Genomic DNA, 57,671 nt, shown 5'->3' with positions numbered 1-57,671 from the left:
ACAAACTTTACCTTATACTTACTTATTCTTAAGGTTGAAGCAAGCAAGAATTTACTTGTCAGACTATACCTGATTAATTTGTTGTTTGGGGGGTCTTAATGGACACTTTGTTTGCAGCAATAGTTTATCTTACGAGAACCCTCACTAGTGTGGTCAAAAAATCAACATTTTCCTAGAGGTTTCTTAACCCAATTAGGAATTACGGTACCAAATAGTCCAAACTGATTGCTCACAAGCAGCATTTACGCAACTTTTGGCAGTACTGAAATTTACAGATTTCAACTTCAGTAAACTGTCTTTGGAAGTATCCTCAACAGACCAAAGTTAGATTATCCGACATCTTGCACCCTACTACTTAGATGTTAGGGTAACAATTGAGAGTGTTTTACTCGCAATGGAAATTTATATGATCGATCTTCTCATTTTAATTAGAAGTTAATGCCGATTTTCGTGCGGTTTGCTGAAAAACTGAAAATAATAAATACATTTATCAGCAGAAAGCTTCTTAATTTACTAGGAGCTATCAATACATTAAATATTGCTAGATGTTTTTAGGGGTTTTGGGAGTTAATTTTTGGTCTTTTTGGTTCATTTGTACTAAGGGGAATTCGGGATTTTTCAGATCAATATACTCTATTTGACCGGAATTGAGTTTTGCTGATAAATGGCGCATTTGGGCGAGTACCTTAATTTGTTCAGACAACTGGGGGCCTGGAACGCCAAGATGTACATTTCCTAGTTCTGTTTTCAAAATTAAATTCGCTGGATTTTGGCAATCAATTTCCATAATTTTTACGGAACTTTGGCTGACAGCTTGATGAATTTGAGTCCAGTAGAGACAGTATTGTTTTGGCGACCCAATTACTCTGAGATTGGGTAGTTTCCTAGTGGGATTCAGTGATGTGTATTTTTCTAAAGGCATCCAGGCCCCACTGGCATCTAGTAAGCCGATTGTGATTTTTTTGTTGCCAGTGCCTTGATTTTGTCCACTTGGTGTTTGAGTTACCGCGACAGGGACTCTTTCTTGGATTTCGATGTTTAATCCAGGGGGAAAGAGGCGGCGTCTGACGATCGCTTGGGCAATAGTTGGTTGTTTTTTCAAAGAGTTAGCGATCGCTGCTGGTTCAATCCGCCACAAAGATTGGGGATAAGATAGCACCAACAGGGATTTAGTTGTCTCATCTGACAGTAATTGATTGCCTGATTTCATCACTACTTGTTTGGGAGTTTTTAACACCCACATCGGTTGAATTGCCACCCACAGCAATCCACCCGCCAAACCAGTAATGGCAAAAGTTCGCCAAACAGCTTGAATAATTTTCATCTGCCGCCGCCGCCGTAATTTCTTACGACGCTGGGCTAGATCCGTGCGGGAAACTGATAATATGCCAGCCATTCAAACCCCTTTCTGGTTACAATTCCAATTCCTTAACGCGCTTGTATCATCATTAATCTCAGTAAACACTGTCGGCATCTATTAGCCACTCTCCTCAAGACTTTTTTTATTTTTAGTAACACTTTACAGTAAGTACACAACCAACCTGGCGCTAGTCATACCTCCTATTAAAGTTTCCGGTGTCCATTCTTAACTCACTGTTGTCTTTTTGACAAGAGATAGTCAAATATTTTTTTCTCTAAAGATTACAAAATATTAATTTAAATATTTCTGATTTTGTTTTCTTGACAAATAGAATGTGAAATGACAACTAAGTATTCCTGAATCTCTGTATAAATTGCTATAATTCATACCAGTCTTACCTCATCAGCCAAACAAACTGGAAATCATACAATGTAGTAGCTTTTTTTACTAATTAACTCAGCCAGAAAGGTTTGTGCCAGGTCAAAAAAAAAGCTACTACATTGGCAAAACCTCAATAGCAGGTGTAAAAAGGACAGATATGCTTAAGGTTATTAGGGTCAATTAAATCTCTACCGTACTACTGACAGTGATTCTGTAATAAATACTGTCTTTTGCAAGATACTACCAACTTGCGAATTAATCGTGTGCCTACATCCAGGCTAGAGATTGTTTGTATAAAAAATACGAATAGAACTGCATCTCCACACATCTACATCCGCCTCCACATAACATGAAAACGACATTAAATTTGTCACGTTTTTACAAAGCATGTAATCCAAGTTACACGCTTAATATAAGTAACGTGCTAGATCGCCAGTATTACATAGATTTTGCTGATGTCCGTGGTTGCAAGATTGTTGAAGAATTGCAACGGACTATAGTTAGGATTTCTCCTGATGAGCCAACTTGCCAGTTATTTACGGGTCATATTGGCTGCGGTAAGTCAACAGAATTGCAGCGTCTAAAGACAGAACTAGAATTGGCGGGATTTCATGTAGTTTATTTTGAGTCTAGTCAAGACTTAGATATGGCCGATATAGATATCAGCGATATTTTGCTGAGTGTAGCCCGTCAAGTCAGTGCCAGTTTAGAAGGGATTAACATCAAACTCAAAGGTGGTTACTTTACCAATTTGTTCAAAGAAGTAGGCGATTTTTTGCAAAGCCCCATAGAGCTTTCTGGACAAGCAGAGTTGTCCTTGGGTATTGCCAAAATTACCGCCAAAACTAAAGATAGCACCCAAGTGCGGAATCAACTGAGGCAATATTTGGAGCCACGGACTAATAGTATTTTGCAAGCGATTAACGAAGAAATTTTAGACAAGGCTGTTGAACAGCTAAAGCTACGGGGTCAAAAAGGACTGGTAGTGATTGTAGATAATTTGGATCGAGTGGATATGCGTCCCTTAGCATCGGGGCGATCGCAACCAGAATATCTCTTCATCGACCGAGGCGAACAGTTACGGCGACTTAAATGCCACCTAGTTTACACCATTCCCCTGACCTTAATTTTCTCCAATGAGTACGAGACACTAAAAAATCGCCTGGGGGGAGGGATTGCGCCAAAAGTACTGCCAATGGTATTAGTGCGGCAAAGAGATGGTAATGACTACGAACCAGGGATGTCACTAGTACGCCAGTTAGTTCTAGCAAGAGCTTTTCCAGAAGTTCCTTTGAATGGAAGGCTTTCATTAATTACAGAATTATTCGATTGCTCCCAAACCTTGGATCGTCTCTGTCGCGTTAGCGGTGGTCACATTCGCAACTTATTGGGTTTACTTTATAGCTGTCTGCAACGGCAAGATCCACCTTTTTCTAGGGACTGCTTGGAAGCCGTGATTAAAGACTACCGCGACGATCTGCTATTAGCTATTGATGAATCCCAGTGGGAATTATTGTTTGAAGTAGTGCAGCAGCAGAGAGTTAAAGGTGAGTCTGACTACCAGAGTTTACTACGAAGCATGTATCTGTTTGAATATCGCGATCCTCTAGGGCGCTGGTTTGGCATCAGTCCAGCCCTTGCAGAAACAGAAAAAGTTTTAGCTTGGCAACAAAACAAGTAACAGTTCTGAGTAAGTTAATTGTCATTTGTCATTAGTCCTTTGTCGTTTGCCATTGGACTAATGCCTCATGTCCCATGTCCCATGCCCAATGCCGAATAATCAATGACTAATGACAAGCCGCTACGCATCTACACCAAAGAAAATCAGCATACTTTGCAAAGACTGATTAGAGCGATCGCACTTTCCGAAGGTCAATTTGCCCTGATTTTAGTTCGGTGCAACTATGGGCAATTACGCGAGCAAATGTTAGAAAATATTCGCTCCATCACCAAAGATATCAATATTAGAGAACTCGTTCTCAATTCATCAACTACTTCTTTACACAACACAATAGTCTCAGAACTATCTTTAGATAATCCTGCTGTCCTCACAGACTCTTTACCAGCAGCTGTTATGGTTTTTGGTCTTGAGTCAGCGAGCGACCTAGAAAACTTACTTACAGGCATTAACCAAGCACGAGATATCTATGCTGCGACCTTTCCATTTTCAGTAGTATTGTGGCTACAAGATGAAGTGGCATCATTGTTGTCCAGATTAGCACCTGATTTTAAAAGTTGGGCTGCAACCACAATTAAATTTGAAATGGCAAAAGTAGATTTAATTGCTTTGATCCATCAAGAAGCAGAATCTTTATTTGCCAAAGTTTTAGAAGCAGGTGCTGAAACATTTTTATCTAATGCCTCCCTAGATTTAGATCCTAAGTCTCAACACCGCCACGAAATAGAATCAGCCCGTAATGATTTGCTGCGCCTATATGGAGTTCAATTAACACCAGGATTAGAAGCTAGTTTAGAATTTGTGTTAGGGCGAGATAAATACGCCAACGATCAAATTAATGGTGCTTTAGCCAATTATCAAAGAAGCCTAGCGTTATGGCAGCAGGAAACGAAGAGAGTAGCCGAGTGGGAGAGTAATTCTTCTTTTCCTCTCTCATATCCTCACCCTACCCCTCCCTCGTCTTTACTCAAGCAAGCAATAGTACTATTCCACCTGGGGCTGTGTTATCACCGGATGGCAGACTTACATCACAATAGTAATAGTAGGTATTGCGAACATGCTCTCTTGTGGTTTAAACAATGCCTGGAGGTATTGGAGGGTGTAGAAAGAGAAGACTTAGTTGCTAGATTTATTTTGCCCGCTTGTGAAATGCTGCAACGTTTACAAGCTTGGGATGATTTAAAAAAATTAGCTCAAAAGTCATTACATCTACATAAAACCTATGGAACTCCTGCACAAATGGCTCAAAATTATGGTTTTTTGGCAAATGTGGCAGCTTCTGAGTCGAATTGGATACTAGCTCATGAATTAGCGAATACAGCACTTTCTATCTCCGAAGAAGCAACAGAAATTCCTCTACGAGATGCTTTGCGAACACGACGACAAGAAAGTTGGTATCTACTCTTGGTTGCACGTACACAGCGACATCTAGGTGAATCAGAAGAAGCGATCGATAATCTGGAATGGGCGAGAGTCGTTTGTGAGCTACAACATCAGCCATCACTTTATTTAGAGATTTTAGAGGAACTGCGATCGCTTTACTTTTTTGAACGTCATAACTATACAGAAGCCTTTAAGCTCAAGCAAGAAAAAATTCAAATAGAGCATCAGTATGGCTTTCGTGCCTTCATTGGAGCAAGTCAATTACAGCCGCAACGTTCTAAAATTAACCCAGCGTTAGAATCTCAAAAAATACCGTTTATTCCTGAAGGAGTTGCCCAAGAAATATCAGCTTCTGGACGACAGCAAGATGTGAATCGGTTGATTGAAAGAATTAGTCGTGCTGACTATAAACTGACGGTAATTTATGGACCATCAGGCGTAGGTAAAAGTTCAATTCTCAAAGCTGGTTTAGTCCCAGCGCTGATCGGAAAAGTTATCGGCGAACGCATTCCTATAGCTATTGTTTTGTCTGTTTATACTGATTGGCTCACAGTCTTAATCAGCAGTCTCAACCAAGTAATAGCATACACAGGAATATCCGTTAATCCTGACTCTACACCCACTATACTGTTAGAAAAAATTCGGTTAGCAACCGAGCGAAATTATACAATAATTATCATACTAGACCAATTTGAAGAATTTTTCTTTATTAATAATCCTCCCACACAAAGAATAGAATTCTACCATTTTTTTAGTGAGTGTTTAAATATTTCTTATGTCAAAATTATTCTTTCATTAAGAGAAGACTATTTACATCATTTGTTAGAATTTGAACGGTTGAGCCAAAAAAATAGTATTGGACTATATGATTTAGGTGTAATTAATAAAAATATTCTCGACAAGGACATTCGTTACTATCTAGGAAAATTCTCTAGTCAAGATGCTAAAGCCATAATTCACAGTCTTACTCAACGTTCGCATTATGAACTGAGCGAGGAATTAATTAACCGATTAGTCCAGGATTTGACAGGGGAACTAGATGAAGTACATCCAATTGAATTACAAATAGTTGGCGCTCAACTACAAATAGAAAACATTACTACCCTTGGACAATACAAGCTTTGCGGCGGCTCGGCAAAATTGGTTGAACGCTGGCTAGGGGAAGTAATCAAAGACTGCGGCCCGGAGAATGAAGAGTTAAGTTGGAAATTATTATTTGAGTTAACTGATGAAAAGGGCACGCGACCGTTAAAAACTAAAACTGATTTAGCGGTTGCATTAGTTAATAACCACGAGCTAGATACAATATCAAGCTTTGACACAGTTGGGGAACTGATTTTAGAAATATTGGTGGGTTCAGGTTTGGTATTGCGAGTCAGAGAAGAATTAGGCGATCGCTACCAGCTAGTTCACGATTATTTAGTTGAACCTATTCGCCAAAAAAACAACTATGGTATGCTCGCCGAATTTGAAAAAATCAAACTCGAAAAAACTAGAGCTGAAGTAGCCCAACAACTTAGTCAAAAGCAACTCAATTTAGTGTTGCAACGCCGACTGCGAGAAGCACGGATTGTAGGCGCAATCCTAGCAATCATGGGAGGAACAATAGCAGCATTATGGTGGCAAGCCGACTTGCAAAAAACAGCAGCAATTCGCCAAACTCTCCGAGCTGAACGCAGTGAAACCAACTTGAGAATTAGTGGAATTACTGCTGCTAGCGAAGCTCTATTTGCTTCTAATAAAGAGTTTGATGCTTTATTAGAAAGTTTGCGGGCTTGGAGAGGACTGAAACAAGCAGATGGAGTGCAACCAGATACCCGAATGCGGGTGATAACAGCCCTGCAACAGGCAGTCTATGGGGTAACAGAAATTAACCGCTTGGAAGGGCACACCGATATTGTCTGGGGAGTAACTTTCAGTCCAGATGGTCAAACCCTAGCATCAGGTAGCCGAGATCGGACGGTGAAAATTTGGTATCCTAATGGCACCTTACTCCAAACCCTCAAAGGTCACACTGATGCTGTTACCTGTGTAAGTTTCAGCCCAGATGGTCAAACCCTCGCTTCCGCCAGCCTTGACAAAACAGTGCAAATCTGGCACAAAAACCCGGTTACAGGTGAATTTGACCCCAAGCCATATAAAACCCTAAAAGGACATAAAGATTGGGTTTATAGCGTTAATTTCAGTCCTGATGGCGAGTTGTTAGCTACTGGCAGTAAGGATACAACCGTAAAACTCTGGCGTAAAGATGGTAGCTTGGTAAAAATACTGAGAGGACATAGAGGGTGGGTTAACTGGGTAAACTTCAGTCCCGATGGTCAATTCATCGCCTCGGCTAGCGACGATAAGACAGTGAAAATCTGGCAACGGGATGGTAGCCTGGTTACAACTTTGCAGGGACATCGGCAGGGTGTGATTGTAGCTATTTTCAGTCCTGATGGGAAATTTTTAGCATCAGCAGGTCGAGATAAGATAGTAAAACTTTGGCAGAGGGAGAGCAACAGCACTAAAGATGGTTTTGACTTTCGTCCTTACAAAACTTTACGGCACCATAGCGGTACAGTGTGGAGTTTAAGCTTTAGTTCTGATAGTAAAAAGTTAGCTTCCGCAGGCGAAGACAATACCATAAACCTTTGGAGTATCACTGGAACTTTTCTCAAAACCTTCAAAGGACACAGCGATGCTGTTGTTAGCATCGCTTTCAGTCCAGATAATAAATTGCTGGCTTCAGGAAGTTTCGACAAAAGCGTGAAACTATGGAGTTTAAATGCCCCAACACCGTCTATTCTTCAAGGACATCAGGATCGAGTCTTGAGCGTTGCTTGGAGTCCCAACGGTCAGATGCTAGCTTCTGGTAGTAGCGATCGCACCGTAAAACTCTGGATAAAATACACTAGTAGTGGCGATTTCAAAACTCGACTTTATAAAACTTTAGTAGGACATAAAAATAAAGTTCCTAGTGTCAGTTTTGACCCCAAAGGTGAAATGTTAGCTTCAGGAAGTTATGACAAAACCGTGAAACTTTGGCGGCTTGACGGTACTTTAATCAAGACTCTGCACGGACATAGCGATAGTGTGATGAGCGTGAATTTCAGCCCCGATGGTCAGTTTTTGGCATCAGCTAGCAAAGATAAAACGGTGAAACTGTGGAGCCGTCAAGGCAAGTTGCTCAAAACCTTAGTAGGGCATCAGGGTTGGGTAAATAGCGTAATTTTCAGCCCTGACAGTCAGATTTTAGCCTCCGCTAGTGATGACCAAACTGTGAAACTGTGGAACCGTGAAGGTAAGTTGCTCAAAACTTTTTCGCCCCATGACAGTTGGGTTTTAGGTGTCAGCTTTAGTCCCACTGATGAGTTACTGGCTTCTGCCAGTTGGGATAACACCGTAAAACTGTGGCGACGGGATGGTACCTTGTTAAAAACCTTGTTAAAGGGGTATAGCGATAGCGTTAATGCTGTCACTTTCAGTCCCAATGGTGAATTGCTTGCTGCCGCCAGTTGGGACAGTACAGTGAAACTCTGGAGTCATGAAGGTAAATTAATTAAAAGTCTTAATGGGCATCGTGCTGCGGTGTTAAGTGTCAGTTTTAGCCCAGATGGTCAAACATTAGCATCAGCTAGTGATGACAACACAATAATTTTGTGGAATTTAAATCTTGACGATCTGCTTGTTCGTGGTTGCGACTGGGTAGGTGATTACCTCAAGCACAACCGTAATCTTGAAAAGCGCGATCGCCTTATTTGTAATGGCATAACCCACAAACCCTAAGCAGAGGTGGGAAATTATGATTGACTAATGACTCTTAAAGCCTCAATGAGCAACCGCTCTTGGTTTAGCGGTTGATGAGGCGATCCGAGTTGTTAATTTCGAGCTAATCAGCAAAGGAGCGATCGCTCTCCAAAACTTCACGGCTATTTTCTTGGGGAGCCTCTTGTGGCAAATTCGCTAAAAAGGCTTGAAGCCTCATACGCTCAATATAAGGCCAGCCTCCCTCAGACTCAATGTCTTTCAGCAGCGAGTAAAGTTGCCGACGGTTAACAGGCAAACTCTCTTGAAAAACCCCATCCCGGATCTCTCGGTGTAACTGCTCTAGTTGCCTAAGCATTGCCAAAAGAGCTACAGTATCGCTTCCACAACTCCGAACTGCATCATACACCACAGTTGCGAGCGTTTGCAGTTTACAGGACAACTCCCCTGATTCCAGATTTTTGCGATCGTTCATCCCAGCCTTTCCGTATAAATGAGGTCAACTCAAATTTACCGGAGATTTTTAATTTTCCCTAGTTCCTCTAGACTAAAAGTCAAGAAAATGAACCCTCTGTAGGCTTCTAGATGGTTTATTTTATCGACTCACTGCCTTCCCTCATTCCTTCTCTTACCTAAGTAAGGGTTGAATATAACTAGATTTGTATCTTTATTAAAAGCAATTGCGATCGCTCCTAAAAGAGCGTAGTAACCTTTAGCATAGCCTCCACAGCAGCTAGATGCGATCGAGACGAGATTTTCTTTGATTTTGAGTACTTTGATTTTGAGTTAAAAAAAATCGTATGATCTGGCTAATTTACCCATCAAACAATGGGCTGTATGTAGTAGCGTCACATACATGATACAAAAAGACTTGGGCGACGCTGCTTTTGCAATTGGCAAAAGTAAAGTGCGAAGCAGACAACTCTCTTCGCACTCTTTGAGGCAAGCACTTATGCCGCTCTGTGTGGCGCTTACTCATCCACACGCCCAACTCTAACAAATGCTACCAACAGTAAAACTGCTGGTTTTTTGCTTCCCTAGTAACACACATCCAACATGGATGCAGTGTGTTACTCAGTCTGGGGTTTACATCCCAAGCTCAAGATAACGACACGTTTAACTACGTTTAGCAGAGAAAAGTTTGAGTGGCGACTTCCAACCTATACGCCCGGACACTTGTTTAAACTCTGGCAATCAGAGCAATGCAGTATCCGATCGAGGATGGCTTATCGTCAGAGATCAAAGCTTCGATGCAGTTTTACAACTTAGATATTAATTTTTGAGATTGAGGTTGACCATGAGGTATCGCGCTTTAATTGTTGCATTCTTGGCTTTGTGCCTGGGACTAATAACTGCTTGTAGTGATGCTCCTGCCACTAGTAGTAGAGATGTACTCACTTACGACCAAATTCGTGGCACTGGCTTGGCAAACAAATGCCCCCAACTAGCAGAAACAAACCGTGGCTCCATTCCCATTGATTCTAGCCAGTCTTATGCCATCAAAGAACTTTGCTTAGAACCAACTAGCTTCTTCATTAAAGAAGAACCTGCTAATAAACGCCAAGAAGCAGAATTTGTTGCTGGCAAATTGTTGACCAGATACACTTCCACTATTGACCAGGTGCAAGGCAACCTAAAAATCAACTCAGATAATAGCTTGACCTTTGTGGAAACCGATGGTCTTGACTTCCAAGCCATCACTGTGCAACTCCCTGGTGGTGAGCGAGTACCTTTCCTCTTCACCATCAAAAACTTGGTTGCTCAAACCCAACCCAGTTTGAGTAGTATTAACACCTCCACGGACTTTGAAGGTACTTTCAAAGTTCCTTCCTATCGTGGTGCTGCCTTCCTAGATCCTAAAGGTCGTGGTGTCGTCAGTGGCTACGATAATGCTGTAGCTCTCCCCGCCCAAGCGGATGATGAAGAACTTACCCGCACTAATGTAAAGCGTGCTGAAAATCTTAATGGCAAGATTTCTCTGCAAATCGCTAAAGTAGATAGCTCTAGTGGTGAAATTGCTGGTACTTTTGAGAGCGAACAGCCATCTGATACAGATTTAGGTGCTGGCGAACCCAAAGAAGTCAAGATTCGCGGTCTATTTTTTGGACGGGTTGAACCGAGTCGTGGCTAAATTCTCTGGACTTAGATAACTGACCTGGTATTAAGACACGAAAGTTAACTTCTTTGCCACCATTTTCAGGGCTGTTTCATTCCTATAAAAGCCTTACAGAGACGAAAAAAGACAAGAGAAAAATTCCTTCTTCCCTTGTCCCTAGTTTTTCAAGAGGCTTTGAAAGAATGAAACAGCCCTGCCTTTTTTTAGGGAGTAGATAGATTTTTACAAAGAGGAGAAAGGTTAAAACCCAATACCCTTGGGTTAGTGATATTTTTCCTCAAAAAATCCCCCCAGCACCAATACAGTTTAGTTAAGCATTTCTCACAAGCTTGAGGGGAAGGATGGGCAGAGGGGAAAGAACTTGGTATTTGAACTCTCCTCTGCTCCTCTGCTCAAGCGCAGGCTTAATCGAGATGTGGTGAGAAATCCGGGTTAAGCATTTCTTCCTTCTCTGCGAAATGTTGCGCGTTTGCATAGAGTCTCGTAGAGATGGCGTTACCTTCGGCAAGCCTATCTGCATCTACGTTAAAAAAATTTCCTTTGACAAAGAGTTGACCATTGATTGAACCGTATTGCCCCCAGTACAACAAAGGCTATCTCACTATTTGGTTTGTTGGCTTGCGTAAATATACATACTTTATTCTAAATATTATTAGTAGTTTTTAATTGTTGGATAAATCTTGTTTGAATGGACACGTAATTTTACTGTAAATCAAACTTTTACCTATCCCAAAACAATCCGACTACTGTTGTTTAGTTTATAAAAATTAGCTTCACCATTAATTAATTAAAGTTAAGTAAAATCCCGGTTTTATATTTAGTAATTAATTTTATATTTTATTCCTATGTAGTTTGAAAAACACCTACAGATAATCCCCAAGATAAATAACAAACTAAATACCAATTTCGCTCATTTAAACTTTGCTCGATTGTCAAGCAACTCTATGGAATTTTTTTAGAAAAACGTTCTTGTTGTCTAGAGAATTTGCTATATAAATACAGCGCGATCGCAGTTGAGTTTAAAAGTGAGTAATTGATTGTTAATTTACTCAATAAATACGGTGCTATGCCTACCACAGTCACCAATGAACTAAAACATGAAATTTGGCAGTTGTTGCGAGAATATCAGCAATCTCGGTCAGAAAATGTTCGCAATCAACTGGTAAAACTCAATTTTGGACTTGTGAGAAAAGAAGCTCACTACTGGACAAATCAATGTCATGAAACCTACGATGATTTGATCCAGGTTGGATGTTTGGGCTTAATCAGAGCGATTGAAAAATTTGAACTTTCCAAGGGACATGCCTTTAGTTCCTATGCTCTTCCCTATATTCGGGGTGAAATTCAACACTATCTCCGAGATAAAGGTGTTACCGTGCGAATTCCTCGCAAGTGGTTAGCATTGCAACAGCAAGCAATAGGAGTGTCACGCTCTTGGCGTGAAAAGCATAATCGCCAACCAACAGACACCGAATTAGCAACAGCACTGGAAATTTCTCCAAACGAATGGCAAGAAATTAAATTAGCGTGGATAAATCGCGCTCCCTTGAGTCTTGATGTGCCAATCCAAGATGGAGAAGAAGGCTCTACCTGCTTGGGAGAATTGGTTCCAGATCCTCACTATCGCAGCTTTCAATTGGCACAAGAAGACCAACTCCGCTTGCAACAAGCATTGGTTCAGCTCGAGCAACGCACCCGTGATGTGTTGGAATGCGTTTTTTTACAAGATTTAACACAAAAACAAGTTGCAGAACATCTGGGAATCAGTGTCGTAACGGTTTCCCGTAGAGTCAAGAAAGGTCTAGATTTGATGAAACAGCTTATGGGTGTAGCAGACGATTAACTGCAAATAAACTAAATCCGCAGTTATGCTGGGATGTTAGTGCTAAAAATAACTCTTGAAATCTAAAAAATTAGGTTATAAAGGGAACATACTTTGCCTTTGATCCAAATTTCAGGCATGTAGATATCCATTTTTTAATTTTCCAATGGCTTTTGAGAACAGCTCATGGGCAGAAATTCAAAAATTACAATTGCAGCTATTTTAACCTTAGCGATCGCTGGATGTGCTTCTGAAGATACACCACAAGCCATCAATCCCGCGCCAATTCCCAAAATAGCAGCGAAGTCGCCACCTGCGGCTCAATCCTTTAAGAATCCAGTGATCCCTGCCAAACAGGTTTCACAAGTTACCCCCGGATCTGTTAGCTTGATTCAATCTACTAATGCTACAGAGCGGGCACCGTTAATTCTGGTATCAAAAGAGCGGACCGATCCGTTTGCACAAGTTTTCGGACAAATGGTTACTAGAGTGTCTACAACACCTGGAAGACCTGTTCCCGTATTGCCTAAGCTACCGACTGCATCGATAGTAGTACGAAAACTTCCAACACGCAGCGTAGCTTTAAATCAGAATCAGAAAAATCAGAATCAGAAAAATCAGAATCAGAAGAAAAATAACATTGCTTCTATACCAAAAAAAGTCAATCCTACTTTGACTTCAGTTTTACCTAAAGTTTTGCCTCAAGTTGTCTCTAACCCCACTTTAGTATCTGTACTGCCACCACCAGCACAACCTGAGTTAGCAAGGGGAGTTATTGTGACTGGTGTAGTTCTAATTAGTAAGGAACCGCAAGCAATTATCAAAGTACCGGATGAGCCAACTAGTCGCTATGTACAAGCTGGACAGCGATTGGCCAACGGCGTACTTATTAAACGGATTGAAATGAATGGAGGCTCCAATCCAATTGTAATTCTTGAACAATTTGGTATAGAAGTTGCCAAAATGGTAGGGGAAGGGCCTGTCAACTCAACGCCATCAGCTACATCTGCTACTGGTAATCCTGTTTCAGTGACAATACCCTCCTCAAATCCTTTTAATGTTGGAGCTTCATAAAGATGGAGACTAAGGAAAAAATTGAATTTGCTGGTTTGCCTTTAGCTGTCTATAGAGAGATAGCAGCTCATTTGCGTCAAGTCGAAGGGGTAGAAGTGGATTTAATTCCCCAATCATCCCAACAGTTTGATTACAATCAAAGTCAAATTGGTGGCTTGTCTATTTCCTGGACAGCAAACTCTGGTTCAGAAAGTCGGCAACAAGTTAACCAAATTTTGGCTTACTATCAAAATCGCTATATGAATCCTATTTGATTTGTCAAAATTGAAGCCTCAGATTCCTGATTTCTTCGAGAAGTCGGGAATTTTGTTGTTCGTGAATGATTAAGTAGAGGTATGGTGTCAGGTATTGACTGTTACAAGAAAAAAAAGTGGTTCTGCAATTAACAGAACCACCAAAGCTTTTGCAAACCTGTTATAAATTAACGAACTGCCCCTTGAGCAGAAACAGTATCAATGGGTTTCATCAGGTACAGCCGCAATAACTGCCAACCATTGGAGATGTAAAGCGGCAGTTTCTGGAAGAATTGCAGGAATTTGGGAGTGTTAGAATTAGCGATCGCACCTAGCTTCTCATTATTACTGATACAAGTATCCAAGCGCTGATAAAACTCTGGATTCTCTACATCCAGCATTAGAGGGAAGACCCGACCGGCGTTTTCGTTAGTCTTCTGAATTACGTGGATATCGTATTCTCGTGCATCCAATCCCAGGGTGGCGTAAAAGTCCTTGCGTTGGATGTCATTGAGATACATTGTTGCAAACACCGACAATAAGAAGAACCGACTCCATAGCCGTGCTTTCCAATCATTCAACATTTGCGGCTGAGATTTCATGACCGCATCAAAGAAATCACCGTGACGGTTTTCATCCTGACACCAGTTCTCAAAGAACCGGAAGATTGGATAAACCCGGTCTTCGGGATGTGCTTCTAAATGGCGATAAATAGTGATGTAGCGCCAATAACCGATTTTCTCAGAAAGATAAGTGGCGTAGAAGATGAATTTCGGTTTAAAGAAGGTATAACTACGACTCTTAGTCAAAAACCCTAAATCTAGGGACAGATTAAAGTCCGACAAGGCTTTATTCAAAAAGCCAGCGTGACGTGCTTCATCCCGTGACATCAGGTTAAAACACTCTGCCAAGACAGGGTTTTTTCCTTTCAAGCGACGGCCGAGTTCTTTATATAGCAAAAAGCCAGAAAACTCTGCCGTACAAGAACGTTCTAGAAACTCAACGAACAACTTGCGAGTTTCCCCGTCAATATGATCCCAGGATTGGTCAAACTCGGCATCCCGAACAAAGTGATGGCGGTTGTAGTCAGTGCGGAATTCTTCGAGAATGGCTTGTAACTCGTCTTCATTGACGGAGATATCCATCCGCGCCATTTCATCAAAATCGGTAGTATAAAACCGAGGTGTTAACAGGGTTTCTTTTGCCGGGACTTTAATCCCTGGCCGGATTTCTTCAAAGCCTGGTTTTTTGAGGGAATCTACCATGTCTTGATTGCTCTTTCGTCTTTATTATCTTAAGTAGACCCTTCGGGTTCCGCAGTTTTTCATGGAGGGGAGACCCCTCTGAGCGACTGCCTCACCAGAAAGCCAAGGGTAATGTTCTGTTAAAGCGTAACAGCCCACAATAATCCAATTGTATAAAGTTCAGTCTACCAAGGTGTGGGTGAGAAATTTGTAAGCAAAAGATTAAGAGTTGCAACAATAATTCAATATTTACGGAACCAAGAATCGTAGATTAGTAGTCAAATAAACGTAGTTCAGCGATTAGCACTGTTTCGATCGAGGGGAGTAGCACGCACATCTGATATTTTCAAAGCACTACTATTTCAGTATTTTTATGTAGTCATTACTACAGCATGGACAACCCATCTTAGACAACAAGAGCAAATCCAAAAGGTTGAAAACAAGATGAATCTTGAAAACAATCAGCATAAAGACCGACTTCTTGTCTCTTACATTTTGTGTGCAGCATTCTTTTTCGGATTAGGAGGACTGCACCGTTTCTACAATGGCAAAATCGGGACTGGTTTGTTGTGGCTGTTCACTGGTGGTATGTTTGGTATAGGGCAGTTTGTAGATTTGTTTCTCATGCCCAATATGGTTGACGAATACGAACACAACCTAAGATTAAAAGCGGGTGTATCTCCCTTCGGTGTGCCGTTGAACCAAGCAGTGGTTGCCTCTCAAGTCCACCGCCCAACAGGCAACCAACTGATGATTAAATTGATTGAAGCGGCGGAAAGCAGGGGTGGTATTTTAACCGTCACTCAAGGCGTTAAGTTCACGGGAGCTAGCTTTGCTGAAGTAGAAGCTACTCTCAATGAGATGTACAAATCAGGTTATGTAAAAATAGATAACGACCCCAATACTGGAGCCGTTACCTATCATTTTCACGAACTTTAAATTGTCATTAGTCCTTTGTCAAAAACCCAATGACTAATGACTAATGACTAATGACTAATGACTAATGACTAATGACTAATTTATACCTAGCCACTTTTGACCGTCCAAGCGCTGAACTAAGCCAAATACCAACAAATCGAGCGTAATTTTGCGCTCATCGATTAAGAATGACTCAAGAGTGCTAGGTTTTTTGCCTTCATTACAGGAAAATCCCTTTTTCCCTTGAATATCTTCTTCGGGGAAATACAGGTTAAACTGACGCGCACCCGTTTCTTTCCAAGTGCCGATAATTTGCCAGCATTCTTCAGCAGATTCAAAGCCAGTAATTGGCAATTTCTGCTTGGCAAAAGACACCTGTAAATCTTGCACACCTTGTTGAGCGATCGCTTTTTGTAAAGCTGGCAAGTAATCTTGCTCAATAAACTCTACAAATGGCTTATCTTCAACAGCTGGGGCTTTTTCCTTTTTGGCAGCTTTAGCTGCGGCGGGTTTTTCTTCTGTTGCGGCTACTGCTGGTTTTTCCCCTACTGCGGCTTTGGCTGCGGGTTTTTCTCGCTTGGGGGGTGTCGCGGTTGGTTTAGCAGCGTTTGAATCTGGCGCGTTGGCAGTCGGGAGGTCTGTGGCTTCGGGTGAATCTGTACTAGGGGCGTGTTCTTCAGCCACATTGGGAGCTTGCTTGTCAACAGTGCTGGGAGCTACTTCTCCCGCTTGATTGTGATTGGTTTGGTCTGCCATTGCTCAGGTCAATCCTTTAATCTAGCTTTGGGAGCGATCGCTCACCTTGATGTATTGGGTATTCTCATTTTTACATATTAACGGAGTTTGTAGTCAGCACTTAAGTGCTTCGATCCCATATAGCAGCAACGACCTCTGGGAAGCCTCTGTATATTTACATAAATTGCTCTTACCTAAAAAAAGGACAACCTCACATAACATTGAGTATTGGAAATTATAAAAATAAAAACTAATGGATAAAATCCAACTCATAAAACTGCTAATTGGGGATTTTACTTGGCAACGACTGGTTAAATCTTTAAGCTTTATCTATATATTTTTTGCTGGGTTTGTATATTTTCGGGCAGATAGCATGATTTTTCTGTCTCAACCTTCTAGCTATCAGGATGACCCAACAATTATTAAATTAAAAAGTGGGGAAAATAATATATCAGCTACATACTTGTTAAACAATCAAGCTAAATATACTATTCTTTATTCTCATGGCAATTCTGAAGATTTAGGAGATATAAAACAGATTTTAGAAAAATTACACACATGGGGGTTTAGTGTCTTTGCTTATGATTATCGTGGTTATGGTACTAGTCAAGGAAAGCCTACAGAAACTCATGCATACGAAGATATCGATAGCGCTTACAATTATTTGACCCAAAATTTAAAAATTCCACCTGATAGAATTATAGTTTTAGGTCGTTCGGTTGGCGGTGGTTCTGCGGTCAATTTAGCAATGCGGAAACCAGTAGCTGGTTTAATTATTGAAAGTTCATTTATTTCCGCTTTTCAAGTAGTAGTACCGTTTCGGATTTTACCTTTTGATAAATTCCCCAATCTTCAGAATATAAAAAAAGTCAAATGCCCGATATTAGTAATTCATGGAAAAGCAGATGAAATCATTCCTTTTGCTCATGGAGAAAAATTATTTAATGCTGCAATATCTCCAAAACTTTATTTGTGGGTTGAAGAGGCAAATCATAATGATTTATTTTTAGTAGCTGAAGAAAAGTATCGTAAAACCCTACAGGAGTTCACTAACCTTGTAAAGACAAATCAGCAATTACCCCGTCCCACTAATTTGTAATTGCTAATGGGTTAGACTCCGCCTAAACCCTTCAAATCCCCTTGAATCCCATACCAGTTTCTACCTGTTGCTGTGCCACAGTAGAATTTACCTTGCCAGACGCAATGCTAGAAGTCTTACGCCAAATTCCAAACTGGCTCAAAAATATGCCTACTAAAATCACGCTACCGCCAATATATTGAGGTAAGGTAGGGGTTTCACCCAAAATTAAATAGGCTGCTATGATGCCCACAATTGGGCCAAATGAGCCAATTAATGAAGCCGTAGATATAGTACAAGTTTTCAAGCCTTTAATCAAAAAAGACTGGCCTAGCACCACAATCAACCCACCATATAAAAACATCCATTGCCATAAGAACGGTGAGAGGGCATTAGCGAAATGATCGCTGCCATACAGGACTAAAGCAATGAAGAAAAAGATTATGGTTCCTAGTGCAGTCCGAAAGATGCTATAGATTCCCAAAGGAATTTGCGAAAGGTATTTCTTACCAATAATGGTAGAAGCAGTTCCAGCAATAGATCCTAGTGCTGCTAAAAGTTCCCCTATGCCTAACCTGAAACCTCCCATATTCATCATGGCATCTCCTGGAGGCTGAAGGATGATAGTTAGGATAACACCAACAAACGCTGCGATCGCTCCGATAAATTCCCAAATATTTACCCGTTCTCTCAATAACCAGACTGATAAAGCCAGGGTTAGCGGCGGTTCCAAGCGTCCCACCAAGATGATATTGTTCACCCCTGTGACTGCAAGTGCCTGGAAAATTAAGCCAGGAGCCAACGCTCCCGATAAAATAGCTACTGCTGTTAGACTGACCCAATCTTTCCTTGAGAGTTGCTTCAAAGTAGCTTTGTTCCACTGTCGCCCATAGATGAGGATCAGAAGTATCAAGGCGCAAAGGTTTCCCACAAATAAAACATTACACAAAGAAATCGGATTGCGTAGCTTGCCGCCGTAGGCATCGCCGATAAAATGTTCAGCACCAATTTCTGTTAGCTTCCGGGTAACTGCACCAGATGCGGCAAAAATTAGCATTGCCAGCCAGAGATATGTTTGTCCTGAAACTCTATGAACTAGATGATGTCGTCTTTTGGGTCTAGTCACAATAACACCACTGCAATAAAAGCATTGCCCATTATAAGTTGCCATCATTCTTAACTGAATGAGGTTTTGTTGAGAAAATACTTAAATTATGCTGTGATTTTGAGTTCGCATCATTGCCTGAGAAAGTGCTGAGAATCAACTAAGTTTTCTCAAAGGATAAATTCATGAAAATAGTGGTTTAGTTTCAATAAGTTCTCACTCCCACCTGAGATGCTTGGGATGTTCAGGATAAAAGAAAAAAGAGGAGTCACAAATGAAACTCGCACCCTTACTTACAAGTTTTGCTTTAGTTGGTTTTTTCACAGTTTGGGACGTACCACTAAAAGCGATCAATCCGTCATTAGTACAGGCATCAGCAGCCGAAGAGATGTCTGTAGCCCAAAAACTAGATTTGCTGACTAAAAGTAAGGGTCAGATTGGTAGTGGCGATCAACTTCGTCGTTTCTTTTTTGGTGATTTGGAGCCAATCGGTATCCAGATAGGTGGTGCAGGTCATGTAGTTAATCTTTATAACAAAGCCAATGATGTCACATTCGCTTACTGTTCTCATTATGATGTGATTGTAGCGATTAAGAAAGGTAAGGTGACAAAGTTTGAACCCAGCGAAGTGAAGTAATTATTGAGGGCGACGGTAAGGAACGGAGTTTTCCCTTAATGTCCTCATAAACGACTACCTTTCAATACAGTCTTCTTCAAATCGTGTGGACAAGGGGTATGAGTTCTTTTTCCCCTTGTCCACTTGTCGATGTTGAGAGTTTTAGTGAAGAGAAGGGTGCGTCCTGAGCCTGTGGGTGCGCCCAGAAGGATGTCTTGGTGGTTGAGGAGTTTAGCGATCGCTTCTCGTTGAAAGTTGCGCGGGGGGAAGGGGGTCAGGATTTGGAAATATTCATCAATCATGATTGATAGAACAATTTAGAAGTAATTTTACTTTTGCTCTCTTACTACTTAAATTATCAAAATTATTATTAATCCAAAACTAATCAACATACTTTGACATTTTTAATCTCACCATTATCTCTTAAAGCAGTGATTTTTACTTTAACGATTTGTCCTTCCTGTAAATTCTTAGCTTTTTTGTGTTCATCTGTACTCCGCCTAATGTCAACCAACATTTTATAAGTAACTTTAATCCCAATGACTTTGATAACCTCGGCATCTAAAATTTGACCAATTTGAAATTCTTGAGATGGTTTAGATTTAGTAATTTCATTTTTGCGGGATGACTTTAAATTATCTAAATTTAGGGTTTGATGTCTTCGATTGTCTGACATATCCATTACTTGAAATGGAGTTGGCAGTATCAGACGGCATTTATACTCATTAACTGTTGTATCATCTTTTTTAACAGGCTGACAGATGTAGTCATTTGTTGTTATGTCTCGTTCTATTTCCATGTATCGTGTTCTACTTACAGGTGGAAAAATATCCCATCTCAGCATAGTTAGTAACATTTTGATACGCGGTACATCCTTTAGCTTCAATTTTTCATAATCTTGTTTGTCTGGATAATCTTGGGGAAAGTCAGCTTCACTAATGCGCGTAGTTACATATTCCTCAAACTTCTGAATACATTCTTTATGCTCATCATAAGTAGCAGGGCGATCGCCACTTAACCAGTTATTATCATCAAATAGCTGTGTGTATCGCTGCTTCGGCTCATTACGATATCGTTCATTAAGGGAAAGTTCATATTTTTCAATCATTACTGCACCCATACCTAATGGCTTTCCCATACCAAGGGAAAGCCGATATTTTTCTTTGCCATCAAGTCCAAGTAATTTGACTTTCTCTACATCTTCGACTGAAAGGGTTAACACCCATAAAAGCGTACCCAGTTCTACATCACTGAGATTCTCAAAATAAATGGTGAACTCAAAAGAAACTCCTGATTGAATTGGCTTAATTTCCGTGTACTGGGATTGTTTATCTTTAATTTCAGCTTCAGTTGCTTTGGTTTTAATTCTGTCTATGCCTACATTTCCATTATGCCAATATAGTTTATATCCCCGAATTACTGTGTCTTGATTGGGTTGACTAGCATAGTGCTTTAGGCTTTTCTTTTCGTGGCTCTTTTGGACTAAGTAGTGCTGAAATGTTGTTGGTTTAGGAGTAGCCAGAATTTGTGGTGTAATGGTGTCATCAGTCAGCCAGATACCATTTTCTTCACTTTTATATTGAGCATCACTGAAAAATATACGTCCAGCACGAGATTTTTCCTGTTTTTCTTTTTTATTCTTATCAGAAGCTTGTTCTTTGTTCTCGTTTTTACGCCTAACAAAGCCAAAAATAGCATCAGCCAGATCAATTTTTTCAGATTCACCTACTTCTTCAGGAATAAAATCAACTGCTGATGCGGCTTTACCATCATTTTTGGGAGAGTAGGGAATGCGAAAGTTAGGACTTTGACCAAATAAAGTTACTGTTGACTGTTGATTCCGTGGTTCACAATAAAAAACAGGTCTAGGTTCTTCATTGTCTAAATACTTAAAAAAACCCATACTTTCATCGAAAGTATTTTTATAATTCTGCTTAAAGGGCTTTCCTTTTTGAAAGTCTGTCAACGCTTTACGGTAATCTCTTATTGCATCTTCACTAATTGGAATTGAAACAGCTGAATTATCAGATTGCAAAACTATATAGTGGAACTTACGTCCTTCCTTACGGCGAAGTAGGCGTTTGCATTCCGCTTCCGTAGTTTTGCTATTATCTAGCATATTACCGCTAGTAACAAGCCAGCCTTTGTGTTCATAAATATCACAATTTTCACTAATCTTTAGAGATTCTCCTACTCCCTCATAGCTAATTTTGAGATACTGAGGTAGGTAATTAGCTTTTTCCATAGTGATTAGAGAAGGAAGATACGCTTTAATGTTTTCTTCTTTCACTTGAATAAATGATTTACCTAAGTCGTTTATAATAGCTGGACGGATGAACCATTTACCATCTCTTTTTTCTAGATACCCCGCGCTGATATTTCCAGCTAACTTACCAACAGCATTTATATATCTTTCTGCTAGGGGATCGTCACTATCAGCAGCAACTGCACGGAAGAAAAATTTTGAAGCTTCTGATACTCTTTCAATCTTACCAAAGCTAACAATTTCAACCAGATTTCTCATCATTCCACGCAAACTACTACCAGGCAAAATGGGATACTGTTTTGAAGGATGCTGAAAAAATTCAGCCTTTTTCTGGCGTTGTTCTGGTGTTAATTTATCGTTTGACTTATCTCCAAAATCTGCAAAATCAGCAGGTGTTAAACCACAACGAATGTATAAAGGTGATTCAGTTTTTAAGGTACATATAACTTTGCCAGTGTGATAGTCAGAATAGTAGCGGTTGTTATCGCGTAACTTACCATTAAGTTCAAGTTTTGCTTCAACGACTTTTTCTGGTAGTTCTATGAAGTTGTATGGAGCGACTGCTTTCCGTTCATCAGGCACTTTTTTTAGATGTTTAGGATTCATAAATTTTTTCTTTTGTGAGAGATACAAGACGACTGAGAAAAATACGAGCTACTCCATCTTGGTCATAATAAAAATAGTGATGTACTTCTAGTCGAAGTGGACGATACTGTTTCTGTTTATCTTGGCTAAAAGTAATCCCTGTGATGGGAGCAGCATATTTAAGACCCTGAGATCCATCTGAAAGTAAGGTAAAGTTACCGTTTGCTTTTCCTTGAGTACCCCAGAGAATTTGTGATTCTGGTATTAAACCTATTTTTTCTTGTTTCAGTAATTCTGATACTTGGCTTTGTAAAATTAGCCGCGATCGCCATTTTCCATTAATATTCCATAGTAAGACTTCACCAGCTTCTCCAAATATCCGGCATTGTTGTAATGTTGACAGACGTAATGTAGGAAAATCATACTCAGGAAAAGCTTGCTTAGAAGTTTCTAAGATGCCGCTTTCTACTTCAAAATGTCCCCAGACAACTCCATCCTCTGCATGAGCTAACACGTACCGTAACTGATAATCTGTAGTAATTGCTTGTTGCTTTAACCAATCCTCAAGTGATAGTTCAATTGTTTCTGTTGAAACTTCCTGACACAAATCTTGATTCATGGTGCTTGCTCCAAAAACTTTTTAAAAAACTCTTCCATTTCATCTTTATCTTGTTTGCTGATTAGTAATTTCCGATTCTCCTCAGAGATTACCCACTTGTGTTGTTGCCAAACTATAGTTGCTTCAACTCCCTGCAAACGTCCTCTCCCAATACTGCTAGTACCACCTATTGGTAAATCACCCGTCCATAAATCTTTAAGTAGCAGCAGAAGTAACCCAATTTCATATCCCTTTGGTTGACGTAGTTCCAGTTCTAGTTTTATATGCGCTGTGTTACTACTTGTATTGCTACTTTTTTTAAATTTACCTTTAACTTTATTAATTTTTTGACTATCCTCTTTTTTAGAGATACTAAAAACAGGTTGTTCCTGAAACAATGCTCCGTTATATGCTCCGCCTGTAAAACGGTCAATAGCAATTCGGCTTTGTACAATGTCAACTGTATTTTCTATCAAGCTTTCATGAATAACTAAACGACTAGCCTTTGCTTGTTTACTTTCTTCTTTAACAAAGCCAAATAGGTCATACACAATTTGTAAATTCTTATCTAAAGTATTCACTATTCTCTCGGCTCTATGCCACAGCACTCCTGCTAAACTTGTACCAGAAACAACTGGCTCAGGTTTGTCTTTTCTATAGGAGTGCAAATGTACCACATCGGGAGAACATTTGTTTTGAATTAAATCTTGACCAGAGCGAATGAGTAAGGGGCTGGCTAGTTGAAATTTGGCAGTGATGAAGAGGCGATCGCGTTTATCTGGCTTATCTACCTTTAGCTTCTGGAGGTGTGTATTACTCAATAGCTTGTCCCTTGGTAATTTCGTAGCATAAGGTTTACCCCAAGCTGTTTCAAATGTTAACCAAGCAATGCGATCGCTATGTTTAGTTAAATCAAACTCCCAGACTTTCCACTCATCTACATGACAGCGACCAAAACCCCGTCGCTTTTTCATTCCAATAGCAATTTCACCATTATTTAACCCTTCTAAAGCTAAAGCAAGTGCTTGTTTTAATTCATTCTCATCTTTGTCTTTATCTTTTTCAATTAACAACTCAAAGCTGAGAGGAAATCTAGTCCCTGCGGGCAAGAGTTCCAAGTCGTATTTTGCCTTGTCAGACGCAGTACCAGCTGCACTATCTATTTTGACTCCATCTCTTATTTCAAGATTGTGAATAGTGCTACCAATTGCATCATGAATAATTAAAGGACTTTGAGTATCTTTTTCTCTTAATACAATTTTTTCTGCTTCATTTTTATTCCTTTCATTCTTGTAAGCAAATAAATCACCAAACAATTTTGCAGCTATATTATGACGACTTTCGCTTTTCGCGTAATCACACTGATATTCATGTAAATAATTGCGTAAAGCACCAGCAATTGATGAACCTGTTAGTAAAGGGTTATGACTAATACTATCAAGTAACAGCATCATATCTGTAGCACCTTCAGCATCACCATTTCCCAAACAAGTTGGCGTATCCAGAACCAAAACACCGCGTACAATGATGCGCTTAATAATATGTCGTCCTTCGCGTGTTCTATTCATTTTGTTTATCCTTTGTCGCTTTTTTGGCAACTGCCATAATTAGCCGTAGTGTGTATTCTAGCTTCAGTTTTTCAACTAAATCTAATGGAACTGATTCACCAGCAACCTTAACTTCTAAATAACTTGAATCTATCCAAATACTTGGGTCATTTAACCATTCGCAAATCTGTGTTTTGAAAGACTTATTATTAATCTTTGTATCTTCAAATTGCCTATTGGCATTTTTAGGTAAATTTTCCAGTAATTGAATAACTGGATTTTTGCTTCCCTGATTTAAAGATTGTCTACCTACAATCATTAACCGCGAAAGTTGGCTATTGCTGAGTTTGTTAGGTCTGAGTTTACAATTAGAATTATCAAGCTTCTCTAAAAGTCGCCTATCTAGCTTTTGTTCCAATAATCTCTTCGCCATCTTTTTAGCTAGTTGGCTATCTTCTGAATTTGGGACTAGCTGTGGTTGATACCAATCATTTTTTGTCTCTGGGAAATGAGCATAAAATTTAGCTTCTTCTTCCAACCAATTGATAACAATTCGTCCAAAACCATCAACCCGCCTTTCACCAATACCTTGATTTTCTACTAAACGAATTTTTTCTGAATCTAGTTCTCCGTTTTCTTTATTATACTTAAATACAAAAACACTACCTGCTGCCAAAGCTGGTACTTGCGGTAAAGGTAATCCCCATTTACGGTTAAATCCCCCAACAATAAGACTACTGGTATAACTAGATTGTGGTTCTAATTTTATATTTAGGAATTCTTCTAGTATTTGAGTTAATAACTCAGCTTTTTGATGAATTTCATCTCCTATTAAGTTTGATGGTATGGCAACATAATGACCCCATTTATCCCGTAAAATTAGATCACTGAGAAGAGTAATACGGATTAGTTCTCTGTCGTTGCGATTTTCAGGCTCAATTCCTACTTCGTCCCAAGAATCATGCTCTTCATTCTCTTCTATTGGAATAATCTGAGTATGTCCATATCCCGCACTTTGAGAACCGCCTAACCACATTTCTTGTGGTTCTAGTAACGGCTTAATTTTTTCTATATCGTCAGGATAATCACAGAGAATTACAGCCTGGAAATATTGTTCAGCATCTAAAGCCTCATAGCGAAATATTGCACCATTATCTTCATCACCTCTGCCTTTTTTGCGATTTCGCATATTATGAATATTGATGCGTCGCTTTTCTTTGTAAAGCACTATATCTCGATCATCTACAGTGCAAAAACTCTCATCTAGTGATTTGTATGAAATATCTTCTTCCGGTGTTTCGTGACTGAAATCATAAACAGTTATATCGTCTAAATTGGAAATGTCATCACCCTTTTTCTTTAACCAAGAGCGGGCTACAGGTAGAGTGCGCTTTTGTTTTTGTTTATCGTACAAATAAGCATTTAAATATCGGGTATTACCATTAAAGAATAAACGCTTTATATCTGGATATTTTGATTCATCTAAAATATCATCTGTACTTTTTAAATTGTGACGTTGGAGATATCGACCAATCAACACTCCCCGAATCATGCTACCTGGAATATAAGGAAAAGATACATCACTGTTCGGGTCTCCCTGAAGCGAAGTTGCTAACAATGGTTGTGTAGTGTGCAGTAAAAAAGTAATTGCTTTCATCCCCTGGTTTCCTGCTCAAAATAACGAAAATGCTCTTGGGTAATTTCTTTTCCAATTGAGTCATGTAGCCTACAACGAACATGACCCCGACCACGGTTGCGTCCGCTACCAACCCTTTGTAGTGCTAATGTACTTACTGCTAATAGTGCTAGCATCTCTGCTGTTGGTTTTTTTTCAAATAACAATGGTGCGGTGAAGCATAAATCTCGCAAGACAACCCGACTAGAACGTAAGCTATGTTCCACTGGTGCGCCATCTTCAGGGTCAATAGCAGTTTGACGGCGAATAGTAGTAAGAGAAGCAAGAACGTCTACTTCTGTGAGTCTTCTTTCCTGACCTCTGCGTTTTGTGCGTTCTCTTTCCTGTTCTTGGTCAAGTTGAAGTTTTATAGCCTTTCGCAAGTCTTGGGGTAAACAAGCATCGCCAACGTGCATCTTGGAGATAGTTTCCAGGGTGCTACCAGGTATGCCAAATAAATGTTCGGCGGCTTCTTGCCAACGGTAAGGCGGTGGTTCAGAAAGCACAACAATCAAATTGTCGCATTCTTCACTCAACAAGCCTTTTAAAGTACGTCCACGTAAGTAGGGAAATCCGTTAGCGTCATGCTCTACTTCTTGGTCGATTAACCCTGCTACTCCATCACCACGCCCAAACGTTGTATCACTCAAAAGTAGCATTTTCAGGTAATAAATTTCCATCGGTTTTCTCCTTTAAAGGGATGTAAAATTCCATTATTTCAATGGCATCAAAATAACCGCAAATTCTCTTATCTGTTCTGGGTTCCTCAGTCCAACCCGATTGATACAAATCGTCATATTTTGCTTTGCTAAATCGGGGTAAATAGTTCTCATTCAAACCGTAAACCTGTAAAAACTGTTTGGTTTTTTCTGAACCTTGCCGTAACTGTTCTCGCAAAGCTATCACTTTATTACGGCGATTTATCCAGTCTGGGTGTGTGTTAAATTTATTAACTACCTCAGAAAAATCATCCCAGTTGCGCCAATCACTATCAGATTGCAAGTACAAAGGTCGCATGGTGAGATTTCCTTCAGCAACTTGATATTCTCGTTGACGGATATCGCTGATTGAACCCAATAAGCCACTAGGAGCAATGTGCCAATCAAGTGCAGAAAAATCCGATATTCTCAGTCGTTCTTTTTCAGAACGCACAAAGTTTTTAGCATTTCTGCACAGTGCTTCACTTAATTGATATGCTCTGGCAAATGGATAATGTGTTTTGACAATAGCTATTCCTGCACAGGCTGTCAATTTTTTTCCATCTACTTGTTGAGCTTCAAATTCTTTTAGGTAAAGTGCTGCTAATGATAATCCTAAGCGTCCATCACATACAAATGTAACGTCATCACCCCCGTAAACTATTGGACGAAAAGGTAGATACTTTTCCCCATCTCTTTCTGTAATTGCAAACTGCTCCTGTAATTTACCATCTGCTAATTGGATAACTCTCTCAGCAACTTTTTTTAAAGCATTAACACCTGCCTGATTCAGAGTTTTAGATAGTTCACGCATCGCAGTAATATACTCACGGTCTGTTTTACATTTCCTACCATGTTCTTTGAAGCGATCGCCCATCCCGTTACCATCAGCGTGAACTATAGCCATGTAACTACTTTTACCCTCAGTGCGACCTAAATCATCAACATCATAAGGGACTATATAATTGCCTAGCGGCAAATTTTTAAATATAGTATCTTTTAGTTCTTGATTGGCTGGAGCTTTATTTTTAGGGTCAACGGCTCGGAGCTTTTCAACGATTTCTCTAGAGACCGGATAGCTAGTGGGTACACTGTAGCGATCGCTATTATCTACAGCAGATAATCCAGTAGATAGACAGTTAGCTGTAACTCCCAGACCTAGCAAAGGAACAGAAGGATTATATTCGCGTTTTTTTCTCTCTAGTTCTTTCATCAAACTATCAACAATTCCTGATAGTTTGTTCCCCCACTCAAAGGGTTCACTGTGAGCTACTACAATTTTTAACCCTGGTGCTTCTTGCAATACTTTTTTGCTCAATCTTTTAGTAAATCTAATAGCACTTTCTTTATCTTCTATGTCTTTGAAAAGAATAACTGCATTACCACCTCCGGTATAGACTAATTCAGCATCAAGATTATCGTGTTCAATACATTTTTTTTCTTGTTCCGGTTCAAGAATATAGACATTTTCTCCAAATATTTGGCGTAAAGCGCACTTAACCCAACCATTTGTTGCTTGTTCTACTAAATACGATGCACCTATATTTTCTCGTAAACGATTACTGCCAAAAATATATGGTTGTATTCCTGTTGTATCAATTAAAGTTGCTATGTATTTACTCATGGTGCGTAATAACGATTATTCTCGTCAATCCAATCTTTTATAGATTTCTGAATATTATCAAGATGCTCACATCCAAAAACAATAATCCTTGGATCTTCTTTGACTACTTCAGTATCAACTTTTAGTTCATCTTCTAGTTCTTTTGGGTGTTCGTAGCAACAGACTAAAGCTACTCGCGCTTGTTGTCCACCCAACTGCTGCGCTCTTATATAAGCTTCAAAAAGTTTTGATTTACACAAGGATTTACTAGCATCAGTAGTACAAGATAATGCAAACAACTGATAGCCCTTCATAAAGGCAACATCAAATTCAAATTTATCTTTTTTCTCTTCTTGTTTTTTCTTATCTCTAACCTTAAATGATAATCCTGTGTCATTTATTAACTCAGGATTTGCTTTAGAAACCTCTTGAATTTGTTGCAACATATAATGCTCTAACCAATTTCCTTGGAGCCATTCACAAAGATGTTTTATCTTCTCAAAACTAGCTTTCTCTGATGCTTTCTTCAGTGCTAACTCAGTTGGTGAAGCCTCTAAATATTTTTGGAGTAAATTACCAATTTTTTCTATATATTGTATATGGTCTAAATTCCAAAGGTTATTGTAATAATCACATAGTCCTTTAATTTTTTTAAAGTTTTCTTGTTGAAGATTTTCTAAAAGAGTCTTTCCTTCTTCTTGAGTTAGGATTTTCTTCAGTTCTTCATTTAACTTTTGAATTGCGATATCAGGACTTAAAGAAACTATAAAGCTATCGTTGACTTTGTGAAGCCCTGAATCCACTTCCTTCTTCCATTCCCATTCAGGTGATTTATTAGACTTTTTCTTCAATACCTTTGTCCCAGGCTTTAGCACATTATCACACCACCAGTGCCAGGCAATTACTACTTTTTTATCAGTATGTAGTTTTGCAAATCCCATTGCTAATTCAGGCAGTACTGGGTCAGTAATCGGCTCTGTTTCCCAGCGTAAATCATGCAAATCAAAGATTTCTTTTAAGGAAAGTTTTATATCTACTGCTTCAGCTTTAGGAGAATCATTGTCACTATCGATGAACATTTGTAAACTTCGAGCATCCAGATAACTAAATACAGGATTCTGAACTCCTGAAGCCTCGAATAAGGCACGATAGCTATGTACAGACATCGCCTTTGTTCCACCTGTATAATTCAAGCCAAAAATATGGTTTGGATGCTTTTTTAAAATATTTTTTACTTCGGTTTGGATTTTGTCTTTAATAACACAGGAGTTAGCCTCATGTCTTCCCAATGAAATTGGTTTGACATTTACAGCCTTTAACATTCTTTCCAAACAAGCAGCTTTACTAGTTGTATCTGTGCTGTGTACCAAGTAACCAGTACCATCCTCTTTCAGCAGTATTTGGGCTGCAATGTAGTTGGGCAGAGGATTCTCACCAATCAGCAAAAACAGGTGGTCTACTTTGTATTTGTCGAACTCGGATGTACTCATGTGGTAGATGTATATAACTTTCTATATCGGCATACCCAGTATTACACAGCATCGGAAGTACCCCTTTCCAATACCTGCTAACTTAGTAAGAACACTTGAGACACTTTAACCGATCGTGAATGCAGTCGCCACTAACTACCCACACCCTAAACTTTTACAAAAGCTAGCCAATGGCTCTCTCGACCAAAGTCATAATCTGACTCGCGCTATACGGCTATGGGCATTGTTACGTTGGCTCTATAGTGACGAAGCATACACCACTGTAGAAAACAGTTTTACTTATAATGATTGGCGAGAAGCTTTTTTTACTAAGACTCACAAGGATGAAAAGCAAGTAGATATCCTTAACCATCAAGATCCCAACTGCGCTTGTATCAAAACAACGAAACAATGGTTATTAAGATGGGAAGTACCCATAGACGAATGGCAGAATTCACTACAAAAGCAAATACCCATATCAAATTCTGAACTAGATAAGCTTTTGGAAGAACCGTTATTTGCTCAAGTTCGCAAATCCCTTCAAAGTGACTTAGATTTATTAGTCAGTCGAAACTGCTTGCAACGAGTAAATAACTTCAGTGGAAGAAGTAAATATTATTGTCGAGTAGACAAACTACCCAACTTCAGTAAATCAGAAGATACTTTTAGTAAATTAACACTTAAAAAACAAGCATATTTAGCTGGAGCATTGGGGATATTTAGTTTTCTCGACCCCACATATCCCTTATTAGCTGAAGAATTTTCAGAAGAAGTAGATGAAGATAATCATCGCATTTTTTTATATGTTGATTATGTCGTACCAGAATCAAGTGATATTCAAGATAGAGTTGATGAAATTCAAAGTGAATTACAAGAAATCTGGAATACTGGACACGTTCAACCTCTACTACTGACATATCACAGCGCTCATCAAAATCAAATTAAAGAGTGTGTTATTTATCCAGTTTGTATTTATTTCATGGAACGTGCTAAATATCTGTGTACGTATGGCACTACTCCAAAAGGTGATATTAACTGGTATAAATATCGTTTAGACAGGATTATTTCTAAACATTTAGAAATTTTAGAATGGCAAGATCCTCGTGTTTCTCAGTTATTGAGAGAGAAACATCAAGATAATAAGCTACCAACTCCTAAAACTGTCAATGCTCAATTAAAAGAAGCGTGGGGATGCGACTTTTATAAAGAAAAAGCATTAATGGTATTACGATTTGAGCAAGATTTTCATCAAGCCTATATTGAGGGAATTAGCATTCATGATACTTTTACTCAAATTAGCTACGATCAAACAGTCAAATTAACTCAACAATATACACTTAACCTTGAACGTAGAAAGGCTATTGTAGATATTCTCCAATCTCGTCCTAGCACTGATGCTTACTACAAAGTGGATTACCGAGTAACAGACTACTATGTTGTCAGATGGTTACGGGCGTTAGGGTCAAAAGTAGAAGTTTTATTACCTTGGGTATTAAGAGAAGAAATGGCTTTAGAAATCCAAAATACTTGGAATTTATATAAAACGCGATTATAAGATTCATTGTCATCAAAACTGTATCTCACTCGAAAACCGCTATGATATCCAACAATTAAAGTGGTGTAATCCAATAAGTAATTCCCTGAACAACTTGTTTGTTAAAACCAAATAGAGGTAAATTATCTTCAGTTAAACCTACATAAGTCCAATGGGGAACATCATTTTCCACAGTTTGAAACCAACCATTTTGATTCAGAGCTTTTCTTTGTTCTTTACTGCCTACACGTAAATCAATTGCTAATCCCCAGAGGTGTTGTGAAGTTCCGGGAGGTGCAACTAAACCGAGAATTTTTGTTTCTTTGCCCTGTTGGACTTTTGCCAAAGTTTGATTGTTAGCATATTTTTGCCAAAATCTTAAATTTGTGTTGAAAGTGCGAGTACAATCACCAGAACCATAACCAGATTTTAGGGGGATATGTTGTTGAACTCGCGCTTTATTTAGAGCGTCAGCCGCAGATTTTTGTAAATAACAATCGTTAGTGTCATCAACATGACCCATTATTAAAGTAGATTGAAACTCTTGAGTCTCCTGTTCATTAGCAAGGATATTTTTGGGCGGTAGTTTAATTCCAACATCTTGGTTTACAAAGACTGCCCCATAAGTTCGCAGCAAAGTATATTCATAAGTACCAGCCTGGGGAATTGTGGCTAATTTCTGGCTAACCGCAGATAAAAAACGCTGTTTTTCATTTAATTCCGGGTTGGGAATAAATGGTTTTGATGTTATCTCTTTAGAGGTATCTATGCAAGGTGATGAACCAGTTGTCGAGCATACATTTAATGGTTGAGCAGTTCTAGCAAATTGGTGGTGGGTAATCTCATTACTAGCTACTAAGACAAAAATCATCCCGATAACTATACCGATAAAACTTGCCTTTCTAAAAAATCTAGTAATATTTTTTTGTTTTCTGATGGTGAGCTTCATTTTTAAATAATTGTTTAATTGATTCAAAGACACAAGGTAATTATCTTCTTGAAATTTCTGTTATTGATGATTTCAAATCATCAATAATTTATTGTTACTGAACTTGAATTTTATCCTAATTATACAAATCATCGAATACATCCCAATCAGGGATTAGATTGGATTAATAACTAACTATGTGAACAATAGCTGTGATAAAGAACCCGGAACGTTGTCACAAATTTTAAGAAATATTATATTTTTTGTTTAATACTCAAGTTTAAAAATAAAAAATTGTCTCTAATTGAGTACTAGTAAATTTGATAACTTTTTTATTAGAAAGTTACATCCATGAAACCACTGGAACAGTTAAAATTGAAAAGAACTCTAAGCTTGCCGATCCTGTAAGTATGACCATGCACAATTCCGTTGAATTCCAAGACGCTTTTGATGTCATAGTCGTCGGTGCAGGTCACTCCGGTTGCGAAGCGGCTCTGGCCTCTGCACGCCTCGGTTGTCGTACCCTGCTATTGACGCTCAACTTGGATAGAATCGCTTGGCAACCCTGTAATCCAGCAGTGGGTGGCCCGGCCAAATCTCAGTTGACTCATGAGGTAGATGCACTCGGCGGGGAAATTGGTAAAGTAGCAGACCGTACCTACCTGCAAAAACGTATCCTCAACTCTTCACGAGGGCCTGCTGTTTGGGCATTACGCGCCCAGACAGACAAGCGCGAATATGCAGCAGTGATGAAGAATATTGTCGAGAACCAAGAAAACTTGACAATTCGCGAAAGTATGGTGACAGATTTGGTGCTGGGTGCTAATGATGAAGTTATCGGCGTTGAAACTTATTTTGGTGTAGGTTTTCAATGTAAAGCTGTCATCTTGACAACTGGCACTTTCTTAGGGGGCAAAATTTGGGTTGGTAACAAATCAATGCCAGCCGGACGCGCTGGAGAATTTGCGGCTGAGGGATTGACACAAACCCTAAATCGCCTGGGATTTGAAACCGGAAGACTCAAAACTGGAACCCCAGCCCGGGTAGACAAGCGATCGGCAGATTATAGTAAAATGCTAATCCAGCCAGGGGATGAAGATGTTCGCTGGTTTAGTTTTGATCCAGATGCGTGGGTAGAACGGGAACAGATGCCTTGTTATATCACCCGCACCACAGCCGAAACCCATCGCCTAATTCAAGATAATTTACACCTTTCGCCAGTTTATGGCGGTTGGGTGGAAGCCAAAGGGCCGCGTTATTGTCCCAGTATTGAAGATAAGATTGTGCGCTTTGCCGATAAGGAAAGCCATCAAATTTTTATTGAGCCAGAAGGACGGGATATACCCGAACTTTATATCCAAGGTTTTTCCACAGGGTTGCCAGAAAATTTGCAGTTACTTATGTTGCGAACTCTCCCCGGTTTGGAGAAATGTGTGATGCTGCGTCCGGCCTATGCCGTGGAATATGACTATTTACCTGCTACTCAATGTTACCCCACACTGATGACCAAGAAGGTTGCCGGACTGTTTTGTGCTGGGCAAATTAACGGTACTACAGGTTATGAGGAAGCGGCAGCCCAAGGGCTAGTAGCAGGAATTAACGCGGCTCGATTTGCTAGTTCTCAAGAAATGATTGTGTTTACCCGCGAGCAAAGTTACATCGGAACGCTAGTTGATGACCTGTGTACAAAGGATTTAAGGGAACCTTACCGAATGCTCACAAGTCGGTCAGAGTACCGCTTATTACTGCGTTCTGACAATGCCGACCAACGTTTGACACCCTTGGGACGAGAAATTGGTTTAATTGACGATCGCAGATGGAATCTATTTACCCAAAAACAAGCAAACATTACCACAGAAAAGCAAAGATTGCAAGCTATACGAGTTAAAGAACATGATGAAATAGGAATAGCGATCGCATCTAATACCCAACAAGCAATCAAAGGTTCAATTACCCTCAATGACTTACTGCGCCGTCCGGGATTCCATTACGTTGACCTCGACAGGTTTGGACTGGGAAACCCCAACCTCAACCGCGCCGAGAAAGAAGGTGCAGAAATTGACATTAAGTATTCTGGCTATCTCGCTAGGCAACAAAATCAGATTGACCAAATTGCCCGTCAAGCCCACCGCCAGTTACCTGCGGATTTGGATTATACAACAATTGATACCCTTTCCAAAGAGGCGCGGGAAAAGCTGAGTCACGTAAAACCACTCACTCTTGGTCAAGCTGCACGTATCGGTGGTGTAAACCCAGCCGATGTTAACGCCTTATTATTATATTTAGAATTGCGTAAAACCAAGAGCCAGCATGAGTTTCCAGCGTTAGCTTAACACAAAGTTCACAAAGACTGAGTATAGTAGTAGGGAGGGAGATTGGTATGATAGATGACATAAATATTAGTACTGTTATCATCAACAATCCCCAGATTCAAGTTCATTTTAATACCAGCGCTCAACCAACTCGTCTCAATAAGACGGCGGATTGGATATTTCATCTGTAATCCTAATTCCCAGGCAGTAGGCGCGGCGTTTCCTCGTCCTAGCAATAACCCAGAAAGTCTATGTTACAAGAAGCCAGCACCCGTCTCATAGTACCCGAACCATCAGAAGACTTAATCGCCAACGAGCCTTGGTCGATAGAAAACTATGCTGATGGCCTAATGGATGAACTGTTTGCCGATATCGACTACATTCTGGATGTTAGTGATAATCTGCCTTCGCAAACCGTTAGGCACGCGAGACAGAACAAATCGAGTCAGTCTTTTGCTGGGGTTTCCTCCCAAGCTCAACGCCAGTCACCTTCAGAATATGTACCTCTGCAAACAGTTACGATCCCGCAGATTATCTTACCAAACGGACAGTCAGTTGTTCAAGATAACCACAAGCACTTGAGTACCGTTGTCTTTGATAACGGCACCATTAAAGCAGTTAGTAGAAAGCGTCAGAAAAGTAGTCGGACTTTGGGCAAACTGCTGATTATAGGAACAACTTTAGGAGTGGCGATCGCTAGTATTATCTATTTGGTGCAGTCTGGAGTTGTATATCTTTTAAATACCAACTTAACTCAGCAAGCTCTTCTAGCGCCGCAATCGCAGTCACAGTTGCCAACAAAAGTAGAAATTGAGGCAGATTTGGTTGACTATATGCTGGGAGCGCTGGCAGTTATAGACAAGCAAGAAGTAAAAAGCAATCAAAAATCTCGCGCGGGATTCACCAGTCAGAGAAATACTAATCAAATAGCCTTTGGTAACGGGCAAACAACTGGTAATTTACCACCACTTCCACTTCTAGCTAACAATACACCACCAGCCCCTAACCGTTCTGGCAGCGTTGTTGAGCGGATCTACGTTCCCGTTTATCAAGCGCCATCGCCAATGCGCTACGCCCTACCGGCGATTCCTGGAACTCCTACACTCATACCAAAAGTTGCCAGCGCATTTCAGGGATCTCAACCTAATGTTGTGAAAAGTGCCCTGAATACAGTGCGGCAAGCTGCCAAGCCTGTAACTGTAAGTATGTTGGCTGCGGCTGTGCAAGCAGAACTTAAACCTGTCGCTGGACGAACTGCACCTATTACCGTGCGGCAAACACCCAAACCTCTGCCTGCATTACCAGTGGTTCCATTACGTGCAGCACTCGCGCCAGAGTCAGAACCAACTATTACCCAGGAACAAGTATATCCGGCAACTGCGATCGCAGTTGCTCCGAGTAATACTTTAGAAGGATTGTTAGAGTTAGGTAACAAATCTGCCGCTTTGTTTAAAATTGACGGCGTGACTCGCCGCATCAATATGGGTGAAAGCATTGGCTCAAGCGGTTGGACACTTGTAGAGGTTAGTAATGGCGAAGCAGTCATCCGCCGTAACGGTGAAGTGCGATCGATTTACGCAGGGCAGAAATTGTGAAATCCAATAGATCGAACTCACCAATAATTTTTGCACTTTCAATACCAGCTTGTAGAAATATTGTTGCTAAATCTTTATGAAAATAATTGTTTACTAAATCATTTAGTAATGATGTCTTTCTACTATTAAAAACTATTTACATAACCCCGGCTTCCTACTGAAACCGGGGTTATAGATGTTAATGAATGATTGAAATAGAATTAGTTAATCTTTTTCTATAACTTTGGCATGTCCAGCAAAAACAAAATGCTCGTTTCTGTTTCCTTGACTTTTATCAGGCCACTTAACCCAATAATGATTTTCTTCAAAACGGACATCTAAAATTGGGTAATCTCCTGGTTCAATATCAAAGATAGAATCTTTTGCTAAGTCTGATGCCTGTTCTGTAGAAGGCTTCAAAAAGGTTTTAGTTGTAATTTCCAAAACGTATTTTTTATCAGATTTAGGTTCAATTTTATTGGGTTTACCTATTAATCCATATTTGATTGCTTCCGCCATTTTTTCAACATCAAATAGATCCATATCTACCTTGGCATCACAAAAGCAGCACTCAATCAAAATAGCTGGCATTTGTGTATTCTTTAAAACAAAGAAACCTGTATCTTTGACTCCTCTATTAGAAAAACCAAGTTGAACAATCTCTTTGAGAACTGATTCAGCAATACCTTGTGATGCATTACTAATGGCGTAAACTTCTGTGCCATGAGCTTTAGCGTTAAATTTATTAAAGTGAATCGCAACATAGACATTAACGTTATTGGCATTGGCCTTATTAGTTCGTTGTCTCAGAGAATCAGTTACACTACTAGCGCTTGTGGGAGTGCAATCGATAGCGGTATGATTTGCTGCTCTGAGTTTTTGTATCAATTGTGTACCAACTGCTTTAGTTAAAACATCTTCTTGTTTGATGCCTGTTGCCCCTGTATCTGGAGGGCAATTGTGTCCCATATCAATACCAAATTTCATAGAGTTGATCTCCTTTTTATAATTTGAGAGATAAGCATAATTTAATTACACTGTATTAATTATTAATCCAAATGCGATCGCTCTGTCGGTGAGAAAAAGTGAGTTGTTCCTGTAAAAAAATGTAACAGGCAACATAAAAATATCATTAAAAACAGAAATATCATAAGTTCAACCTATAAATAAAGCAGGCTAACCCATGACAGCACAAGAGGCGCTGAATCTAGTCGATACTCTTTTAGGCTCTACCTTTGGGCAAAGACTTAATGACGTTCAATCTGTAGTTTTGCTGGAAAGTTGGTTGGGACGCACCTATGCGGAAATTGCGGTGCAGATAAGTTATGAACACGACTATATCAAACAAGTGGGTTCCCAGTTGTGGCGATCGCTTTCTCAGGTAATTGGTGAAGAGGTTTGTAAAAAAAATATCCAATCTGTTTTGCGTCGCTACCAGCAGTCTCAAAGTGATAATAATTAAAAAGCGTTGGCAGTTGGGCGTTTCAGACTAATATTCTCAGAAACGCCAGAGATCGCCACCATACCTACTTTATCTGGTAATTCGATATCGTTATCATGAATTTGATGAATCTCGGATCTTAATTTCTACATCTCCTATCATCGATTCTGCTTCTGCAAAAGCTTTTGCTAAATCCTCAATAGAACTTTTTCCAGCACTGAATCTTATTGTTTCAGCTTTTAAATGTCTTTGGGCTTGACGAAATCCGTTACCCTTTCGTCCAACACCTGTCGTATTAATAATTCCTACAGAACCAGCGCTAATTGCAGCAAAAACTTTTGTCCGAAAGTTTCCAAGTTCTTCAACAAAGGTTGCAACAATCAAAGATGAGAGTATAGAAGTTACTCCCAAGGTTATAAAAATCGAGTGCAATATCACTGCATCTCGATGCCATCTTTTAATTTGGTTCTCAATTTCTGGCGGTATTTCTAGCATGAGCAAAGTTAATTATTGATTGAATTTGTGCAGTCTCAAGCTTCAGACAAATAAAGCATAAATTCACAGCACTCTATTTTTAGAAAACTTTAGACATCACAAGTTTTAGAATATTTCCTTGTTTTATGCTTTGTCAGTGAGAAAAAGTGAGTATTTACGTATTTACTCGAAATAAAGGTGAAAATTACCCAATTTTCAGATAAAAAAGTGAAATGCCAGCAATTTTGACCAAAATAGCTAAAAAACCCAGCTTATGGTGAAGAATTGGCCAAATTTACTGAATTTTCCTATCTAAAGAGGGTTAACAGAAATAAATTTCAATGTTAGAACTAAAACTTGTGTTGATTAGAGTTGCACGACAGTCGCTATCTGCAAACCTACATCTTGCATCTATCTTGCTTAAGCAAGATAACTTCAGCGAAAAAAGTTAGTTTGCTAATTGATGTAATCGTCAAACCTTACCAATATGAAAAGACCTCGCTATTTTCAAAATAATTCCAAAAACTCTTTGATAGAAAAGTATCACCTTTACAAGGGCGAAAAGTTGAACTGGCTTCAAGTAACTATGCGGCTTGAAAGGTCAATTATTTCTAACATTATTATTTGGGTATTTTTTTGTACTGCCTATGGTCTTTTAATATCACTTTTATATTATTTAGGATTGCCAATAGCTTTTACAAATTCAAGCAGTATTATTACTAATGCTGTTTTAAGTTTTAATATTGGTTTTACATTACTGTTAGTTTTTCGGACAAATACAGCCCATGATAGATTTTGGGAAGGTAGGCAACTATGGGGAGCTTTAGTTAATACATCTCGTAACTTAACTCGGGGAATTTGGATAATAGTTAAAGAGCAGACACCGCAAGATAGAGTCGAAAAAGAGGCAATACTTCGGTTAGTAACTGCTTTTGCTGTTGCAATGAAGTTACATTTAAGATCGGCACCTTTAGACACTCAGTTAGCATCTTTAATGTCCGAAAAACAATATTTACAACTCAAAGATACTAATCATCCGCCACTACAAATTGCTTACTGGATAGGAGATTACTTGCAGGATCGGCACGATCGTAAATATCTAAATGTCTATCAACTAACGACTCTGCATAATTGCGTAGATGATTTAGTAGATATTTTAGGTGGTTGCGAACGCATTTTAAAAACGCCACTGCCTTTGATATATACTATCAAACTTAGACAACTGTTATTAATTTTTTGCTTGATATTACCTTTGGAAATTGTTAGCTTTTTGAATTGGTGGACTGGTTTAATAATGGCTTTTGTAAGTTTTACCTTATTAAGTATTGAGCAAATTGGCTCAGAAATTGAAGAACCTTTCGGGTTTGATCCCAATGACTTACCTTTAAATGCAATTTGCAATACAATCTCAAACAATGTTGAAGAATTAATCAGGCTTGCTTCTAATAATGTTCGCTCTTCGTAAATTTATAAACAAGTTTTACTAAATAAGTTCCTAATGGGGGACAAACAGCAATTAGAGTTGCAGGTGAAGATCCTAAAACTCGTAAATGGATTTGTAAACAATGCAGCATGATTTACATCCCGTTGCTGGCGATTTTGATTCAGGAATTGCACCTGGTACACCTTTTGAAGAAATTCCTGAAGACTAGGAATGTCCGATTTGTAGTGCTAGCAAGAAAACTTTTAAACCCTTTGAGGAAAAAGTTGCAGCTTAAGAAATCTAAAATTCGCTGAGAGTCTTCTCTATGCGACGATCGGGGATAAGCCAGATAATCGCAACTAAAACGTACAATGCACAGGCAAACCATGAGTTCACAAAGGCAAGTGGAATAGCTACAGCATAAAACACCACCGATACTTTTCCTTTGAAGTCTTCACCGACTGCGATCGCTAAGGTCGAATCCTTACCGTGGTAAGAAATCAGGGCGCGGGTAAGAATGTAGTATGCGATCGCAGCCAACATCAACACCGTACCATAAAGGGCAACTGGCATAGCAGCAAAGTGATTCTCGCCCATCCAACCAGTAACGAAGGGAATTAACGACAACCAAAACAGCAAATGCAGATTCGCCCAAAGGATACGCCCATTAACCTGTCTGACTGCTTGTAGTAAGTGATGGTGATTATTCCAGTAGATACCGATATAAATAAAACTCAGCACATAACTCAGAAATACCGGGATTAGCGGACGCAGCGCAGCTAAATCAAACCCATGCGGCACTTTGATTTCTAGCACCATAATAGTAATGATGATGGCAATCACCCCATCACTGAATGCTTCTAATCTTCCTTTGCCCATATACGCATTCCTTCTTTGTAAATAGCCAAGGTGACGAGCCGCCACACCGAAGCGTTCCAAGTGCCAAGTCGTGCTAGGACTGCTCTGAATATCTTCTAGCCATAGCCAGAGAATATTAGCAGACGGCTGTGTAACCGTGAAACAAGGGGGGCTACTAAGTCGCCACTCAAATTATCGAGGATTCCTGATGTATATAGCAATCTTACAGCAATTTGTGAGAGATAAAATCGCTGAAAAGCCGATAAATACATATTTTTGATTTAACTTGGTAGGGTGTGTTAGCGGAGCGTAACGCACTCTACTTTTGCACTTTATTTAATCCACATTCCTTAGAGGATGTCTGAGAAGTATCAAATATTTGTTGATCCCCCCCAACCCCCCTTAAAAAGGGGAGAATAAGAGTCTTAAAGTCCCCCAATTTATCGGGGGATTTAGGGGGATCTCCAAGTGTTAGGTGTATACAAAAAAACTTTTCAGACATCCTCTTAGTACAATGTCACCCCCTGGTTATAAGCATTAACAAAACTCGTGTAGTCATACTCGACTTGAGTTGCATAGTCCACTGCAAAGTTAACAATTTCATCTTTGAATACAGACTTGTTAGCGCCCACAACATCAGTAACTTCTTTGTCAACACTTACAGAAACGATCGCAGCATCATAGTCTTTATCAGAGATGGCATGGTTCTTGGCAACGACCTTCCCTGCATATCCCATCGCATCCATGAACTTTGACTTAGTGGTTAGTAACGTATAGTCAAAGTCCACTTGGTAGGGTGATTTTTCATGTAGCATAAAAGGGATGCTACTGACCGTAGTATAGCCAACTAAGGGATCGGTATTGGAGAGCATCGCTTTTATGGCGATTGCTACCCGCGCCCCTTCTTGGTTTCCGTAAACTGAAGTTGGTAGCAGACCTGGAACGGCGATCGCAACTGCACTACTACCTTCCTGCTTCATCTCCAAAATGCGATCGTCGTCGGTTGCTGAACTTGGGCCTTCAATTAGCAAGTAATATCGGTACTTACCAAGACTACCAGTGCCGGAACCTAATTTGAGTCGAATATCCTTGAGGGTGTAGTAACTATTGTTGTAGCGCTTACTACTAGAAATTGAAGCAATGTAACTGCTCATCGCTCCAGCAATATCTGAATAGGTGCTGCTAGATACAGGCTGGAGTTCCGAGGTTGTCTGGAAAACTCGATTGTTACTGTTGTTTAATTGCGTGTACTTCGTTAACAAGCTAGAACGGCTCTTACCTGATGTATTTTGAATCAAATCTTTGACTACACCATTCGTATTGCTGGATTCTAAACGGTATGACAGTTCATCATTGGTTCCCTTAAAGTCGCTCATCTTATTCAGATAAGCATCTAAGAAATTCCGCACAATATCTTGAGCATCACTTGAGCTAAGACCATTCTCTTTAGCTGCCAATAGAATGGAAACTGCCATGCGTCGCAAGTCCCAAACGTAGGGGCCAAGATAGCCTTCATCAAAATCAGTGGTGTCAAAAACGTTGTTATCATTGCCATCTCTCATTCCCCCAAGATTTTGCAGATGCATATCTCCTTGTAACCAAATGGCTGAGGTTGAAGAATTTACAAAACCTGAGCTTGGCAAAGTCTGCATATCACGATAAAAAATACGATCTGTTCCCCGATAAAAAGCAAAGGGGCTAGCTGTCATTTTTTGCATCTTCGTTGCCAATTCTTGAGGCAATTGAGAAGCAAAGGGATGGTTGTATTGGTAAATTTCATTTTCCACCCAACTTGAACGGGGAGTTGCAGCTTGAACTGGAAATGCCAACCCCAAAATTAAAATTAAGACAACTACAATTGCAGATATGTGTTTAGGCATGACAATCTCTTAAGTGTAAAAAATTGACTTTTGCTAGATTATTACGTAGAGGCAATAATCCAATAACAATCCTTTTAGCACCTTGAGCCATAGCTTGAAAAGTGATTTAAAGCACAATGCAACAACTATTCATGCCAAGGATTCAAAAGAGTAAAATCATAAAGAACCATCAGAACGTAATCATGTCAGCTATCCAAACAACTGTAGTTCTTGGAATGACGGCAGATGGAAAGATCAGCGCCGTAGATCCTCAAGCACCCCGTGATTTCGATGCAGTTGATCTAGCACATTTGGAGTTTCAAGTCTCACTTGCCGATCTAATCTTGGTAGGAGCAGGGACAATTCGGGCTGAAGGGGTAAGCTTTAAAATTAGCAATCCCGAACTTTTGGCAGCACGTGAAGTTCGGAATCAGTCTCCCCAGCCCATTACCTGCGTTGTCTCAGGTTCCCTCGATCTCTCGCTGGACTTGCCTTTTTGGAGTCAAGATATTAAGCGATGGATATTTACAACACGAACTGGTTTAGAGCGCAATTCTGATGCAACAACCTTGCAAAAACTGGCTGAATTAATTGATTTGGGAGATACAGACCTGGACTGGGATCGGGCCTACAGCTTGATTGCAGAGCGAGGTATTCATAAGGTTGTAGTTTTGGGAGGCGGCTCTTTAACAGCTGCTCTACTAAAGGCTGGAAAAATTGACGACTGGTGGTTGACAATTTGGCCGATCGTTTTTGGAGGAAAGAATGCCCCTAGTCCAGTAGAGGGGGAGGGTTTTATTCCTAAGGCTGCTCCTCATTTGCAACTTGTCGAAAGTCGTCAGGTTGGAAGTGAATTGTTTTTACACTACCGCACACTCAAATAACAAAAAAGCGCCTTCCCAATTTGGGAGAGCGCTTTTTTATTTAGTTAATGCTTGAAAATTAACCGTTGATAGCAGGAGCGGTAAGAGCAACAAGAGCTTGTATAGTTACTCCTTCGTCAAAGTCCCGGATTTATCACCACATCTCGATTAAGGGACTTCCAAATAAAAAAATACCCCACAAGATTGGGTAATTTATTTGTTGGAAGTCCCTAAGCCTACGCTTGAGCAGAGGAGCAAAGGAGAGTTCAAATACCAAGTTCTTTCCCCTCTGCTCTTCTGCCCAGCCCACAAAAAGTAGTTGAGTATTTTTTTATTTGGAAGTCCCGTGTTTTGTGCAGCCTGTAAGGGCTTCTGTTTTCCCTGTAGCGACTTCTGTCTTGACGTTTCCGTGTTTCGCGCAGCCTGTAGCGACTTCTGTTTTCCCTGTAGCGACTTCTGTCTTGACGTTTCCGTGTTTCGCGCAGCCTGTAGCGACTTCTGTCTTCCCTGTAGCGACTTCTGCCTTGACGTTTCCGTGTTTCGCGCAGCCTGTAGCGACTTCCGCTTTGACGTTTCTGTATTTCGTGCAATCTGTAACGGCTTCTGGCTTAACATTTTTGGCTTATGCCCGCTTGAAACCATAAGCACAGCCACTCGGCCCGTGAGAAATGACGATCGCATTTTTAATCCCACTTAAAATCTTATACCAGTTCTGTATGAAGGTGCGCCGAACTATATGAGGAACGAACCGCAAAGGATGCAAAGGGCACAAAGAAAGAAAGACAGAAAGAAATAAGAAGTAAAGGGAATTTGGCGTAGCTTCACAAAGAAACGGTATTAGTTGCAGTCCAAAATTTACAGGAGCGGGTATGACTACCTTTCTGGGATTAAAGGCCAAATTACTGGGCTGGAACCGGGCTAACTTGTCTGATATTCATGACCTCCTGTGATAATTGTGAAGCACAATAGAGCCTGGAATTTTAAAAACTAAAAAGGTAACTCCCCAGGTAGAACTGTGTTACCTGACAATAGCTGTAAGTTCTTCTCTTGCTAAAGCTAACGCTTGATAAGCATTTTTAAACTTTGTTTCATCTGTAAATTTATGACCAAAATGCTTTAAATAAGCTTCCAGATACTTAATACGTAAGTGCGGATCGGTCGGACTCAGAAGAAAGGGGAGGTCAGCCTCAACCATAAACCGGATAGCCAATAAGGGGATCGGGCTACGAAGTGGACGAAAGTTTGGGTTATGCAGACCAGGACTTTCATTGCGTTTATGAAACTCTCCGATCATTAGTCCTGATTCAACAAACAAAGGTTTAAGTTTTTGCTGGACATTATCTATTACTTGATAGGCTCTTTCATCAATATCAGGAAAGATAATTAAAAAAGCTTTATTAATTGCTAATTCTTGCTCTTTAACTTCCATCCCAAGAAAGATACTTCGGTAGCGTCCAACAACCTCTTCTAATTGTTCTGGATACAAATTTTTTGTGTGAATAACTGCTAGACGAATACTGTTTGACTTTAGAGAGTAAGGTACAAAAGGACAAACTGCGCCGGATCTTCCTAAGTTAGGATGAGGTCTTCCTAAAAAATTTTTTACCCACTCCCTAATTTCAAGGAAGTAAGGAAAGTCTTCGTGTTGCTTAAGGTGTTCGATTTCAAGAATTGTATAGAGTTGCATGAGCTTGTGTAAAATTGAAGAAGTTGTTGATTGAAAAGTCAAAAATAGTTAGCCAATTTTATCTGTTTAAAACTAATTATTAGTTAAGTAAACAAATACGCCTGGATTTTTTAATTTCTGCTTTAGTTGTCGTTTATAAGTAAGTTGGCGTGAAAAACCCCAAGTATGTTACAAAACATAAACAGACTTAAAGCCCTTGCTAATGCCAATGACAAAGGACAAATGACAGCTTTTTCCTGTGGTTGCCGCTACGCGAATGCCAGTTAGCTTTAATTGCGCCGACCTACTTAGCAGATAAAAAGGCTCAAGCCTTTTTGTGAGTCTAAAGAATCTTAAGCCAATCAATACACAAACATATTTTTGCAACAAGCAACCTGTGTTCATTTATTTCTGGCATTTTAGCTAGAATACATATGTATTATCCAGCAGATAGTCCTACTTTTTTACACCCTTAAGCTTCTATTATTTTTAACAAATATATTATAAAGTTTCTGTCTCAATAGTTATTTATACTGTAAAAATTTAGTATTGATTCAACAGCAACTATAGGTTTAATATCAAGTTAGTATAATTGTACTTAAGTAAAAGATCGAGAATTCAGTTTAAATGAATTATCTCTACGACAAATGGGTTTTTTCAAGTCATACATGTCTGGTCTTATTTGTCAAGATATAAATCCTAGCTGTAGCCCTTTCAAGGTGGTAAAATTTGGAACGAAGATTAATGATTTCAACCTTCAAAAAGCCTAAAATCTGAGCGGAGAACTTAGGATAATAGCACTGAAACAAGGTATTTTCGTTGAACACCTTAAAAGGGCTATAGCAATCCGATTTGATTTCTGAATCACTCGTAGAGGTAAGGGACTGGGGACTGGGGACTTGGGACTGAAAAGAAGGAATAAAGGTGTACTGAGTTTTGTTCAAAAATCAAATATGAGTCCTATAGTCCTAGCTGTATATTACTTAAGTAAGTTGGCGTAAAAATTTGTTATTGGGATAAGTCAGGAGGTGAGCCAGTGAGTTGGGTTGCAATCAACGTAACGAACTGACTCCCTTATAAGATTGGATATTTTTTTAATTGGAAGTCTCTTATTTATTAACAAATTCCTTCACTATTGCCATATCATCAGGAGGAATCTGTGTAATTAGGCGAAATGGAAATGCAGGAGTTGAAGCAAACTGGGCATAATCTGGTGTCAGAAAGATAGCGTAGTTTTTGGCTTCTGGAGTCATCTGTGCAGCAAAGGCTAAAGCTATAGCTTTAAGGTACTTGCGAACATCTGCTGCTTTTTCACCCACAACTTCACCGCCACTAATCGGTGTATTTGGTTGTCCTACCTGATCCAAAGTAGTACTAGGGTCTTTTATACTTAGATGAGTACCCCCAACTATACCAACGAGCCATTTTGGGGATGGGATTTTGTCAAATCCCACAATCTGTTCAGTTAAAGCTGGGGCAGTTTTATCGGCGGAACCTGCTAATACTAGGGTAGGAACTTGTATCTTAGTTAACCCAGTTTCGCCAAAGAGCAGAGAAGTTATAGGATTGAGAGCGATCGCCCGTTTGATTCTGGGATCTCGTAGTTGATAGCTATTTTCTGGTAGTTCTTGAGCAATACACTGTATATTTTCTCCCAGACTCAAAATAGTCAAGTTCTTTTTGCAGCGTTGTTTCAGATGTTCTAGTTGTAATTCGGCTCCAGCAAGTGCTAAAGCTGTAGCACCACCAAAAGAATAACCAACAACCATCGCTTTATTGGTTGCAAGTTTTCCTTGCAGTGGATTATTAGCTGTTTGGTTGAGCTTTTCTAATTCATCAAGAACAAAACTAATATCTTGAGGGCGATACAAAAATTCTTGAGGTTTCATAACTCTGGTTTTGCCTTGTAATGCTAAGTTAGTATTTTCCCCATTACTACCGGGATGTTCTAAAGCTGCAACTACATAACCGTGGGATGCTAAATGTTCTGCTAGGTAACGCAAGTCCGTGCGGACTGATGCAAAGCCGTGAGAAAAAACAATTATGGGTTTGTCAGGAGTTGCAGCAGTTGACCAATAAATATCAACTGGAATTTTACGTTGGCTCTGCCCGCCGTAGGCATCGCGCTTTTGGTTATTCAGGCTTAAGTTGAGTATTTTTACTTCAGCGTTTCCTGGTTGGCTGGGATCAAAAGTGAAAGGAATTCGCGGTGTTTTGGGGTCGAGTTGGGGAGCGATGGCTAGCATAAATTGCTGCGTGCGCCAAAAAGCTGTATTCAAATTCCCTGCAACTATAAAAGCCTGGGGCAAATCAATTTCTAAGCGTTTACTAGGATAAGCGGCGATAAAACTGAGTATAGAAAGACCCTGCGGTGCAGCAGAGCCTAATACTAATCCTGCTCTTAGTGCTTGAACTCCAGCTTTGTCCTTTCGGGCTAAGGCTGTAGCGAAGTCACTGAGAATACTTGTGCCAATCTGGGTATTAGCTAACTTATCAATGGTGACAACATTCATCGGTATATTCATGCCCAATGCCCCCAACAAGAAGCGGCGTTGTTGTTCAGCTAATCCTTTAGTAAAAGGCTGTAGACTCTCAGGTAATTCCCCAGTTTTTGCAGCCTTTTGCAACTCAGCCAGGGAAATGGATTCTGTAAATAAACCTAAACGCACAACAACGGTGTCAGCCGCAATTGCCGAAGTATTTGCCCCAAACTGTGTAAGTGTGATACTTACGGCAAGGGTTTTTCCCAACGCACCCAAGAAACCTGCAACTGTCTTAAGACTTTCCCAACTTCTTCCCATAAATATTTATACCAAGTGTTACTTACGGGAATATAACGGATATTTGTGTATTTGACTACCCCATTGATAGGCAAGAGATAAAAGCAGCTTGAAATTGATAGCGATCGCCCCGATCTCTCATACCATTTCTGTTTGAAGATGCACTTATAAGAGAATATAGAATCTTCAAATGGGGAATTTAAACCCGTTTAGTCATCCATTTTTTAGTTCATAATTAAATTTTGAATTCTTACTTGCTAAAGAATAAACAAAAAGCACCTTTTTTCAAGGCGCTTTTATTTAAAATAAATAATATTTAATTTTTCAGACAATACTTTAAGGGTTGTAATTGTTAGTCCGGGGACTGCGAGCACCAGCTACGGCTCCAATCATTGAGGCTATTAAACCCAACAAAGAACCAAAGACAAACCACCATAATCCCGAACGTAAATTAGCTGCCGCTTCCCTAGCTTGTTGGGCACTGATGTTTGCTTGTGGTACATTAACACCACCTTGTTGTTGTACCTGATTTATAACTTCTCCAGCGTTAGAGGCAGCAACACCAAAAGCACCAGATACTCCACTTGCTAACAGCCATGAGCTAACTGCTAAAGTCGTTGCCCAAAGAATTGCGCCGTTAAGAAGAGCCGTATTGCGGTTCATCGGCCCGCAAGCACGGGTTGTAACCCAACCACCAGTAAATAGGGAAATTAGTAAAGCGATAGTTGACCAAAGCCCCGCATTACCCGCAGCATTAGGTGCAATTGTTCTCGGTGCACCTGAACCTTCAACTGCGCCTGCCGCAACAGCAGCAATTATGGCGCTTAATATTAATTGAGTGGCTAAAGAAACCAACAAACCAGAAATAATCGGCCCCCAGCGAACAAGATCGTGATATTCAGCTACCCGACCTGCAATAACAGGCTCGTTAGAAATAACGTCATTACCTGTCCGATTTACGTATGACATAGTTTATGTTCTCCAGTGCTGTTCCAGCAAACTCAATCAAATATATTCATGTTCCTGTTTAAGATTAAATAACTAAATCATCTGTTTTAATATCTATCGATAGAAATAGTTGATGGATATATATTTAGTAATAAACAATAGATTTCTGTAACAATGTTTTAATACATCTTAGCTTTTATTAATTAATATTTGAAGAGTTATTTATTTAGGAATTCTCAATATAAAATCTTTTATCTGTTTTTGGAAATGTCTAACGAATATTTGTGTATTTAATTACCTTATTCATTGCCGAGAAATAAAAGTAGCTTTTTTCCTGAACTTGATAGCGATCGCTCCGTCCTATAGCATTTATATTTGAAGATGCGCTTATAAGAGTTATCTAAACTACAGGCTGTGAGAGCAGACGCATTTGCGGAGCGTCTCCTAGAGAAGGGGCTACTCTAGGAGTTATCCAACGGATTACCAACAGAGTATTGTCCCTACATGAATCAAGCGCAGCCTCATATAAAACTAGTATCAAAGCATCTGCTGATGAGAATAAAGCTCATCAAAAGCATAATAAAATCAACAAATTGTAGAATTAATTACAGCGCAAAATTTGAGCATAAATCAGTGTTAATAGCCACAAAAGCCTGGTTGTTTCTCAGCTAGGTTTAATACTGTAAAGAAACTCTAAAACACAGTAAGCGATCGCATATCCAATCTGCAATTTTTTCACAAAAAAATTAATCGCCTGCTTAATGTTTTGTCTTTGCCATTAGAAGGTGTTGTAGGTAGATAGTCTTACTGCTGTAGCTGGACTATCATTACTCATCAAATTCTACCGACCGCATCAACAAATTTTATTGGCTTTATGCATCGCAGACTCCGCTATTTTTTAATTTTACTATTCTCTGTGATTATTACTACAGTGTGGTGGCCTGTTAATGATTCTGATTGTAATCCCAAGGCTTTTTTAGCATCAAAAACTACAAAATTCCAGGTACATGCAACTAAGGTTATTATTCAGCCGTGGCGTGGTCGTCATCATATATATGGAATCTTTATGATTCCTGATGAATACAAACAAGCCGAGTTTTTTGTGTTAACAGTTGAAGGTGCTGGTAATTACTGTTCAAAACAATTTGGTTATCAAAAAAGCTTTAATGATATCTTTGCTGAACCAGGAACTTATCTGGTAAGAAAATTTATTAGAACTCGAACCGCTCTACGGCTTATTTTCCAAGGTTTGTACTTTCAGATCGATGATAATAAGAATTGGACCTTGACTTTCCCCGAACTAAAAGCTAGTCAACACAATTCATAATTCATCAGTCAGCTTGGTGGCCAGAGCCAATACATTGGTGACTCGTTATAAGCCATTTTTTATTCGGTGAAGTATATGTATGTAGAAAATCTAACCTCCTAATCCCCTTCTCCGAGTGAGAATAACTAAAGGTAGCGAACATTCACTTGTTAAAGAATGTGGTATTTCCGAAAAAGCAGAAAGTAAAATTACGTTATCCTTCAATATTAATGTCTGAAGAATTATTTAGACATTCTCAATCTAAAAAATTTCAAATATAATACAATTCTTAATTTCTATGGGAAAAAGCGTTAATTGTATATACAATTAAACTCAATACAAAAGTTTGTAACCTTTGTAACAATTGTCAAAAGTAAAGATAATCAAAAATTAACGCATCCTCACAGCAGTGCCTGTGGCAGTAATCAGCAAAAGAACTCCTGACTGGTCAAGATTGATTGTACCAGTATCAATTTCAATCCCGATTACTGCATTCGCTCCTAAACGTTGCGCTCGCTGTTCTAATTCTTCTAGTGCCTTGCGTTGACCCTGCTCAAATAGGCGCTCGTAGCTAGCAGTGCGTCCACCAATAATATCCCGAATACCAGCCAAAAAGTCCCGCAAGAAATTGCTGCCATAGACTACTTCTGCTGTCACAATACCTAAATATGACTCAATCACGGCTCCTTGAATCACATCAGTGGTAGTTATTATCATAAATTAGTCTCCTAGATGGCATATTAGGTTGAGATTTGATATTTATTATCAAAATATATGTACAAGAATAGTGTGTGTTGATACAGGCTCATCAATATCCTCTTACACAATTGGAGATTACGATCGCAAATGCGCTCTTATTTATAGTATTGTCCTAACTAAAGGCTAGGATTTGAAGAGACATTTTGCTTGTTAATTTTATCTTACCGTGTAATGACTAAAGTAGGATGTAAACGTCTGAAAGGCAGTTTCCTAAAAGATAGTATCAATGACTAAAAATGTGAGAATAATTGAATACAGGGTCAACGAATTATTAAATTAAATCACAAACAGGAATCAATGCTAAAGTCTCTCAGATTGGAATATTATCTCTCTAGGATTAAGTTAAATCCCTGTAGTTTTTAGAGAATGACACGTATATATACCGATGCCAAACGTGTTGTTTTGTTATTTTAATGATTTATCTGTAGGGTAACTTCATCTGAACTTGACATCTTACACTTGAATATTCAGTAAAAACTCTGTGGTGTAATGCTGATTGTAAAGGAAAGATGAGATGAACTATTCACATCTTAATCAATACGAAGAAATACAGTTTTCAAAAGTCCAGATTTTTGTTTTAATGTACAAGAAAAAAGTCCTCTAAAATTTCAGGAAATTTACTGTGTACAAGCCTACATCATTTGTGTTTAGCGTGGTGTTACTAGGATGTTTTGCCTTCACTATACCTTCAGTGGCTCAGGCTCAGGTATTAGTGGCGCAAGCTAAAAACCCACAATTGAAGGAACTACTAGAAGAAGGACGGAGATTAGTGGATGGTGGAGATTATGGTGGTGCGATCGCAGTTTATCAGCAAGCAGCTAGCCTAGATCCCAAAAATGCTAAAATCCATTCAGGTATTGGCTACTTATACGCTCAACAGGGAAATTACCAGGCAGCACTAACATCTTATCGTCGGGCGATCGCCATCAACCCTAACAATAGTGATTTTTACTACGCTGTAGGTTACATCAAAGCCAATTTAGGAGACACACCTGGGGCAAAAGAAGGCTACCGTCGGGCCATACAACTGAACCGTAACAACGTTAACGCCTATTTAGGATTGGCTGTTACCCAATCCCGGATGGGAGACTATAGTGCTGCTACCTGGGCATACCAACAAGCAATCGACTTGGATAAGAACAATGCCCAAACTTATGAGTTGATGGGTTCAATGTATAAACAGCGACGACAAGCGAAACTTGCCAACAGTTCGCTTCAAAAAGCCCGCGACTTATACAAGCGGCGCAATGACTCAGCAGGAGTAGACAGAGTAGAAGCCATGCTGCGACAGTTAGGAGGATGAGGTTAATCTAACTTGCGTCCCGTTAATTCCACAAAAATATCTTCCAGGTTAGAGGGACGCACCATCATTCCGGTTTTATCGGGCTGTTCATTCAAGTAGATATTCGCTTCTTCTAAAGATGGGAAAAACAAATATTCCCAACTACGCGCACTATCAGTCCCCACTTCAGACAAACCCAATTGCTTCATCACCAAACCTTCACCGTGAACAGAACGGAGTTGTTGTAAAGTTCCTAAAGAAATCAGCCTACCGCCATCCATAATACCGATGCGTCCTGGCTTAGTAGAGCCAAAAGCATCGCACAAAAATTCGACCTCATCCATATAATGGGTCGTCAGTAGCATCGTCATCCCTTGTTTATTTAAATCCCGAATAATTTCCCAGATTCGTCGCCTGGTTTGGGGGTCTAGTCCTACGGTTGGTTCATCTAAAAACAGAATTTGTGGTTGATGCAATAAAGCTCTCGCAATCTGCAACCGTCGTTTCATACCCCCAGATAGGGTTTTTACCAAATCATCACGTTTTTCTGCTAGCTCAACATACTCTAGCCATTGATTAATCAGTTTTTGTCGTTGTGGGTTACTAATGTGATGTAGTCTCCCATGCAGTTCCATATTTTCCCAAACGCTTAAATCGTTATCTACACTGATTTGCTGCAAGACTACACCAATACTTTGTTTTGCTAGCATTGCTTGGCTCGTTACATCATATCCACCGACTTCTATCCGTCCTTGGGACGGTTTCGTGAGTGTAGTCAGCATCCGAATTGTGGTTGATTTCCCCGCACCGTTCGGGCCAAGTAGAGCAAATATCTCCCCCGCTTCAATTTTGAATGACAGGTCATTAACTACAGGTACATTGTTATAAAACTTGTAGACGTTTTCTAGAAAGACAGCAGCAGTCATGGTCGCTTTGTTCCAATTAGAAATTTAAAATCACTTCAGTATTGATATCGATTAAGTACGGTGCTGAATCCCCTTCTTAATTGTCCCTCCTGCCTCCTGCCTCCTGCCTCCTTCAACGGGGGATTTAGGGGGATCTAAAAGTATTTGATACATCACTAAGGACTTTTCAAATATCCTCTTAAGGTGTGGGTTCAGAACGTCGAATTTCTTCTACTTGACCAACTTCAAAAATTAGAGTGAATGGTTGCCCCATTTCTTGTTTAATAAATTCTTCTAATAATTCTACTTGCCGAGGTGTGACAGGTTCCCTTGCTCGAACACTCAGCCGGACTTCTGGAGGATTTGTCAACCAATTGGTATTACTGTTAATTAACTGCAATCGCCCAAAGGTGACGGTTCGGTTCAATAATGCTTTTCGCAAGCTGGTTTCTAGTTGCGCTTGTCGTACAAGTCGGGCAAAACTTACTCCCAAGGGAATTATCAGGATAGCTGTTAAAGCCATAGTCCAAATTAGGGGTTGACGCGCCCGCGCCATTGAAGTGCAACCTGCTATCACGAATGTCACCATACAGGAGAGGGCAATACCTAATAAGTTGGTGAGATAAAGTAGGGTTGCCCCCAAACTGAGTGACCAATTCCCTTGTGCCAAGCCTAAGCCAATCACACAGATGGGAGGCATGAGAGCAACAGCGATCGCAGTTCCTGCTAAACTACCAGAGATTTTCGTCTCTATTTTGGCGTAACCACTGATACCACCAGCCGCTACCGCAATTCCCAAATCTAACAATGTTGGTCTGGAACGAGCCAGCACTTCACTACCATAACTAGGCAACCCTACCAGCAAACCCAGAGTTGAGGCGATCGCTATTGCTAATACTGTGCCCACTGCTACAGCAACTACTCCCTTGCGAAATAAAGTAATATCTGCTTGCAAAGCACCAAAAGCTAACCCACGAATCGGCAACATCAGAGGGGCAATAATCATTGCGCCGATAATCACGGCTGCACTGTCAGATAATAAACCCAAAGTTGCGATCGCACAGGAGCTAATAATCAAAATTATGTAAGCTGAGTCTAAGGCTGATTCAGCCAGCAAATCTGTTTGTAGCTGTTGGAGTTGTTCTGGCTGCGAACCCCGACGGCGGAAATTTTTAAAGCGGTCTCGAATGTTATTACCCAAGACCTTCCTCCTAAATGCTCGGTTAACTGTAAAATCTTCATTCTCTGCTAACTCAAAGTGTTACGTTGAGCCGATGTCATCTGAAAATAGTCAGATGAGAATCAATGCAAAATTATACCAGGAATATCTTTAATGGTGTTTGAATCAGCGATCGCCGAGGAAGTGATTACAAATAATCTCAAGCAGTTTCTGTTGGTACTTTCGGTGTCTCTAGGTGTGGCAACACTACCGCAGGTATTTAGCTGGTTTCGCAATATCCCTTACACCTTGCTACTGGTGATTGTTGGGTTAGGTTTGGCGTTTGTGGATGTTCGTTTAGTAACCCTTTCCCCGGAATTAATTTTGTTTATTTTTTTACCACCGTTGTTATTTGAAGCCGCCTGGAATTTGAAATGGGCAGAACTGAAGCGGGATTTAGTACCAATTTGCTTGTATGCAGTGTTCGGGGTGGTAATTGCGATCGTCGGGGTAGCGATCGCTCTCAATCAATTCATTGGTATTTCCCTAACTACAGCTTTACTGATCGCCGCCAGCCTATCTGCAACCGATCCGGTTTCTGTCACCGCTTTGTTCCGTCAACTCGGTGTAGGTAGTCGTCTTACCACCTTAATGGAAGGCGAAAGCCTATTCAATGATGGTATGGCTGTAGTTGCTTTTGGTTTTTTGGTTGCCTTATCTTTGGGAACTGTGGAATTGGAATTCCAGCCCATCTTATTGCAGTTATTTACAGTTGTTGGCATCGGTGTAGGGGTGGGGGCTTTCATTGGGTTTGGCATTTCCTACCTCACCCAGCGCTTCGATTTGCCTTTAGTGGAGCAATCCTTAACCCTAGTTTCCGCCTACGGCACTTACCTAATTATTGAAGACTTGGGCGGTTCTGGAGTAATTGGGGTTGTCACCACAGGTTTGATTTTAGGTAACTTTGGCTCTCGTATCGGTATGAATCCCCGCACGCGGGTTATTGTCTCCGAATTTTGGGAATTTTTGGCGTTCTTTGTTAACTCCATTGTCTTCTTGCTGATTGGCGACCAAATACGCTTTGCTAGTTTGGGCGAAAACCTGCAAATCATTATGGTGACAGTGGCAGCCATGATTTTGATGCGAGCAGTTGCTATTTTGATTCTCACCAAATTTAGTACTAGCATCACCAAGTCGGACATTTCTTTACCAGAACAAACTATTTTATGGTGGGGTGGGTTACGCGGTTCCGTTTCCATTGCCCTGGCATTGAGTGTATCGACAATACTACCAGAGCGAGAAAAAATTATTGCAACAGTATTTGGAGTAGTTTTATTTACTCTCCTTGTTCAGGGATTGACCATCAAACCTTTGCTAGAAAAACTCAATTTGCTAGGTGATGCACCCTTACGCGAGCAATATTTAGAATTAGTTGCCCGTCATGTTGCCTTAGAACGCGTTCTGCAACATCTCCAGGCAGACCAACGCCCTGGCATTGACCCAGAATTTCGCCGCTACCAGGAGACACTAATAAAAGGGGAACTTGCAGATTTACGCATGGAAATTGATGAATTACAGCAAGAGTCCCCCAATCTTCAAAGCTTTACAACAGAGCAATTTCGAGGAGAACTGCTGGCAATTGAGGCAGATACTTATGCAGAATTTGTCAAGTCTGGTAGGTTAAATAAGGAATTAGGATCTATGCTTGAGGATGTTTTGCCGAATAATCAACAAGGTTGACCTCTCCCCGTCCATTTATGGGCTATTTTTGCTCGGCCAATCAATAATTGGCCGGCCATAGGTCGGTTAACCCCTTCCCTGCGGGATACTACGCGAACAGGGAATTAAAATTGATTTTACTCCCTTCAACAATTAGGCTGTTCTACTTAGTTTGAAAGATATTTTGTACCATTTTTTTGTCTGTATTTGCCGCCGCCCTATCCAATTCTGCAATTTCACTGACATTTAATTGCCAACCTAACGCACCAATATTCTCCCTCGCCTGTTCCACACTCTTTGCTCCAGGGATGGGAATGGTTCCTTTAGAGATGCACCAATTAATTGCTACCTGTGACATGGTTTTGTTTCTGAACTGTGCCACCTCTTGCAAACATAGCAGAAGCGATTTGGTGCCAGAAGGCGCTTCGTGTCTACGCATTCCCGTTAATATCTGCCTAAATAACAAACCTCGGATACCTTTGGGTAAAGGGCCTTGCTCAGAGTATTTTCCTGTCAGTAGTCCTAAAGCTAGAGGGCTGTAGGCAATCAATTTAATTCCCAACTCATCACAAAGGTCTTTCAGTCCCAATTGGGTGACAGGATATGTAGACAATAAAGAGTATTGAACTTGCAGACTAGTAATAGGAACGCCTCGTTCTGCAAACTTTTTTTGCACTTGTTTGAGCCGTTTAGGCCCATAGTTAGATAGCCCCACTCCTTTAACTAGTCCTTGCTCATACAAATCGGCAAGACCATCTAACAGCCCTCTCTCTTGCCAAGGAGCATAATTTGCTGTTGACCAGTGCATTTGTACCAAATCTACGTTTTTCCCCAGGCGTTGGGCAGATGACTTGCAAGCCCTTACCATTGAGTTGCGTGTCCATCTCCACGGGTAAGCAGCAAGTTTAGTCGCAATACAAATATTTTCTTTGTTTGAACCTACATATTCTTGGTTAAATCGTCCCAGCAGTAACTCACTTCGACCATTCAATCTCCCAGTTCCGTAAGAATCACCCGTATCAAATAAAGTCACACCGTTGTTTACGCAAAGGTTAAACACCGCTTGCAACTGGTCATCCATACTTTCGTCATATCCCCAAAGCAGTTGGTTGCCCCAGGCCCAAGTCCCGCAGCCCATACTTGGAAGGGAGAGTTTTTGGAGAGTCTGCATCTTTGCTCTCTGTAGATTGCTTTATTAATTATCAGGTATATAGCAGGTATTAATACGCGAGTTGTATGATTAGCAGGCAAATGAAGAGAACCTTCTAGCACTCGTGCATCGTTAACTATTTTGGTTTAAAAGTTTACAAAAGTTAGGGACGTTCTCTAAAGTAGTCTCGCTACTTTAATTATTGGGCAAACAAAGCCCAAGCACATATATTTTTAGTCGGTTACTAAAAGCAACTTAAGCACCAACCATTAGGATATTGTCGAATTTGCAAGAAGCCAAGCTTTCTGAGTCCAGGCATTATTTAATAACCCAACCTCTGGCACTTTGAATTCAAACAAATGAGGTGGTGATTGTAGCAATAAGGACGAACCTTTATCATGAGCCTCAACTAAGTTAACTATCCAGGGAAGAAAGTCTAAAATTTCTTTTGGTAGTACAGTTAACTCGAAATCCCACACTAAATTAAGACCGCGACAGACTTGTCCTTTTCTGAATGTCGCCACTCTCCCAGCACTCTTATTTATAGCTAGTCGAAGAATGAATGGGCGGAGGGGGACAAATTCATCAGGTGCTGTATAAGCATATACATTTACATAGTTCAGTCTTTCCCTACGATCCATCCAAGATGCGATCGGTGAATTACTACTATAAGATGTACCAGTTATGCTCACCGGCATATTCATAGTAGCAGCAAAGTTACAGTAAAACTTATGCCTTAGTTCGCTAACAATATGTTTAGCTTCTGGGTTCATGGTTGCTACACCTATAAAAAACTATAC

The 57,671-nt window shown here is 40.0% G+C and carries 46 protein-coding genes and 1 pseudogene; 20 read left to right on the top strand and 27 right to left on the bottom strand.

The window, feature by feature from the left end:
* Window positions 1–541 precede the first annotated feature (541 nt).
* Window positions 542–1,396 (bottom strand): cell division protein FtsQ/DivIB, encoded by an 855-nt coding sequence (locus tag CDG77_RS01715; RefSeq protein ID WP_094327580.1) that lies wholly within the window; start codon window positions 1,394–1,396, stop codon window positions 542–544.
* Between the two features lie 694 nt (window positions 1,397–2,090).
* Here CDG77_RS01715 and CDG77_RS01710 point away from each other — a divergent pair.
* Together CDG77_RS01710 and CDG77_RS01705 are read left to right on the top strand one after the other, a co-directional pair.
* Window positions 2,091–3,422, top strand: coding sequence for a P-loop NTPase fold protein (locus tag CDG77_RS01710; protein ID WP_094327579.1), 1,332 nt, complete (start codon window positions 2,091–2,093; stop codon window positions 3,420–3,422).
* Between the two features lie 102 nt (window positions 3,423–3,524).
* A complete protein-coding gene (locus CDG77_RS01705; RefSeq protein WP_094327578.1) occupies window positions 3,525–8,570 on the top strand; it encodes an nSTAND1 domain-containing NTPase in 5,046 nt (1,681 codons plus the stop codon).
* A gap of 103 nt (window positions 8,571–8,673) precedes the next feature.
* Here the strand turns inward: CDG77_RS01705 and CDG77_RS01700 are convergent, their stop codons facing one another.
* Window positions 8,674–9,024, bottom strand: a complete 351-nt coding sequence (locus CDG77_RS01700; RefSeq protein WP_094327577.1) for a hypothetical protein — start codon at window positions 9,022–9,024, stop codon at window positions 8,674–8,676.
* 822 nt (window positions 9,025–9,846) lie between these two features.
* On the opposite strand from CDG77_RS01700, the gene CDG77_RS01695 reads away from it, so the two are divergent.
* From CDG77_RS01695 to CDG77_RS01675, 4 genes are all read left to right on the top strand, one after another.
* On the top strand, window positions 9,847–10,680 hold the full coding sequence (locus tag CDG77_RS01695) for a photosystem II manganese-stabilizing polypeptide (RefSeq protein ID WP_094327576.1): 834 nt from the start codon (window positions 9,847–9,849) through the stop codon (window positions 10,678–10,680).
* A 1,051-nt stretch (window positions 10,681–11,731) separates the two neighbouring features.
* Window positions 11,732–12,508, top strand: a complete 777-nt coding sequence (locus CDG77_RS01685; protein ID WP_094327574.1) for an RNA polymerase sigma factor SigF — start codon at window positions 11,732–11,734, stop codon at window positions 12,506–12,508.
* Between the two features lie 165 nt (window positions 12,509–12,673).
* Window positions 12,674–13,561 carry a hypothetical protein gene (locus CDG77_RS01680; protein WP_094327573.1) on the top strand — a complete coding sequence of 296 codons (888 nt, stop codon included), beginning with the start codon at window positions 12,674–12,676 and terminating at the stop codon, window positions 13,559–13,561.
* Window positions 13,562–13,563: 2 nt separating this feature from the next.
* The gene (locus CDG77_RS01675; RefSeq protein WP_094327572.1) at window positions 13,564–13,815 is read left to right on the top strand and encodes a hypothetical protein; all 252 of its coding nucleotides are present in this window, start codon (window positions 13,564–13,566) and stop codon (window positions 13,813–13,815) included.
* Between the two features lie 167 nt (window positions 13,816–13,982).
* Here the strand turns inward: CDG77_RS01675 and acsF are convergent, their stop codons facing one another.
* Window positions 13,983–15,059 carry a magnesium-protoporphyrin IX monomethyl ester (oxidative) cyclase gene (gene acsF, locus CDG77_RS01670; RefSeq protein ID WP_094327571.1) on the bottom strand — a complete coding sequence of 359 codons (1,077 nt, stop codon included), beginning with the start codon at window positions 15,057–15,059 and terminating at the stop codon, window positions 13,983–13,985.
* A 423-nt stretch (window positions 15,060–15,482) separates the two neighbouring features.
* Here acsF and CDG77_RS01665 point away from each other — a divergent pair, with 423 nt between their 5' ends.
* Entirely contained in the window at window positions 15,483–15,977 is a 495-nt protein-coding gene (locus CDG77_RS01665; RefSeq protein ID WP_094327570.1) for a TM2 domain-containing protein, read from the top strand.
* A gap of 75 nt (window positions 15,978–16,052) precedes the next feature.
* On the opposite strand, the gene CDG77_RS01660 is transcribed toward CDG77_RS01665, so the two are convergent.
* Complete coding sequence (locus CDG77_RS01660; protein WP_094327569.1) at window positions 16,053–16,712, bottom strand: DUF2996 domain-containing protein; 660 nt, start codon at window positions 16,710–16,712, stop codon at window positions 16,053–16,055.
* 232 nt (window positions 16,713–16,944) lie between these two features.
* Here CDG77_RS01660 and CDG77_RS01655 point away from each other — a divergent pair, with 232 nt between their 5' ends.
* Window positions 16,945–17,790, top strand: a complete 846-nt coding sequence (locus tag CDG77_RS01655; protein WP_094327568.1) for an alpha/beta hydrolase — start codon at window positions 16,945–16,947, stop codon at window positions 17,788–17,790.
* Between the two features lie 31 nt (window positions 17,791–17,821).
* On the opposite strand, the gene CDG77_RS01650 is transcribed toward CDG77_RS01655, so the two are convergent.
* Window positions 17,822–18,895: a DMT family transporter gene (locus tag CDG77_RS01650; protein WP_181154288.1), complete on the bottom strand. Its 1,074-nt coding sequence runs from the start codon at window positions 18,893–18,895 to the stop codon at window positions 17,822–17,824.
* Window positions 18,896–19,148: 253 nt separating this feature from the next.
* Between CDG77_RS01650 and CDG77_RS01645 the strand changes: the two genes are divergently transcribed.
* Complete coding sequence (locus CDG77_RS01645) at window positions 19,149–19,511, top strand: hypothetical protein (RefSeq protein ID WP_094327566.1); 363 nt, start codon at window positions 19,149–19,151, stop codon at window positions 19,509–19,511.
* A gap of 44 nt (window positions 19,512–19,555) precedes the next feature.
* Here the strand turns inward: CDG77_RS01645 and CDG77_RS01640 are convergent, their stop codons facing one another.
* The 8 genes from CDG77_RS01640 to CDG77_RS01605 form a co-directional block, all read right to left on the bottom strand.
* Window positions 19,556–19,792 (bottom strand): hypothetical protein, encoded by a 237-nt coding sequence (locus tag CDG77_RS01640; protein ID WP_094327565.1) that lies wholly within the window; start codon window positions 19,790–19,792, stop codon window positions 19,556–19,558.
* An 83-nt stretch (window positions 19,793–19,875) separates the two neighbouring features.
* The gene (locus CDG77_RS01635; RefSeq protein ID WP_094327564.1) at window positions 19,876–22,362 is read right to left on the bottom strand and encodes a TIGR03986 family type III CRISPR-associated RAMP protein; all 2,487 of its coding nucleotides are present in this window, start codon (window positions 22,360–22,362) and stop codon (window positions 19,876–19,878) included.
* Entirely contained in the window at window positions 22,352–22,960 is a 609-nt protein-coding gene (csx19, locus tag CDG77_RS01630; protein ID WP_094327563.1) for a type III-D CRISPR-associated protein Csx19, read from the bottom strand. The genes CDG77_RS01635 and csx19 overlap by 11 nt, the downstream gene beginning before the upstream one ends.
* Entirely contained in the window at window positions 22,957–24,507 is a 1,551-nt protein-coding gene (locus CDG77_RS01625; protein ID WP_094327562.1) for an RAMP superfamily CRISPR-associated protein, read from the bottom strand. The genes csx19 and CDG77_RS01625 overlap by 4 nt, the downstream gene beginning before the upstream one ends.
* Window positions 24,500–26,143 carry an RAMP superfamily CRISPR-associated protein gene (locus CDG77_RS01620; RefSeq protein ID WP_094327561.1) on the bottom strand — a complete coding sequence of 548 codons (1,644 nt, stop codon included), beginning with the start codon at window positions 26,141–26,143 and terminating at the stop codon, window positions 24,500–24,502. Before CDG77_RS01620 ends, CDG77_RS01625 begins: the two co-directional genes overlap by 8 nt.
* The gene (locus CDG77_RS01615; protein ID WP_094327560.1) at window positions 26,140–26,841 is read right to left on the bottom strand and encodes an RAMP superfamily CRISPR-associated protein; all 702 of its coding nucleotides are present in this window, start codon (window positions 26,839–26,841) and stop codon (window positions 26,140–26,142) included. The genes CDG77_RS01620 and CDG77_RS01615 overlap by 4 nt, the downstream gene beginning before the upstream one ends.
* Complete coding sequence (locus CDG77_RS01610; protein WP_094327559.1) at window positions 26,804–28,483, bottom strand: Cas10/Cmr2 second palm domain-containing protein; 1,680 nt, start codon at window positions 28,481–28,483, stop codon at window positions 26,804–26,806. The genes CDG77_RS01615 and CDG77_RS01610 overlap by 38 nt, the downstream gene beginning before the upstream one ends.
* Window positions 28,480–29,952 carry a Card1-like endonuclease domain-containing protein gene (locus CDG77_RS01605; protein ID WP_223269683.1) on the bottom strand — a complete coding sequence of 491 codons (1,473 nt, stop codon included), beginning with the start codon at window positions 29,950–29,952 and terminating at the stop codon, window positions 28,480–28,482. Before CDG77_RS01605 ends, CDG77_RS01610 begins: the two co-directional genes overlap by 4 nt.
* Before the next feature lie 115 nt (window positions 29,953–30,067).
* Here CDG77_RS01605 and CDG77_RS01600 point away from each other — a divergent pair, with 115 nt between their 5' ends.
* Window positions 30,068–31,486: a TIGR03985 family CRISPR-associated protein gene (locus CDG77_RS01600; protein WP_094327558.1), complete on the top strand. Its 1,419-nt coding sequence runs from the start codon at window positions 30,068–30,070 to the stop codon at window positions 31,484–31,486.
* A gap of 55 nt (window positions 31,487–31,541) precedes the next feature.
* Here CDG77_RS01600 and CDG77_RS01595 read toward each other — a convergent pair whose 3' ends face one another.
* Complete coding sequence (locus tag CDG77_RS01595; protein ID WP_094327557.1) at window positions 31,542–32,414, bottom strand: D-alanyl-D-alanine carboxypeptidase family protein; 873 nt, start codon at window positions 32,412–32,414, stop codon at window positions 31,542–31,544.
* Between the two features lie 389 nt (window positions 32,415–32,803).
* Between CDG77_RS01595 and mnmG the strand changes: the two genes are divergently transcribed.
* The 3 genes from mnmG to CDG77_RS01585 are packed head-to-tail and all read left to right on the top strand — an operon-like array spanning window position 32,804 to window position 36,300.
* Window positions 32,804–34,726 (top strand): tRNA uridine-5-carboxymethylaminomethyl(34) synthesis enzyme MnmG, encoded by a 1,923-nt coding sequence (mnmG, locus tag CDG77_RS01590; protein ID WP_094327587.1) that lies wholly within the window; start codon window positions 32,804–32,806, stop codon window positions 34,724–34,726.
* A 47-nt stretch (window positions 34,727–34,773) separates the two neighbouring features.
* Window positions 34,774–34,896: a hypothetical protein gene (locus tag CDG77_RS38405; RefSeq protein WP_258169615.1), complete on the top strand. Its 123-nt coding sequence runs from the start codon at window positions 34,774–34,776 to the stop codon at window positions 34,894–34,896.
* Between the two features lie 60 nt (window positions 34,897–34,956).
* Window positions 34,957–36,300, top strand: coding sequence for a hypothetical protein (locus CDG77_RS01585; protein WP_094327556.1), 1,344 nt, complete (start codon window positions 34,957–34,959; stop codon window positions 36,298–36,300).
* A 204-nt stretch (window positions 36,301–36,504) separates the two neighbouring features.
* On the opposite strand, the gene CDG77_RS01580 is transcribed toward CDG77_RS01585, so the two are convergent.
* Window positions 36,505–37,266, bottom strand: coding sequence for an N-acetylmuramoyl-L-alanine amidase (locus CDG77_RS01580; RefSeq protein ID WP_094327555.1), 762 nt, complete (start codon window positions 37,264–37,266; stop codon window positions 36,505–36,507).
* Window positions 37,267–37,462: 196 nt separating this feature from the next.
* On the opposite strand from CDG77_RS01580, the gene CDG77_RS01575 reads away from it, so the two are divergent.
* Window positions 37,463–37,741, top strand: coding sequence for a hypothetical protein (locus tag CDG77_RS01575; RefSeq protein WP_181154289.1), 279 nt, complete (start codon window positions 37,463–37,465; stop codon window positions 37,739–37,741).
* A gap of 93 nt (window positions 37,742–37,834) precedes the next feature.
* On the opposite strand, the gene CDG77_RS01570 is transcribed toward CDG77_RS01575, so the two are convergent.
* The gene (locus CDG77_RS01570; RefSeq protein WP_094327554.1) at window positions 37,835–38,215 is read right to left on the bottom strand and encodes a hypothetical protein; all 381 of its coding nucleotides are present in this window, start codon (window positions 38,213–38,215) and stop codon (window positions 37,835–37,837) included.
* Between the two features lie 508 nt (window positions 38,216–38,723).
* Here CDG77_RS01570 and CDG77_RS01565 point away from each other — a divergent pair.
* Window positions 38,724–39,659 carry a bestrophin family protein gene (locus CDG77_RS01565; protein ID WP_258169616.1) on the top strand — a complete coding sequence of 312 codons (936 nt, stop codon included), beginning with the start codon at window positions 38,724–38,726 and terminating at the stop codon, window positions 39,657–39,659.
* Between the two features lie 26 nt (window positions 39,660–39,685).
* Window positions 39,686–39,912: pseudogene (locus CDG77_RS37320) on the top strand (rubredoxin); the annotation flags it as partial.
* Between the two features lie 5 nt (window positions 39,913–39,917).
* Here the strand turns inward: CDG77_RS37320 and CDG77_RS01555 are convergent.
* The 3 genes from CDG77_RS01555 to CDG77_RS01545 all read right to left on the bottom strand — a co-directional run bounded on the left by CDG77_RS01555 (window position 39,918) and on the right by CDG77_RS01545 (window position 42,355).
* Complete coding sequence (locus CDG77_RS01555; protein WP_223269682.1) at window positions 39,918–40,556, bottom strand: TMEM175 family protein; 639 nt, start codon at window positions 40,554–40,556, stop codon at window positions 39,918–39,920.
* 35 nt (window positions 40,557–40,591) lie between these two features.
* Window positions 40,592–40,747 carry a hypothetical protein gene (locus CDG77_RS36170; protein ID WP_190233885.1) on the bottom strand — a complete coding sequence of 52 codons (156 nt, stop codon included), beginning with the start codon at window positions 40,745–40,747 and terminating at the stop codon, window positions 40,592–40,594.
* A 234-nt stretch (window positions 40,748–40,981) separates the two neighbouring features.
* Window positions 40,982–42,355 (bottom strand): DUF2252 domain-containing protein, encoded by a 1,374-nt coding sequence (locus CDG77_RS01545; protein WP_094327550.1) that lies wholly within the window; start codon window positions 42,353–42,355, stop codon window positions 40,982–40,984.
* A 182-nt stretch (window positions 42,356–42,537) separates the two neighbouring features.
* Between CDG77_RS01545 and CDG77_RS01540 the strand changes: the two genes are divergently transcribed.
* Complete coding sequence (locus CDG77_RS01540; RefSeq protein WP_094327549.1) at window positions 42,538–43,218, top strand: RibD family protein; 681 nt, start codon at window positions 42,538–42,540, stop codon at window positions 43,216–43,218.
* A gap of 997 nt (window positions 43,219–44,215) precedes the next feature.
* On the opposite strand, the gene CDG77_RS01530 is transcribed toward CDG77_RS01540, so the two are convergent.
* The 3 genes from CDG77_RS01530 to CDG77_RS01520 all read right to left on the bottom strand — a co-directional run bounded on the left by CDG77_RS01530 (window position 44,216) and on the right by CDG77_RS01520 (window position 48,612).
* A complete protein-coding gene (locus CDG77_RS01530; protein ID WP_308737827.1) occupies window positions 44,216–44,926 on the bottom strand; it encodes a DUF6875 domain-containing protein in 711 nt (236 codons plus the stop codon).
* A gap of 1,046 nt (window positions 44,927–45,972) precedes the next feature.
* The gene (locus CDG77_RS01525) at window positions 45,973–47,664 is read right to left on the bottom strand and encodes an alpha/beta hydrolase (RefSeq protein ID WP_094327547.1); all 1,692 of its coding nucleotides are present in this window, start codon (window positions 47,662–47,664) and stop codon (window positions 45,973–45,975) included.
* A 315-nt stretch (window positions 47,665–47,979) separates the two neighbouring features.
* Window positions 47,980–48,612: a hypothetical protein gene (locus CDG77_RS01520; protein ID WP_094327546.1), complete on the bottom strand. Its 633-nt coding sequence runs from the start codon at window positions 48,610–48,612 to the stop codon at window positions 47,980–47,982.
* Window positions 48,613–49,465: 853 nt separating this feature from the next.
* Here CDG77_RS01520 and CDG77_RS01515 point away from each other — a divergent pair.
* Window positions 49,466–49,918: a hypothetical protein gene (locus tag CDG77_RS01515; protein WP_094327545.1), complete on the top strand. Its 453-nt coding sequence runs from the start codon at window positions 49,466–49,468 to the stop codon at window positions 49,916–49,918.
* A gap of 369 nt (window positions 49,919–50,287) precedes the next feature.
* Here the strand turns inward: CDG77_RS01515 and CDG77_RS01510 are convergent, their stop codons facing one another.
* Complete coding sequence (locus CDG77_RS01510; RefSeq protein WP_094327544.1) at window positions 50,288–50,614, bottom strand: YbjQ family protein; 327 nt, start codon at window positions 50,612–50,614, stop codon at window positions 50,288–50,290.
* Between the two features lie 664 nt (window positions 50,615–51,278).
* Between CDG77_RS01510 and CDG77_RS01505 the strand changes: the two genes are divergently transcribed.
* Window positions 51,279–51,959, top strand: a complete 681-nt coding sequence (locus CDG77_RS01505) for a tetratricopeptide repeat protein (RefSeq protein ID WP_094327543.1) — start codon at window positions 51,279–51,281, stop codon at window positions 51,957–51,959.
* A gap of 2 nt (window positions 51,960–51,961) precedes the next feature.
* Here CDG77_RS01505 and CDG77_RS01500 read toward each other — a convergent pair whose 3' ends face one another.
* Both CDG77_RS01500 and CDG77_RS01495 read right to left on the bottom strand, forming a co-directional pair.
* Window positions 51,962–52,864: an ABC transporter ATP-binding protein gene (locus CDG77_RS01500; protein WP_094327542.1), complete on the bottom strand. Its 903-nt coding sequence runs from the start codon at window positions 52,862–52,864 to the stop codon at window positions 51,962–51,964.
* 178 nt (window positions 52,865–53,042) lie between these two features.
* Entirely contained in the window at window positions 53,043–54,044 is a 1,002-nt protein-coding gene (locus CDG77_RS01495) for a DUF389 domain-containing protein (RefSeq protein ID WP_094327541.1), read from the bottom strand.
* 132 nt (window positions 54,045–54,176) lie between these two features.
* On the opposite strand from CDG77_RS01495, the gene CDG77_RS01490 reads away from it, so the two are divergent.
* A complete protein-coding gene (locus CDG77_RS01490; RefSeq protein WP_094327540.1) occupies window positions 54,177–55,742 on the top strand; it encodes a cation:proton antiporter in 1,566 nt (521 codons plus the stop codon).
* Between the two features lie 142 nt (window positions 55,743–55,884).
* On the opposite strand, the gene CDG77_RS01485 is transcribed toward CDG77_RS01490, so the two are convergent.
* Both CDG77_RS01485 and CDG77_RS01480 read right to left on the bottom strand, forming a co-directional pair.
* Window positions 55,885–56,892, bottom strand: coding sequence for an aldo/keto reductase (locus CDG77_RS01485; protein ID WP_094327539.1), 1,008 nt, complete (start codon window positions 56,890–56,892; stop codon window positions 55,885–55,887).
* 248 nt (window positions 56,893–57,140) lie between these two features.
* Window positions 57,141–57,644: a hypothetical protein gene (locus CDG77_RS01480; protein ID WP_094327538.1), complete on the bottom strand. Its 504-nt coding sequence runs from the start codon at window positions 57,642–57,644 to the stop codon at window positions 57,141–57,143.
* Between the last annotated feature and the right edge of the window lie 27 nt (window positions 57,645–57,671).

The organism is Nostoc sp. 'Peltigera membranacea cyanobiont' 213 (assembly GCF_002245975.1).
Classification (GTDB): Bacteria; Cyanobacteriota; Cyanobacteriia; order Cyanobacteriales; family Nostocaceae; genus Nostoc.
The sequence above is the reverse complement of the archived record's forward strand: the minus strand, read 5'-3'. Positions and strand labels throughout refer to the sequence as shown.

Coding starts and splice junctions, on each gene's coding strand:
- CDG77_RS01715 (WP_094327580.1), bottom strand. CDS start 1,396: ATGGCTGGCATATTATCAGTTTCCCGCACGGATCTAGCCCAGCGTCGT.
- CDG77_RS01710 (WP_094327579.1), top strand. CDS start 2,091: ATGAAAACGACATTAAATTTGTCACGTTTTTACAAAGCATGTAATCCA.
- CDG77_RS01705 (WP_094327578.1), top strand. CDS start 3,525: ATGACTAATGACAAGCCGCTACGCATCTACACCAAAGAAAATCAGCAT.
- CDG77_RS01700 (WP_094327577.1), bottom strand. CDS start 9,024: ATGAACGATCGCAAAAATCTGGAATCAGGGGAGTTGTCCTGTAAACTG.
- CDG77_RS01695 (WP_094327576.1), top strand. CDS start 9,847: ATGAGGTATCGCGCTTTAATTGTTGCATTCTTGGCTTTGTGCCTGGGA.
- CDG77_RS01685 (WP_094327574.1), top strand. CDS start 11,732: ATGCCTACCACAGTCACCAATGAACTAAAACATGAAATTTGGCAGTTG.
- CDG77_RS01680 (WP_094327573.1), top strand. CDS start 12,674: ATGGGCAGAAATTCAAAAATTACAATTGCAGCTATTTTAACCTTAGCG.
- CDG77_RS01675 (WP_094327572.1), top strand. CDS start 13,564: ATGGAGACTAAGGAAAAAATTGAATTTGCTGGTTTGCCTTTAGCTGTC.
- acsF (WP_094327571.1), bottom strand. CDS start 15,059: ATGGTAGATTCCCTCAAAAAACCAGGCTTTGAAGAAATCCGGCCAGGG.
- CDG77_RS01665 (WP_094327570.1), top strand. CDS start 15,483: ATGAATCTTGAAAACAATCAGCATAAAGACCGACTTCTTGTCTCTTAC.
- CDG77_RS01660 (WP_094327569.1), bottom strand. CDS start 16,712: ATGGCAGACCAAACCAATCACAATCAAGCGGGAGAAGTAGCTCCCAGC.
- CDG77_RS01655 (WP_094327568.1), top strand. CDS start 16,945: ATGGATAAAATCCAACTCATAAAACTGCTAATTGGGGATTTTACTTGG.
- CDG77_RS01645 (WP_094327566.1), top strand. CDS start 19,149: ATGAAACTCGCACCCTTACTTACAAGTTTTGCTTTAGTTGGTTTTTTC.
- CDG77_RS01640 (WP_094327565.1), bottom strand. CDS start 19,792: ATGATTGATGAATATTTCCAAATCCTGACCCCCTTCCCCCCGCGCAAC.
- CDG77_RS01635 (WP_094327564.1), bottom strand. CDS start 22,362: ATGAATCCTAAACATCTAAAAAAAGTGCCTGATGAACGGAAAGCAGTC.
- csx19 (WP_094327563.1), bottom strand. CDS start 22,960: ATGAATCAAGATTTGTGTCAGGAAGTTTCAACAGAAACAATTGAACTA.
- CDG77_RS01625 (WP_094327562.1), bottom strand. CDS start 24,507: ATGAATAGAACACGCGAAGGACGACATATTATTAAGCGCATCATTGTA.
- CDG77_RS01620 (WP_094327561.1), bottom strand. CDS start 26,143: ATGAAAGCAATTACTTTTTTACTGCACACTACACAACCATTGTTAGCA.
- CDG77_RS01615 (WP_094327560.1), bottom strand. CDS start 26,841: ATGGAAATTTATTACCTGAAAATGCTACTTTTGAGTGATACAACGTTT.
- CDG77_RS01610 (WP_094327559.1), bottom strand. CDS start 28,483: ATGAGTAAATACATAGCAACTTTAATTGATACAACAGGAATACAACCA.
- CDG77_RS01605 (WP_223269683.1), bottom strand. CDS start 29,952: ATGAGTACATCCGAGTTCGACAAATACAAAGTAGACCACCTGTTTTTG.
- CDG77_RS01595 (WP_094327557.1), bottom strand. CDS start 32,414: ATGAAGCTCACCATCAGAAAACAAAAAAATATTACTAGATTTTTTAGA.
- mnmG (WP_094327587.1), top strand. CDS start 32,804: ATGACCATGCACAATTCCGTTGAATTCCAAGACGCTTTTGATGTCATA.
- CDG77_RS38405 (WP_258169615.1), top strand. CDS start 34,774: ATGATAGATGACATAAATATTAGTACTGTTATCATCAACAATCCCCAG.
- CDG77_RS01585 (WP_094327556.1), top strand. CDS start 34,957: ATGTTACAAGAAGCCAGCACCCGTCTCATAGTACCCGAACCATCAGAA.
- CDG77_RS01580 (WP_094327555.1), bottom strand. CDS start 37,266: ATGAAATTTGGTATTGATATGGGACACAATTGCCCTCCAGATACAGGG.
- CDG77_RS01575 (WP_181154289.1), top strand. CDS start 37,463: ATGACAGCACAAGAGGCGCTGAATCTAGTCGATACTCTTTTAGGCTCT.
- CDG77_RS01570 (WP_094327554.1), bottom strand. CDS start 38,215: ATGCTAGAAATACCGCCAGAAATTGAGAACCAAATTAAAAGATGGCAT.
- CDG77_RS36170 (WP_190233885.1), bottom strand. CDS start 40,747: ATGTATTTATCGGCTTTTCAGCGATTTTATCTCTCACAAATTGCTGTA.
- CDG77_RS01545 (WP_094327550.1), bottom strand. CDS start 42,355: ATGCCTAAACACATATCTGCAATTGTAGTTGTCTTAATTTTAATTTTG.
- CDG77_RS01540 (WP_094327549.1), top strand. CDS start 42,538: ATGTCAGCTATCCAAACAACTGTAGTTCTTGGAATGACGGCAGATGGA.
- CDG77_RS01525 (WP_094327547.1), bottom strand. CDS start 47,664: ATGGGAAGAAGTTGGGAAAGTCTTAAGACAGTTGCAGGTTTCTTGGGT.
- CDG77_RS01520 (WP_094327546.1), bottom strand. CDS start 48,612: ATGTCATACGTAAATCGGACAGGTAATGACGTTATTTCTAACGAGCCT.
- CDG77_RS01515 (WP_094327545.1), top strand. CDS start 49,466: ATGCATCGCAGACTCCGCTATTTTTTAATTTTACTATTCTCTGTGATT.
- CDG77_RS01510 (WP_094327544.1), bottom strand. CDS start 50,614: ATGATAATAACTACCACTGATGTGATTCAAGGAGCCGTGATTGAGTCA.
- CDG77_RS01500 (WP_094327542.1), bottom strand. CDS start 52,864: ATGACTGCTGCTGTCTTTCTAGAAAACGTCTACAAGTTTTATAACAAT.
- CDG77_RS01490 (WP_094327540.1), top strand. CDS start 54,177: ATGGTGTTTGAATCAGCGATCGCCGAGGAAGTGATTACAAATAATCTC.
- CDG77_RS01485 (WP_094327539.1), bottom strand. CDS start 56,892: ATGCAGACTCTCCAAAAACTCTCCCTTCCAAGTATGGGCTGCGGGACT.
- CDG77_RS01480 (WP_094327538.1), bottom strand. CDS start 57,644: ATGAACCCAGAAGCTAAACATATTGTTAGCGAACTAAGGCATAAGTTT.